We start from the raw sequence: 57,671 nt of genomic DNA, 5'->3' as shown, positions 1-57,671 counted from the left end.
TTGACTCAAAAGAAGTGTTCAACGCTGTGTTGAACATGGCTGAACAAAATGGATGGAAGTGTTTAGCCCTTCCGTCTACACACGGCGGGCATACTTACTGGAAAAAATCACGAACACACAGGTTTAAGAACGGCACGGATAAGAAATTAGCGGTCGGATTTAAGGCAGATATTCACAGCGGATCAACCTATATCCCGTTGTGTGTCCATGGAGAAAAGCGGTTCCCACCAGAGTATGACGTTCTGGAAGGTGAAGACTATCAGGAAATTCCTGAAGAATTATGGCCTGTTGTTACATCCATTGACTTGTGGGGCATGAAGACCGGAGACGGACGTAATGACGAACTGTTCAAGTATATCCTGATCCTTCAGCGGTTGCAGATTGGAACGGATATTATCAGGCGAATACTGAAGAATGCCAATCAGTTTGTATTTGATACCCCGCTGGATGAATCGGAACTTGACGTAATCATGAGGGATGGAGCCTTTCAGGTTCCGAATTTCTTCAACGAAAACAACGCATTCCTGTTTGATAAATTCGCCCAATATCTGGTAAACACACAGCACATTGTGAAGATTCGTGGACACGTCCATGTGTACACCAACGGGGTATATGAATCCAGTCAGGAAGTGTTGGAAAAGACCATGATTGACATTATACCGAACCTGAAGGCGTCACAGCGGTTGGAAGTCCTGAAGTATCTGAAGCTGATTGCCCCGCCAATGGAACCGGCACCAGCGCGATATATCGCATTCAGAAATGGAATTTATGACCTTGAAACAGATGAAATGATGGATTATTCACCGGATTTTGTGATAACGAACAAAATCAATCTGATTTATGATCCTACGTTTTACAGCGAAGTGGGTGATAGAACCTTGAATGCTATGGCGTGTGGGGATACGTCTATCCGGGCATTGCTGGAAGAATGTGTTGGCTATTGTCTGTATCGTGAAAACAACATGCGGAAGGCGTTTATCCTGACCGGCGGGAAAAGAAACGGAAAATCTACTTTCCTTGACTGGTTAAAAAACACACTGGGGGAAGACAACATTTGTGCTCTTGATCTGAAAGAACTGTCAGACCGATTCAGCACAGCCATGATGTTTGGCAAGCTTGCCAACATTGGTGATGATATCGGGGATGACTTTCTTCAGGGCGGACAGGTGGCAATGTTCAAAAAGATCGTTGCCGGGAACCGGATCAAAGCAGAACAGAAAGGGCAAGACCCGTTTGAATTCAATCCGTATGTGAAACTGTTGTTTTCGGCCAACGACATTCCAAGGATGAAAGACCGAACCGGGGCGGTGCTTGACCGTCTGATCATCATTCCGTTTGATGCGGAATTCAAAGAAGGTTCCGCTGGATATGACAAACACATCCAAAGCAAGTTACGTTCAGAAGAAGCGCGGATGTACCTTATTCGGGTTGGTATTGAAGGGCTGAAGCGCATTCATCCGGAGAACGCAGAGTTTACACGAAGCGACAAGGTGGAAAAGCAGCGGGAAGAATACGAAAGCGAGAACAACCCTATCACTGGATTTATTCAGGATTCTGACGTTGATACAGATATTGTGAATGAATCAACGGCGGACGTATACCGGCGGTACACCGTGTTTTGTGCAGAAAACAACATGAACCCGATGTCAAAGATTCAGTTTTCCAAGGTTATCAAGAAAACCCTTGACCTGAAAATTGAATCCAGAAGGGTAAACGGTCGGAAATGCCAAGTATTTGTGAGGTGACAGAAATGAAAAGAAGTGATGTTTATATCATTCGCAACGATGGCAGCGGGAAAAAGGCTGTCAAGATAAAGGGGTACATGTTTGAGAAGAAGGGACACTGGTTTACTGTTCGGCATCGTGATCCTGATGAAACCGCGCACTACAAGAAGTGGATTATTTCTGATTTTGTAACCGGGCTGTGTATGACAGATACCAACAGCAAGCTCGATGATGTACCAGACGCATTACAGGAATCCATGATTGATAAGTTAATTGAGTTTTACAGTGATAATTCAACTAGCATATACAAACGTCAATCAACACATGATGAATTTGCGGAATACGCGCAGATGATCAACGAAGCGATGTTCGCAGACTCACCAGAAAATCCGCTGATTGACCTGTTACAAGAAGATGCCGGTGAATTATTCCGCTGATGGGGGTGGTTGCGTGAGTGAAGTATATGGCTATCCCACAATCCTTCTGTCTGATGGCACAAGGGAATTCATAGGCGGTGGGAATGGTGAAGAAACAGACGCCTATTTTCAACGGCTTATCCGTGAACGTCTTGGTGATGAAGCAGAAGACTTATACAATGCGCTGAAAGAATATTGGCAAATTTCCTATGAGGAAAGAGAAGAAGACAATGCGGAAGCGGAATCTTGGCGGAATTATGCGGTGGACGTATGGCACGAACTTCAGGAAATTGCATATGCAAAACGGATAGACAGGAAAAAACTGATCGCATTAACGGAAAGGATAGAAGGTGATTTGTGATGATGAATGTGGATGTCAGCATCAATCGGTTTTTCAACAGTATTGTTCATTTACGGTGGATAAGTTTTCCTGATTTGGGACTGAATGAAACTTTTTACAGTTATTACTATGCTGAAGCCAGACTTTATATCATTCGGGATGGTTTAACGGATCAGTTGTTTTTCGTGAAGGCTGATTCACCAAAGGACGCTTTTATGAAGTTCCACAAAAGAATGGAAGACGCATTGAATGCCGGTAGGTACGTAGATGGAGGGGAATACGATGATTAAAGTCGAAAATATTGAAGTGTGGGGATGGGAAAGTGCAATCAGGGGAATGCGGAATCCCATGAATTCATGGGAAAAATCGGACACGCTGTATTGTGATCGTGTGGATTGTGACCCTGACAGAACTTGCCCTTATTACGGGGAAGGCGGTTGTCATGGTTCGGATGGTGGTATTGTCCTTGGCAAGAATGATCTTGATCTTATGCGTAGATTGTTCAAAGCTGGAACTGAACACCGGAAGTATTTGCGGATGATCCATGTTTCCATGGACATCACAGCACCATTGTACTGGTGGAAGGAATTTGACACCTACAAGATTGGAACCACGGCAAACAGTTGCAGTACCATGCACAAATTGACTGCAAAGCCGTTTGAAACAACGGACTTTTCTTGTGACAAGCTTGGCCTTGAATCAAATGCAGTTCTTCAAACAATCGTCAATATTCTAAATAAGTCCCGGAAAGATTATCTGGATAGCAAAGAGAAGTTCTTCTGGTGGCAGATGATTCAACTTCTTCCATCATCTTATAACCAGCGCCGCACTGTTGATTTTGACTATGAAACAGCATTTTCCATGATCAGACAGCGCACCGGACATAAGCTGGATGAATGGAACGCATTTGTTGAAATCCTTAAAGATTTACCGTATGTGAAGGATATAGGTGATCTGAATGAAAAAAGCAATCACGTTCAAAGAGTTCAAAGCTGTTCAACGGATGCCATTGAACACGTTTAACAGGTGGGTCAGTTCCATCTACATGTCAGGTGTTCAGGATGGGTTGAAGGAAGGGGAAAAGGAACTGGACGAATGCTATACATTCACAACAGATGAATTGACCACATTCCTTCAGACGATTCCGGGAATTGGGCAGAAGACAGCGGAAAAGATCGTTGATGCAATCATTGAATCAGACTATTGATTTTTGAATATTAACTTTCAAGAAAGGAAATCAAGATGGAAGAAATCAAACCAGATAATGTCAACCATCCGGCACACTATGAGGTTGGTGGTTATGAATGTGAAAAGGTGATGGAAGCTGTATTTGGCAAGGCAGAAGTTGCCGTTTGGTCAAAGCTGAATGCCTTCAAGTATCTTTGGCGGTGTGATCATAAGCAGATGACGCCGACAGAGGACATTGAAAAGGCTGACTGGTATCTGAAAAATTATATAAGACTGATGGGGAAAACAAAAGATGTATGAATATGGGATGCGATTAAGGCCGTTTTCCATTGGATGTCAGCCAATGGAAGGACTGATTAATGTGAAACCGGAAACCACAACCGGCGGAAAGCATTACTGGAATGTCCTTGTTTATAAACGGGAACTGACAGAAAAAGAATTGAAAGATTATGAACTGGATGATCTGAATAAATGAGGTAAAGAAAATGACGATTAATGAATATCAGATAAATGCAATGAAGTTTGCAAACGGAATGAACCATCAGAATGCCAGCGACCTTCTGGTGAATGGTGTCATGGGTATGTGTGGCGAATCCGGTGAATGTATTGACATGGTGAAAAAAGCCAACTTTCAGGGGCATGATTTTGATAAACAGCATTTTGCCAAGGAATTGGGTGACGTTGCGTGGTACTTGGCTGTTTCTGCCCACGCTGTTGGCTATGATCTTGAAACCATCTTCCAGATGAACATTGACAAGCTGACAGCGCGTTACCCGGAAGGGAAGTTTTCTGTTGACCGTTCGTTACATCGTAAGGACGGTGATATCTGATGCCAGGCAGAAATCAGGAAGGCTATAGTGATCCAACGGCAAGCATGGCAATCAGTCACGTTGCCAAGGAAGAGAGAAGGGATGAAGAAGAAAGGACTTTGCGCCGGATTATCTACATCATGCGTTCCGTTGCGGCAGCATTCAATTTTGAAATTGTTGGGCGGATCACATTAAAGGACAAAGGAACCGGCAGGATTTACCGATAGGGGGGGTGAGAAATGATGCAGATCATCAAAATATTGATATGGTCGTTTTGGTTGTTTTGTTGCAACTGTCTGGTGGCATTTTTGTTCGTTGTAATTGGTTCTCTGATTTTTCATTATCACATCCATTTCTATGCCGGATTAATCGGTGGTGCCGTGCTATCCCTTTGCGAATTGATCTATGTCATTGTTGCCCTGAATCACAATCTTGATGATGGCGATTGGTATGACTGACAGCCAGCGCCCCCACCAACAATAGCGGTGGTTGTTGGTGAGGGTGTTCAAGTTTGTACAAGATGTGTACAAGATGAAATTGTTATCTTGAACGCCTTCAAAGCCTTGATTTTACTGGGTTTTTTGATAGATGTTCAAGATGGAAAAGATAAATCTTAATTTATTATATAAAAGACGGAATTTCGTAATTTCACACTTAAAATTAAAGTGTGAAATTACGAAAACGGGTAAATATAAATATATATAAGGATTTATCTTGTACAACTTGAACACACCCCCCGAAAAACCCAGTATTTATGCGGCTTAGAGGGTGTTCAAGATGATTTTTTATCTTGTACACATCTTGAACAGAACACTTGTTCTGAAATGCCGCAAACCCTTGATTTTACTGAAGATTTTAGATGTTGAGGTGTACAAGATGCAGAATTTTAACTTGAACAGGAACCTGAATGCAAAGCAATATCTGCTTCAGCTTCAGATTCTTGATACAAAGATTAACCAGAAGATTGAAGAATCCGCACAGCTACGAAGCATTGTCCAAGGTCGGGGTATATCATACGATTCAGAACGTGTACAAACGTCACCAACAGACGTGCAGGAAAATATAATTGTAAAATATCTTGACCTTGAAAGAGAAATAGACAAGATGATTGATGCATATGTTGATCAGAAAGACAAGATCATCAATCAGATTCATGAACTGTCTGATGTACGATACATCAAAATTTTGTTTGATCGGTATGTCCCTGATGAAAATGGACACACAAAGTCATTTGAACAGATATCAGTTGACATGCATTATAATTACACATATGTTTGTGATCTGCACGGACAGGCGCTAATTGCATTTGCCGAAGTTATCCGAAACAATCCGTAATAGGAATGTGTTATTATGATTGAGTGAAAATTTACTTCAGACCGTTGAAGGGTGCTAACATCTCCTACCTTCAGCGGTCTTTTTGTTTGAATGAAAGGCGGGTTAAAATGGCAAGCCATAAATTAACAAACAAAACGCTTGCCGAAAAATGGCAAGCATACAAAGAACATTGTGATTCGCATACAGTTCAGCGGACGGAATTCAGTCAGAGGGAATCAAAGTTCGTGACACAGACGGTTCCAAATCCCATCACATATACCATCAAAGGATTCTGTCAGTTTATAGGGATGACAGAGAATAATTTTTATGAAACATATGCGCCAAATCCTAAATTTGGGTTAGTCATCGCGCGTATGAGAGAAGAATGTGAAAACAACGCCCGGTCACGGTTTGAAGATGGTTCTATTCCAACACAGCTTTCCGGCCTTTGGATGTCCAGATATGACGGATATACAACAAAGCAGGAACAGAAGGTCACCGGAACCCAACAGGTGGTGATTGTGGATGACTGTGATCAGTAAAAACAGGATCAAGGCGTCAGAGTTCTTTGGCGGTGGATATAACGATTTCCTGAAGTATAAAGGTCGTTATCGTGTATTGAAGGGTTCGCGTGCTTCCAAGAAGTCGAAGAACACAGCGCTAAACATCATCTTTCGGATGCAGAAATATCCTGAAGCAAACGCATTGGTTGTGCGGAAGGTTTTCAGAACTTTGAAAGATTCCTGTTTTGCTGACCTGAAATGGGCGATTCATAGAATTGGCGTTGATGCAGATTGGGAAATCAAAGAATCCCCACTTGAAATCACACGTATTTCAACCGGACAGAAAATCCTATTTCGCGGCTTGGACGATCCATTGAAAATCACATCAATCAGTGTGGAACATGGTGTGCTGTGTTGGGTATGGATTGAAGAAGCCTATGAAATCATGAAGGAACAGGATTTTGATATTCTTGATGAATCCATTCGTGGTTCTGTACCAGATGGGCTGTTTAAGCAAATAACCCTGACCTTCAACCCATGGAATGAACGGCATTGGATGAAGCACCGGTTCTTTGATGATTTGGTTGGCTACGATTCGGAAAACAAGCCAATATATAAGCCACGAAAGAACCCGCTGTCAGATGATGGCCAGATATTGGCAATGACCACAAATTACAAGTGTAATGAATGGTTAGATGCATCAGATCTGAAAGTCTTTGAAGACATGAAGAAGCGCAATCCACGGCGGTACAAGGTCGCAGGTCTTGGCGATTGGGGAATTGTGGAAGGTCTGGTGTATGAGAACTGGAAAGAACAGAAATTCACGCTGGACGATGTGCGCGGATTCCATACAGTGTGCGGCCTGGACTTTGGTTATACCAACGATCCTTCCGCATTTTTTATTGGTTTTCTGGATTTGGAAAACAAACGCCTGTATGTGTGGGATGAAATGTATGAAACCGGATTAAGCAACCGGAAGATATATGAAACCATCACGGGCATGGGATATGGGAAAGAAACCATCACAGCGGATTCGGCAGAACCAAAATCCATTGATGAATTGCGTTCTTTGGGACTGTATATTCATGGGGCAAAGAAAGGCAAGGATTCCATCAACAACGGGATTCAGTGGATTCAGGATTTGGAAATTATTGTTCATCCGTGCTGTGTGAACTTTCTGACAGAAATATCTAACTACATGTGGAAATCCGACCGGTTCGGAAAGAAGCTGAATGAACCGATTGATGATTTTAACCATCTGATGGATGCCATGAGGTATGCACTTGAACAGTATATTCTTGGCAATGGGTGGATTTATTAAGGCGGTGATGAAATGCTGACAAAAGAAGAACTGAAGCTGTTCATTGACGAAGATATGGCCTCAGTGAAAAAGCAACAGGCGCTTACCGGCGCACGGTACTATGACGCCGAACATGATATAAAAAATTGCCGTCTGTTTTTTTATAATTCAGATGGCCAGTTGGTTGAAGATACGACAAGGGCGAATGTGAAGATTCCCCATCCGTTTTTCACAGAATTAACGGATCAGGCCACACAGTACATCTTGTCGGGTGATGATCCGTTTGTTGTGTCAGATGATCCAGACCTTCAGGATGAGCTGGACAGCCGGTTTAACAATAACGATGACTTCCGGGCGGAACTGTCAGACCTGATTACAGACTGTCAGACAAAGGGATTCGCGTACATGTACGCGCTGAAGGATGCCAATGACAAGATGCGCTTCACATGTGCGGATGCCATTGGCGTGATTGAGGTGGAAGGCCGTTTTGCCGGTGATGGTAAAGACCATGTGATTTACTGGTATATTGATCGGATCGACAAAGACGGGCACAGGATCAAGAAAATTCAGGATTGGGACGATTCAGAAACCCACTATTACACACAGGATGATGAAGGCGAAATTCAGGATGATGCGGATGAAATTTACAATCCACGTCCACATGTTCTGTATACCAAGGGGGACGGTAAAACCTATGGTGAAGCTCTTGGGTTTGTTCCGTTCTTCCGGCTGGATAACAACAAGAAACAGTTTTCCAACCTGAAGCCGGTCAAGGAACTGATTGATGATTATGACATGATGGCCAGTTCCCTATCCAACAACCTGATTGATTTTGATCATCCGCTATATGTGGTCAAGGGGTTCCAAGGCCACAATCTGGATGAACTTCAGCAAAACCTGAAAACCAAGAAGATGATTGGAACCGCACCGGATGGCGGTGTGGAAATTCACACGGTCGATGTTCCGTTTGAAGCCAGAAAAACAAAAATGGAACTGAATGAAAAGAATATTTACCGGTTCGGTTTCGGTCTGAATCTGTCCGACTTGAAGGATACAAGCGCCACAACGAACATTGCGATCAAGGCAGCCTATTCCCTTCTTGACTTGCGGTGCAATCGTCTGGAAACACAACTGAAGAGATTCTTGCGGAAGGTTGTTAACGTGGTCATTGATGAAATCAACAAGGAACAGGGCACGGATTACCAGACAGATTCCGTTCATTTTGAATTCACTCATGAAGTTATGTTGAACGAACAGGAAAACGCAACGATTGAAAAGACGGATGCAGAGAAGAAACAGATCGAAATCAACACGCTCATTTCTCTTCAGTCTGTCATTGGCGATGAACAGGTTGTACGTATGATCTGTGATATTCTGGACATTGATTATGATGATATCAAAGATCAGATTCCGAAAGATGATCCTTATGCAGATTTAGAATCACAGTTAGGCGGTGAAGGCAATGGCATTGAACAACCGGATGAAGGAAGTCCAGAAAGCGGCGCTGAGTGATGAAAAGCACACCATTCAGCTACTTCAGCGGATATATGAACAAGCTGCCAAGGACACAGAAGCCAAGATTGCCGCACTAAACGCACGGACAGACCTACAGAACATCCAGTCTATTGTTTACCAGAAACAGTATCAGGAAGCGTTGAAGAAACAGCTTGATGGGATTATCAATGATCTGCATACACAATCATTCACAACGGTTTCTGAATATCTTGGCAAATCCTATGAACATGGGTTTTATGGCACTCTTTATGATTTACACGGTCAGGGAGTGCCATTTCTGTTTCCGATTCGTCAGGATGAAGTTGTCAAAGCCCTGAACAATGATTATTCCAACATTGCCAAGAACCAGCGCGGCAAGGATATCTATAAGCGCATGGGCGAAAATACAGATTACCTGAAAAAGGCAGTCCGTGCGGAAGTATCACGGGGTATCGCAAACGGTTCATCTTGGCTGGATATGGCAAGCCACGTGGCAAAGGGAATGAACAGCCCGTTTAACCGGGCAATGAAGCGGGCGTTCTTGATCACCCGTACAGAGGGGCACAGAATTCAGAATCAGGCAACCGTGGATGTGCAGAAACGTGCAAAGGGCTTGGGTGCTGACATCGTGAAACAGTGGGATGCCACACTGGATGCCAATACAAGGCCATGGCACGCTGAAGCTGACGGACAAATTCGGGAAATTGATGAGGAATTCGATGTTGGCGGCGAAAAGATGAAAGCGCCAGGAATCGGTGGTTCCGCACGGAACGTGTGTAATTGCCGGTGCGTACTTCTTCAGCGTGCAAAATGGGCGTTGGGTGAAGCTGAACTGAAAACCCTTCAGGACAGAGCATCATTCTTTGGATTGGACAAATCAAAGTCATTTGATGACTTCAAACGGAAGTATTTGAAGTTGCCTGATGATGCTGATAAATTAGAAGTACCAGATGTATCACGCTGCCACTATGGAACAACAAAAGATTATTCACGGCTTACAAAAGTACACACAAAAACCGTCAGCAAAGGCGATGCGGCACAAATAGCAAAACATACTAAAAGTGACGGATCACCCGGTGGATATGTAGCTACCCATAATTACACCAACATTAATTCAAATATGCGTGGTGATGGGTATGCGGGAAATAAACTTGACGCTGATGACCTGAAAACAATAGATTCAATGCGGAAAGCAATTTCACAATGCACTACTGATGATGATTATATAGTGACACGATATGTAAATGCTGACTATCTGTCCAAAGTCTTTGGTATAATGGATAGTAAAGGGCGTGTGTTGGGAAGTAGTGATATTGATTCTGTTCATTGGGGTGGACGTAGGGTAAAAGAATTCAGAGCGGCTACGCTAAAAACCCTGAAAGATGCCACTGGTACAATACTGACAGAAGACGCATTTATGTCAACGAGTTTTCTTAGAGATAAGAACATTATGTCAGATAAACCGGTCAGAATGTCAATCAATGTTGCGAAAGGCACACACTGCTATATCCCAAAGAACAAGAAGGAAAGTGAATGTATTTTTGCTGACAAGTCAAGGTTACTTTTGACAGATGCCATTGACAGCATAGATGGTAAAATTGAACTTGTATTCACATTGATAGAGGGGTGACCATTATGACAGCATCGGAACTGTATGCTATGGTAATGAAAAAAGAATATAATGCCGTTTTAGATGAACTTGAACGCTTACCCCCGTCTGTGTTAAATGAATTTGCAGAAGAATTCATAAAACACAATCAGAATGCGGGGGATGATTTTGTTGATAGATTGTCAGATGAACAGTATGAACGATTCAAATATTTAGGATCATCTGAGAGGCAACGGAAATATTTCATGCGCATTCCTGATGACAAGATGACAGAAAAGGATTGGGCTGATTTACAGGCAACAGATTTTTGATATTATTGATAAATGAAATGCGTAGGTATGCAAGAAAGGCGGTTTATATGACCGCCTTTTTTCGTGCCCTAACAAGTTATCAATGAAACATTAAAAACGCCTGTATGACCGTTATATGAGGTCAGAGAGGGGGTTCTACATGTGCATGAGAAGCACAGAAAGGCGGTGATCCAGCTTATCTTCCAGCCATGGGTTAAATGGCATGGGGAAGGCCACACTTCACGGTGTGGTCTTTTCTTTTGTCCAATAAAGGGTGATGACGTTTAAAAGCACCCCGAAATAACCGCCGGTCACAGCGGATATACAAAATGTGATTGGTTCCCGGTAGACACCGGATATAAAAACAGCAATCAAAGAGAGGAAAACAATTATGAATCTTGAATTTCTGAAGGCAATCTTAGGTGATGATCTGTTCAATCAGTTTGTTGAAAAACTGAACGCTTACAACGGCGATGAAGCCAACAAAGACAAGCAGATCAAGCTTGCAAACCTGACAGATGGCGGCTATGTGTCCAAGGATAAATACACAGACCTTGAAACGACACTGACCGGCAAGCAGTCAGAGCTGGAAAAGGCAAATGGACTGATTGAAGAACTGAAAAAGGGTGCCGGAAAAGACACAGAACTTCAACAGAAAATCAGCGGTTATGAAGCACAGGTTGCAGACCTTCAGGCCGAAAATAAACGCCTGAAAGCTGAAAACGCGCTGAAGTTTGCGCTGATTGAAGCCGGTGCAACAGATGTGGATTATGTGTTCTACAAGGCCAGTGAAAAGCTGAAGGCTGACGGCAAGACCATTGATCTTGGGGAAGATGGCAAGGTAAAGGGTGTTGACGATCTGATTACTGGACTGAAGACGCAGCTTCCCAACCAGTTCAACACCGGTAAGGATGGCGGCGATGGCGGCAAGATCGTGGAACCGAACAACCTTCCGCATGGTGACGGTGAAAAGACAGTCACCATTGATCAGTTCCGAAAGATGGGTTATCAGGAAAGATTGAACCTGAAGAAATCCAACCCTGAAGCATTCCATAAGCTTTCAGGCATGTAAACAAATATGAAAGAGAGGTAATAAGTTATGCCTAGAGTAGGTAATTTTGGCGGATTTGAATTTGATGAGGAAGTATTTTCCAGCATGATGCAGGAAGCGGATTTTTGGAGCAACCCGATTCTTGCTTCTGGTGTCGTTAGTGAGGATCAGACAATCATGAGCCTGATTGGTGATCACGGTAATGTGGCAACCATTCCGTTCTATAAGCCACTTTCCGTGTTTGACAGCGGAATGGATGCGCTGAACAACGATGGCCAGACCGACAACACACCGGTTCAGGTGTCCGGCGGCAAGCAGACTTGTATGCTGATCCAGCGGATGAAGGCATTCAAGGCACAGGATTTTACCAAGGAGCTGACCGGCGCCGACCCGATGACCAACATCAAGTCCAAGATTCAGAACTACTACACACAGGTGTGGGAAAAGGAACTGATGAATATCGTTGATGCGGTTCTTGGAGTTACTGCCCTGAAGTCCCACATTTACGATATCACAGCGGTTGGGGATGGTTCCATTCAGGATACTTCCCTGATTGATGCAGAGCAGACCGCACTTGGCGACAAGGCGGAAGGTCTTGGTCTTCTGGTGATGAATTCCAAGATTTATGCAAAGTACAAGAAACTTGGCATGGTGGACTATGACAAGTATACAGTTGGCCACGTTCTTCAGACGGAAGTAACCCTTCCGCGCATCGGCGGTAAGATTCCGCTGGTGACTGATTACTATACTTCCGAAACAACCGGAAGCAGCGATGCCAAGAAGACGGTCTATAAGACTTATCTTCTCGGTGAGGGCGCGTTCCTGTCTTGCGATAAGACGAACTATGAGAACCAGTACACCACGAACTATGACCCGGAGACTTCCGCAGGTGTTGAGAAATTCTACACCAAGCAGGGCAAGGTTCTTCATCCGAATGGACTTTCCCTTGAGGTTGACAATATTGCCAAGGAATCCCCGGATTTTGCAGAACTTGGAAAGTCCGCGAACTATTCCCTGAAGTTCAATGCAAAGAACGTGAAGATTGGTGTCATGAAGTCCCTTGGATAATCCTGGACTTGGAAGGGGTGAACCCGATGATTGTAAAAGTTGAAACATTAACTTCAATGAGTGAATTCAGGGGTGTTGATTCAAACACCCTTGAACGAAAATTGAACAGCGTTGAACAGCTTATCCGGGCATACACCAACAATAATTTCCAGAATCGCGCCGTGAGGTTTGAAGCACGTTCGGAAGGTTCCAAACTGATTGCTGATAATTTAGCCGTGTTGCCTTTCCTGAAGGAAGGTGACACGGTTGAAATTAGCCAGTCAACTGTTAATGACGGTCTGTATGTGGTTAAATCGGTCATCGGTGACACGGTGGCTGTTGACCGTGATCTGTTTTTGATTGGCCACAATCTGGTTACGAAAGTAGAATATCCGGCTGATGTTCAGGAAGGTGTGATTAACCTTCTTCAGTGGGAAATCGAAAATCGGCAAAAGGTTGGAATCAAGCAGGAAACCCTTTCCAGACATTCCGTGACATATTTTGATCAGGACGCGAACAATCAGGTTATGGGCTATCCGGTGGCTTTACTTGGTTTCCTTGCGCCATATATCAAGGCGAGGTTCTGATTATGAAGATCGGTGGCAATGTATATGGCATCATTCAGGTAAAAACATCAGAGAAAAACGAGTTTGGGGAACGTGTTCCGACATGGCACGATGCTTTTTCACTTAAAGGGTGGCTTGATCTTTCTAACGGTACATCCGATTACCTGAATTACAATGCAAAGGTTCAGGATTCCACGCATATTTTTATCTGTGATGTGTTTGATCTGGACAGCGTGACAGACCCGGACACCGGAAAAACGGTTGATGTCACCAAGGATAATGCCCGGATGCTGGTGAAGGGCAACCCATACGCCATACTGTTGATTGATAATCCTATGGAACTGAACCAGCAATTTGAAATCTATCTGAAATTCATGGAAGGCGGTGCATGATGGCTGATTTTGAATTCAAAGATAATAGTGCTGCTGTCAAAGGCGCGTTGAAGGAAGCAGCTATTGCCTTTTTAAATGAAGTCGGTGGTGAAGTCGCTTCCAGAACTAAACAGAATTCAAGGCGTAAGACCGGAAAGACGGCTGGTTCATGGACATATCAGGTGGATGAATCTGGGTACAAAGTAACGATTGGTTCGGGTGAAGAAAATGCCGTGTGGGAAGAACTGGGAACCGGTGAATATGCCGTGAATGGTGATGGGCGTAAAGGTTATTGGGTATTTGTAGAAGGCCAGTCAAAAGGCGGTGGCGGTGGAAAAACGCTTGATCTTGCCAGCGCGAAAAGGGAAATGGCGATGTTGCGCCGCAAAGGACTGAATGCCTACTACACCAAAGGTAAGCGCCCAAACAAAGCACTACAGCAAGCCGGTAACAGTGTGGCACCATTGGCACAGGCTGCCGCTGAAAAGGCATTTGGAAGGATTAACTGATTATGGAAGACGTGATTCAGTGGATTGCTTCACAGTTGGAATCAGCCGGTGTGCCATATGAATTTGAGGAATGGACAGATGTGATCAAATATCCGTATTTTGTCGGTGATTATGATGAATCCCCCGGAGCATATGAAGATGGGGTTTCTGATTCGTTCTTCAGGATCACAGGGTTCACACGTCACACATGGGCTGAACTGTATGCGGTCGATAAGAAATTAAAACAGATGTTCCCCCGGACTACGGGGAAGACGGCGATTCTTGGCGATGGTTCAGGAATTGCCGTTTTTTATGATTCTTCTGCACCGGAACCAACCGGAGAAGAAGAATTAAAAAAATTAGAAATCAGATTACAAATAAAATTTTGGAAAGTGGGGTAAATTATGGCTGATTATGCTGAAATTAAATCTTCAGGCATTACCGACAAGACACCCGGCAACATCCTTCTTGGTGCCGGTACGATTCACAAGGGGCTGAAGTATGATGCACAGAAGAAGGCGTGGAATTTTGCGGAATCCCTGATTGGTGCAACATCCGGCGGAAACAAGTTTTCAATCAAGCCTGAAATTAAGCAGATTGAAGTTGATGGTGCGTGGGTTCCGGTCAAACAGTTTGACATTAAACAGGGTGGCACGGCAGAAATGGAAATCAACCTGATTGAGCTTTCGCCGGATATCCTGAAAGCCGTTGTCATTGGCCAGGAAAACACACAGGGTGCGCCGGAAGGATACACGCTGATTGAGGATAAATCCAAGATTGAATCTGGTGATTATCTGGACAATATCGCGTTTATTGGTAAGCGTCTTGATGGTGTCCCGATTGTGGTTGTTCTGGACAACGCGCTCTGCACTTCCGGACTGGAAGTTGAGGGAAAGAACAAGGATGCCAGCGTTACGAAGTACACATTTGCATCCAGACAGGACATTGGTGGTGATCTGACTACCATTCCGTATCACATTTATTTCCCGAAAACAGCATAAATATTCAGACACATAGCAACGGATCAGCTGCATTAAAGCAATAATTGTCTGAATATTAGAAAGGAATGAACCATGAAAGTAAAGGTGGTTGAATCCTTCCATGATATCCACGGCGGTGAACTTCATCGCCGTGATTCATTTTTGGAAGTGACAGACGAACGATATCACGAAATCGTGAAGTCTGGTAATTATGTTGTCCCTGTTGATGACAAATCAAAAGACGAACAGAAGAAAGGATGAATTAACCAATGGCTGAATTCACAAATTTTACCAATGACACGTTACCGATAAGACCGATGGCACAGGCGCAGGATATGGCAGCATCTGTACAGATGAACAATATACAGAGTGCAGTCATGCAGAAGACAGTTGCTCAGAATGCCGTTGAACAGGTTCCTGAACCGGTTCAGGAGACAAAGCCATACACACTTAGAACACTGTGTGCTGATGATCTGTTCCCAATGGCAAGAAGCATTTCCAAGATTGGGATTGATCGCTTCCGCGATGCCTTCAACCAGAACGACATTAAAGCCCTTATCAAGTCCCTGAACAAGCAGGAAGGGGCTGATGATAGCGACAACGCGCCGGTTTCGGATGACGTTGTGACTTCCGTTGGTATGTCGGTAGTGCTGTCTATGACACAGGTTGTACTTTCGCACATTTCTGATTGCCGAACGGATATCTACACATTCCTTGGTGGCGTATCCGGTATGAAGCCGGAAGCAATTGCAACGCTTCCGATTGAGGTTTTTGCTGAAATGGTTGTTGATGTCATTCAGAAGCCTGAATTTGAAAATTTTATCAAGGTTGTTTCAAAGTTGCTCAAATAACAGAACTAGAATTTGCAGACCTGATTTATCACAGGTATGCAAGCCCTACAACGCTGTTAAATGAGGTAATCGCCGCCGGGCAATTACCAGAATTCATTGATCTGGTAATCAAAAAGCGTGAAGAAGAAAGGGATTGGGAATATTACCTTCATCGGATTTTTGATAAATCATTCAACGATTTTGTGAATGAAATGGAGACAGAAACGCAAACCCGGCAGACGTTTGACGTTGAAACAACACTTCAGGATTCCATAAGTATGATGACAGACTTCAGCCCTGAAGAATGAGGGGTAAATAATGGAATTATTTAAGATATTCGGTACATTAGCCCTGATGGGTGCTGATAATGTCAACAGAGAATTGGACGATGTAACCGGAAAGGCGAACAACACACAAGATAAATTTTCTTCCGCTTGTAAAAAGATAGGAACAGCCCTTGCAGGTGCATTCACGGCAGATAAGGTTATACAGTTTGGCAAGGACGTTGTTACAACGGCTGGACAGTCGGAAGCGTCATTTGCCAAGGTTACAACCCTTCTGGATACAAGTAAAGTCAATACAGATGCATATTATGCCAGTGTGAAGAAAGGGGCAAATGAAAGCCACGTTTCTGTGTCCGATTTTTCAGAAGCACTATATCAGGCGTTATCCGCTTCCGTGGATGCCGGACATGCTGTTGACTTTACAACAAAGGCCGTTGAACTATCCAAGGCCGGTTTTACATCAGCGGCAACCGCCGTGGATGTCATGACCACGGCAATCAACGCTTATGGGCTATCGGCGGATGACGCTGATCATATCAGCGATAACCTGATTACAACACAGAACTTAGGTAAAACAACCGTTGATGAACTTGCCGCCAGTATGGGTAAGGTCATTCCTACGGCTTCCGCCTATGGAGTGAACATCGACAACTTGTGTTCTTCCTATGCGATCATGACAAAATCCGGTATCGCAACGGCTGAATCCACCACATACCTGAAAGGTATGCTGAATGAGTTGGGCGATTCTGGTTCTGACGTATCGGCGGTGTTGAAGGATAAAACCGGAAAGAGTTTCGCAGAATGCATGAATTCCGGTATGTCCCTTGGTGATGTGCTTCAGGTCTTGTCCGATTCTGTGGATGGGAACACAACGGAGTTCGCGAACCTGTGGCATAGCCAGGAAGCCGGAACTGGTGCACTTGCTCTTGTAAACGCCGGTTCAAAGGAATTCAATTCTACGCTGAACCAGATGCAGAACAATGCCGGAGCAACTGCTTCTGCCTATGAAAAAATTGAAGGCACGATGGAAGCCAAGACCGAAGCGCTCAAAGCTAAATTCAGCAACTTAAAATCTGAGCTTGGTGAAAAGCTGATTCCTGTGGTGGATAAGGTTGTTGACGCGCTTAGTAACAAGGTGATTCCGACAATTGAAAAGGCTGGACAGTGGATTGAAAAACACAAAACCCTTGTTGAATCTCTTGCCGCCGGAGTGCTTGCGGCGGTCGGTGCTTATACAGCATTCAGAACAGCCCTTGCCATTCAGTCTGCATTACAAGCGGCGCATACTGCACTACTTGCAGTCAAAGGTGCAGAAGAAGGAATGACCACGGCACAGTTGCTACTAAATGCGGCAATGAACGCCAACCCCGTTGGAATCGTTGTTGTGGCTATCGGTGCACTCGTTGCGGCGTTTACATACCTTTGGAATACGTCAGAAGGCTTCCGTAATTTCTGGAAAGGATTATGGGACGGCCTGAAGAATATCGTATCAACGGCGGCTGAAGGAATCAAAGGATTCTTTGGTGGTGTTGCTGATAGGTTCAAAGCAATGGGCGATTCTATCAAGGAACACGGCGGCGGAATCAAAGGAACGTTTACAGCCCTTGGGGATCATCTCAAAGATTCTTTTAGCAAAGGCTTTGAAGCGGCCAAGGGCTCAACAAACAACTTTTTTACGGATTTGCAAGTGTCCTATGAAGAAGGCGGTGGCGGTCTTAGCGGCGTTGTTGAAGCCATTATGGATAAGCAGAATGACCTTATCCGTGGAGCATTTACAACAATCGGAAACCTGTTTGGCGTAAATCTGGACGGGATTGCTGATAAGATTATTTCCTTCCGGCAGAACGTCCGTGACAAGGTTGTTGACCTGATCTATAACATTCAGAATACAGTTGTGGACTTCTTCAGCGGTATAGGTGAAAAGATAAGCGGGTTCTTCAACGATGTAATTACGGCAGTTGGAAATTTCTTTAGTCCTGTAATTGACGCGATCAGTACCGCATGGGAAACAATCAAGAATGTGGTTCAGGTCGGGATCATGTTCATCAAGGAATTGCTGTCGGCGGCAGTACAGATATTAATGATCCCGTGGCAATTTATATGGCAGAATTTTGGTAATGAGATCACAGCGGCGTGGGAAACCATCAAGTCCATTGTATCAACCGCGCTGAATGCCATCAAAACGACAATATCCACTGTCTGGAATGCAATCAAAGCGGTCATGGAACCGATTCTAAACGCCATAAAAACGGCAGTTGAAACGGCTTGGAATGCCATTAAGAGTGTAACCACAACTGTATTCAATGCGGTGAAATCGGTATCTGAAACAGTATGGAATGGGATAAAATCAGTCATTACAACAGTTGCAGACGCCATTAAGTCGGTAATTACATCCGTGTGGAATGCCATTAAATCGGTTACAACCACGGTATGGAATGCAATTAAGTCTGTCATGACAACCGTGGTGAATGGTATCAAGTCGGTTGTAACATCTGTATTCAATGCCGTTAAAAGCACGGTAACAAGTATTTGGAATGGAATTAAGTCCACTACTACATCCGTGTGGAATGCCGTGAAAACAGCCGTATCAACACCAGTGAACGCAATTAGATCAACGGTCACCAGTGTATTCAATTCGGTAAGGTCAACGGTTTCAAGCGTGTTCAACAGTATTCATTCAACTGCTTCATCTGTTTGGAACAGTATCAAATCTGCAATTACCAGACCTGTTGAAGCCGCGCGGGATGCGGTAGGAAATGCAATTCAGCGGATGCGGTCATTCTTCCACTTTTCGTGGTCGTTGCCGCACTTGGCACTTCCGCACCTGTCCATAAGCGGACACTTTTCTATCAATCCGCCGTCTGTGCCGCATTTCGGCATTAGCTGGTATAAGAAGGCTATGGAACAGCCGTATTTATTCACGCAGCCAACCATATTTGGCATGAATCCGGCAACTGGACAGGCAAAGGGTGCCGGTGAAGCCGGTGATGAAATGATGTACGGCAAAACCAACTTGATGAATGATATCAGAACAGCGGTAGCGGCTGAAAACAATGATGTAGTTCAAAAGGTAAATGAAATGTTCAACAGACTGTTGAACATCCTTGAACAGTATTTCCCGGAATTTGCAAACCTGAAAATGGTGCTTGATTCTGGTGCCCTTGTTGGAGAACTTGCCCCGGCGATGGATGAAGAAATTGGAGACATTATCAGAAAAAAGGAAAGGGGTGCTAATTGGTGATTGGTATAAAATTTGGAATCAAACATTCGTACCGTGATTTTGGTATGTACCTGACCAAAAAAGAAATATCCCTTCCAAAGGCAAAAACAGAAAAGGTCAGTGTCACCGGAAGGGATGGTGACATTGATCTGACTGAAGCGCTCGGTGATAACGTCCGGTTTGAAAACCGGACGTTAAAATTCACATTCACAACCGTGGATTACAAGAAATGGGCACAGTCATTGTCAGCCGTAGCAAATTATTTACACGGCCAAAAAATGCAGATCATCATGGACGCAGACCAGCAATATTACTATTACGGTCGGTGTTCCATTAATGAATTTGAAACCAATAAGGCAACCGGGAAGATTGTCATTGAATGTGACGTTGAACCTTACAAAATTGAAGTAAATGGCCCATATGAACCTTGGCAATGGGATCCATTTAGTTTTGTTGATGGTGTAATCCGTGATTCGGAAATCACGGTTGCCACATCCGCAACGGTAAATCTAATTAACAAACGAAAAATCGTATCCCCCACCTTTATTTGTTCCAAGGCAATGAGCGTCACGTTTGAGGGAACTACGTACAATCTGACAAGCGGGGAAAACAAGGTTCTGGATATCCGGCTTCAGGAAGGTGATAATCCGGTTGTGTTCAAATGTTCAGGAACAGGGACGGTAAAGATCAGGTATAAAGGGGGTTCATTGTAATGTATAGGGTAACTTGTGACAATGTAACTCTTTACGATACACGTGACGAAGATTTGGTTCTTATTGATCCAAAAGTTACGTTGGAATTAAACAGTCCGGGTTCGTTCACGTGTAAGATTCCGCCCACACATCCACACTATAACGTCCCGCAAAAGATGCTGTCCCGTGTGACAGTTTATCAAGACAGTGAAATCCTGTTCAAAGGCCGTATCACGAAAGATGATACAGACTATTACAACAGGAAAGAATTGTACTGTGAAGGTGAATTGGCGTTCCTGAACGACACGGTTCAGCGCCCGGCAGAATACCACGATCTGACCCCAAGGGAATATTTTGCAAAAATTGTGGAAATTCACAACAGCCAGGTGGAAGCCGATAAACAGTTTGAAGTTGGCATGGTAACTGTAACCAATTCTACAGATAATGTTTACCGGTATACCAACTGGGAAAGTTCCCTGAAAACAATCAAGGAAGATTTGATTGATGATATGGGCGGATATATCCGTGTCAGGAATGAAGACGGTCACAGATATCTGGATTATGTCAAAGATTACGGAGTTATCAATCAGCAAGTTATCGAATTTGGTGAGAATCTTCTGGATTTTACCCGTGGAATAGACATGACAGACATTGCAACAGTTGTTGTTCCGCTGGGAAACCGTCTGAAAGAATCATCAATTCCGGCATTGGAAGAACGGCTGACGATTAAATCCGTCAACGGTGGGAAAGATTATGTTGTAAATCAGGATGCTGTGAAAAAATACGGATGGATTGTGAAGGTGGTCACATGGGATGATGTAACTACACCCGAACGGCTGAAATCGCATGGCGAAAAATGGCTAACAGATGAACAATTTGAGAATATGACGATTGAAGCCAAGGCTGTTGATCTCCACTATGTGGATGATACAAAACAGGCTATCAGGTTGGGTGATCAGGTGCGTATTGTGTCGGAACCGCACGGGTTAGACAAATATTTCCCGGTCACAAAGATGACCATTTCGTTGAATCAGCTATCACAGAATACACTGACATTCAATGGAACTGTGAAGGCCAGCGTGTCCACCAAAACAAACGCCATTTCCCAAAGTCTGAAAACACAGATTGAGGAACTACCAACAAAAAATGCCGTTGTTGCTGATGCAATTAAACAGGCAACCGCCCTAATAACCGCCGCAACACACGGGTATGTGACCATAGCGGATGATGCAAATGAACTGTTTATCTGCAATGATCCAGACTATACCAAGGCAACCAAGGTGTGGCGCTGGAACCTGAATGGCCTTGGCTACAGTTCAACAGGGTACAAAGGGAATTATGAAACCGCAATTACCATGGATGGGCAAATCCTTGGCGATCGTATCGTTGGTAATTCCGTGGATGCATCGAAACTGACCGTAGATTACAAAACATCTGTAACAAAGGAAATTGCAAGCAAGGCGCAGGAAGCACAACAGAATTCCGAAGAATATGCCGACAATCAATTAAAGAATTATTACACCAAAGGTGAAGTTCAGACAGTCATCCAGAATACCAAAGATTCTATACTGCTTTCGGCAAAAGAAACCGCCACACAGTATGTTGATAACAAACTTGAATATTACGCTACAAAATCGGAAGTAAAGATTACAACTGATGGCATATCACAAACTGTGCAGAAGAAAGTTGGATACAACGATGTAGTAAGTGCAATCAATCAGAGTGCGGAAGACATTGCTATCAAAGCAAGCAAGATAAAACTGGAAGGGCTTGTTACAGCGAATGGCGGATTCAGTATTGACACATGGGGGAACGTTACTGCTAAAAACGGTACATTCTCAGGAAACATCAAAGGGTCAACAATTACAGGATCAACCATAAACATTGTAGATGGCAATGGCTGCACGATTGACTTGAATGCATCAGGGCTACAGATCAATGCTAACAAGAATACAAATATTTTTGGTTATCAAGGTGGAATATTACAGATTGGAACTACGAAATCCATTCTTGACAGCATGTTTAGTCCGATAACATTTGCAGAATACGGATACAACAAATTGTGGAATGTTCCGCTTGCCGATGGGTGCAATAAATTCCGGTTCGTGTGGAATGTTATGTCTTCATCGTATGTAGAAATTCAAACACTGTTCGGTGCGTATGGAATATCGGTATGGCCTTCTGACAGGAAATTCAAGGAAAATATCAAAAATAGTGAAATCAATGGGATTGAAGAAATAATGAAAATCCCGCATTTCTCATATGATTGGAAAAACAAAGACCTTCACGTTGATTGCGGATACGTGGCGCAAGACATGGAACAATGTAATGAATTGTATGTCATCCGTGTGCCACAGACAGACAATCAGGGGAAGGAAGTTGGTGTGAATTTACAAATCAATGAACAGCATATCATGCCAGTTATTACGAAAGCCCTTCAGGAACTGATTGAAAAGGTGAACACTTTGGAAAGGAAGGTATCTTAATGGATAACAATCAGGTTCCGCTTTCTGTGATGATGGAAAACGCCAATGGAAAACTTACAGCGGCGTTTTCTCAGATCGCACAGGAAACGCACTTACCGGCATACCTGTTAGAAGGTATTGTTGCTGGTATTTTGTCGGATATCAGAAAACAGAAAAACATAGAACTTGCCGCCGACTATGCTGCCATGAATAAAGCAGATAAAGCAGATAATACAGAAAGTGAGGAAAAAACGGATGGCTGATATAAAGCAGTACACAGACCAGATTGCAAATGCCGTATACGGTGAGGAAGTCAGGGGTTCAATCATCAACGCACTGAACAAGGTCAATGATGATAACAATTCCTACGCACAGATTAAGTCCGATGTGGTAGCCGCAAAGGATGATGTATCAGCACAGGTTGCCGCATTTGATCAAAAAGTTGCCAATGCACAGAGTGCAACCACGGCACTGACCAATGCCACGAATACGGCAAACACGACAAAGAAAAACCTTGATGCGTCAGTGTCAGCGGCGAATACGGCAAAAACAAATGTGGATTCTTCCACGTCAAAAGCCAACACAGCAAAGTCCAATGTTGATGCCGCTGTCAGCACAGCGAATCAGACGATCACGAACGCGAATACGGCGAAATCAAACCTTGATAGCAGTATTAAAAACGCATCAACGGCACAGTCAAATGTTCAGAGTACGATCAACGCAGCAAACGCCACGAATACAACCCTGAAGGATACGACAGCCACAGCTTCCACAGTCAACAGCAATCTGAACGGAACCATTTCTTCCGCGAACAGTGCGAAAACAAGCCTTCAGGACACAATCAATAATTCTGATACGGCGAAATCAAACCTGTCCGGCGTGATTACACAGTCAACAGATTCACAGAAAAATCTGAATTCCGCTGTGTCCGTGGCAAATGATGCGCTTCAATCGCTATCATCGGAAAATGCGTCAGCGAAATCTAACGTTGAAGAATTGCGCGGTGAGAATTTCAATAGTCAGGAAATCTTATCTGGTGTTGCAGACTTACGGGCATACCTTGGACTGTATGATTCTGATGTGGTTGGGGTTCAGGTCGATTATAAAAATAAAACCTATAAACGGCTTGGCGCGGCAAGCGGATTGAATGGCGGTTCTGATTTTGACCAGTTCCCCATGTTTGGCGGTCGTAAACGGTGCAATGTGGCAAACGATGGAACAATCAATGCATGGTACGGTGACAGCGCGTATAAAGAAGACGGTTCTAATGGACAGGTAATGGTCTATCAGCCAGCGTTTTGGTATCTGGTTGCACCCGTTGAATATGAAAAGCAGTCAACTGGTGTTGGCTATCATCTCAGAAAAGCCAACTACTATGTGTCTGGTAAAGCACGTGCTGGGTTCCGGTTACATCCGGCGTTTTTTGATGCAAGTGGGAATGAGGTTGATCACATATTTTTCAGCGCATTCCGTGGTTCCATTTATGACACATCTGCAAAATCCTACATCAAAGACGATGCGCAGGTTTGCGATGCAGGTACAGACCTGTTTTGTTCCATTTCAGGAGTTAAACCGGCGTCAGGATATAACCAGAATTTGACAAGAACATCTATTGAGCAGATGGCGCAGAACAGGGGCGCAGGGTGGCACGGTGATACCATCAAGGCGACATCCGCCAACCAGCTTCTTATGCTGATCGAATATGCCGGAAATCTTCAGACGGCCATTGAACATGGGGTTGTTGATATTCCATGGACAGGGTTGGCCAGTGACGATACATCTTCATATGCAGTAAATACCGGCGGAACATCCACTCTTGGCAATGCAACCGGACATGCTGATAGTTCTACGCAACAGATCAACGGGCAGACGCTTACCAACACCACGAACGGCAAACGGTCAATATCTTACCGTGGCATGGAAGACCCGTGGGGAAATATGTGGGATTTTGTCTATGGTCTGAATTTTTACTACGAATCTGGAAAGCCGTTTTTGGGCTATGTTTGCAAGGATTTTAATTTCGCTGAATCAAAGCAAACGGACAACTATGAAAGCATTGGTTTCACGCTGCCTTCAGAAAACGGCTACATTTCAGCCATGGGATATTCCACAAAGTTTGATTGGTTGTTCTTACCTTCTGAGGTCAAGGGAGATAGCGCCCTTCCCATTGGTGATTATTACTATCAGAACAATACGTGGAACGGCTACAGAATTGCCCGATTGGGCGGTAATTGGAGCGATGGCGTTTATGCCGGCGGGTTCTATTGGAGTGTGACTGATGGTGTCGGCTATCGGGATCGGAATATCGGCGGTCGGCTCGTGTATGTTCCAACAGCGAAAGCATAACTAAAAAAAATATAGGTTAGACACAGGCGATTGCAAAAAAAATTCAGTTAGTTGCCCTATTGGGCGGTGATTGGAACGATGGCGTTAATGCCGGCGGGTTCTATTGGAATGTGGGTAATGGTGTCGGCAATCGGAATCGGAATATCAGCAGTCAGCTCGAATATGCGCGGTGAATTCAGCCAGCCCACGGGTTTATAGCCCAAAGGTTGGCTGTTTCATATAAATCAAATGTGTGAGTGTCTAACCTTGCCACTTGGCAAAACATCTAAATTCTGTCAGTGCTGGGTCGTTTTGACAGATGCCTGTTTACGGAATGCAAATAGGTAAGACCCGGATTGTATTAGTAGGTTTAAAATCGAACGTTCAGTTGCACGCATACAAAAACAATGGAAGCATAAGGAATGAAGCGACACGGTAACTTGTTTGAAAAAGTTTGCAGTATTGAAAATTTACGGCAAGCGCACAAAAACGCAAAGAAAGGAAAAGGGTGGTACAAGGAAGTTAAGGAAATTGAAAAAGACCCTGATAAATATCTGTATGAACTTCAAACCATGCTGAAAAATCACACGTTTCGCACATCACCATATGAAGTGTTTTACAAGCAGGAAGGGAAGAAGCAGCGAAAGATTTATAAATTGCCATATTATCCAGACAGAATTGCACAATGGGCTATTCTTCAGGTAATTGAACCGTATATCATCAAGAATTTAATTGCTGATACGTACAGCGCCATTCCGAAACGTGGGATTCACATGGGACTGAAAAAGGTTCAACATGCCATGAAATACCACCCGGATGAATGTCAATATTGCCTGAAGATAGATGCCAGGCACTATTACCAAAATATCAATCACGGAATTATGAAAGAAAAGTTCCGGCGGTTGTTCAAGGATAAAGATGTTCTGGAATTGCTGGATGAAATCATTGATTCCATCAACACAATTGATGAAGAAGATGTTGCTGAAATTCAGCTTGCCGGTGAAGATTATGACCCGGAAACCGGCATTCCGATTGGCAATTATCTTTCACAGTATTGCGGCAATTATTACTTTTCCGCATTTGATCACTGGATCAAGGAACAAAAGCATGTGAAATTCTACTTCAGATACATGGATGACATTGTGATTTTTGGAAGCACAAAAGAAGAACTTCACAAGTTGCTGGAAGAGATCAACAGTTACTTCCACGATTGCATGAAGCTTAGAATTAAACAGAATTATCAGATATTTCCATCTTACATCCGTGGCGTTGATTTTCTTGGATATCGTGTGTTTGGTGATTACACCCTGTTGCGGAAAACCACTTGCACGGCGATGAAACGGAAGCTGACAAGGATTAAAAAGAAGTGTGATCAAGGCAATATGATGAATCATTCAGAGTGGTGTTCTATCAATTCTTACCGTGGATGGACAGATTATTGTGACAGCTTCCGGTTGTGCCTGAAATACTATGAACCAGTCAAACCTTATGCAACCAATTATTATGAAACAGTAGTAAAAGCAAAAGAAAGGAAAGCAGCATGAAAGATTTAGGAATTGTGCAAAGCACAGAAAGACCGTCTGATGTTGATATCAGGGAAACCAAGGTTTTTGTGGCGTCTGATATCAAGGAAGTCCATGAGAAAAAGACTGACGAACAGCCCGGTTTTGATGGGTATTCCTATAACCTGAAAGAGTACGACAAAGACGAATATATTAAGTCTATCCAGGCAAAGAATGCAGAGTTGGAAGATGAAACCACACAGGTTCAGGTGGCGCTTACAGAAGTTTATGAAATGATTGGGGGCTGATGATCATGGCGGAAGTTTATGCAAGTCTAATCATTAAGGGTATCAAGCAGATTGAACAGGTTCCTGAAAAAATCCGTGATGAAGTGAAACAAATTCTGGTTGATCGTGGATATAAGGAATTAGCTGAACAGGGGTGATTCCCATGATTGGGTTCATCATACATATTAAAAATCAATATAGAAAGGTGGTGGAAACTATGGCTGTAATTTATGCGACTCTGATTGTCAAAGGCATTAAAACAATCAATGATGTCCCGGCAAGGATCAGGGATAAAGTGAAACAGGTTCTTATTGATCTTGACCTTCCTGAACTTGCTGAAGATGCCACAGACAAAGCCTAAATCATTTAGGCGAACAACTTAACCACATGACACAAGAAAGCCGCCATATGACCGTTATATGAGGTCAGGCGGCTATTTTTGTGCCACCAGCAGAAAGGATGTTGAAGTGATTGATCCATCGTTTTGGGTAGCGCTTGCGGCGCTGATTGTTTCTATCGTGTTTGGGATCATCACAGCCACACGAAACGGAAGTGTTGATGTGAAGGCTGAAATTGATGAAGCCAAAAAGGAAGCCGCTTCAAGCGCAAAAATTGAAACAGCATTGAATTCTATTCAGTCGGACACACGTGACATTAAAGCAGATCAGAAGGGGGTTCGCGATGACCTAAATACCATGAACCAAAGGCTTATTAAAGTCGAAGAAAGTCTTAAATCCGCATGGATGCGAATTGATGAAATCAAAGGGGGCGAAAGAAATGATTAACTGGAAAGTCAGAATTAAAAATGTACATTTTTGGGAGACGTTCATCCCGGCACTGGTCATTGCCATTCAGATGATTGCGGCAGTATTCGGGTATCAGATTGATTTATCTGAACTGTCAGGAAAAATTGTGGCTGCCGTGGATGCGGTGTTTGCCGTATTAGCCATTATGGGCGTTGTTAATGATCCCACGACAAAGGGATTGTCAGATTCTACACAGGCACTTACTTATACCGAACCAAAGAAATAACATAAACACCGGTGGGATCATAAAAATGTGATCCCGCCATTTTTTTGAAAGTAAGGTGACAAAAAATGACACATCAGGAATTTATTGAAGCCGTGGCAAAAGGGGTGAAAAAATATGCCCCAGCATACGGAATTAAGGTTCATTCACCCATCATTGCACAGGCTATTCTTGAATCCGGATGGGGCGAAAGCAAACTTGCCGCGACTTATCACAATTACTTTGGCCTGAAGTGCGGAACAAAGTGGAAAGGCAAATCTGTCAACCTGAATACCATGGAGGAATACACACCGGGGACGCTGACAAAAATCAGTGATAACTTCCGTGTATTTGATTCCATGGATGAAGGGATTAAAGGCTACTTTGAATTTATCCAGCTTGCCAGATATCAAAACCTAAAGGGAATTACAGACCCACGGAAATATCTTGAAATCATTAAGGCGGATGGATATGCAACCAGTAGCACATATGTGGAAAACAACATGAGGATTGTCAATCAGTACAATCTGACACAGTTCGATAAGGGGGTATCTGAAATGAGTTATTCGCGTTCGGAAGTCGTGAATCTTGTTAATTCGTGGGTTGGGAAAAATGAAGCTGATGGTTCCTATAAATCCATCATTGATCTGTACAACAGTAAGCCCCCGTTCCCACGTAATACCAAAATGGAATATGGGTGGGCGTGGTGTGCATGCACGTGGTCAGCAATCGCAAAGGCACTTGGATATACAGCAATCATGCCGGTTGAAATCAGTTGCTATTACCTGATCGAAGAAGCAAAGAAGATGGGATGTTGGCAGGAATCGGATGGTTATGTTCCCAATATTGGCGATGCCGTTCTGTATGACTGGGACGACACGGGCGCAGGTGACAATACTGGTAATCCGGATCACGTTGGAACCGTTACCTATGTGAATAAGGATGCTGGTTATTTTGTAGTTACGGAAGGTAACGCAAGCAACATGGTCAAAAAGCGTACAGTTTCCATCAATGGGCGTGTCATTCGTGGATTCATCACACCACACTATGACAGCACCGGAACTGTCACAGAACCGGTACAGGGTGGTGGAAAGTCCGTTGACACGGTGGCGCATGAAGTCATTGCCGGTCAGTGGGGGAACGGATCAGCAAGGACAGCCAACCTGAGAGCAAAAGGGTATGACCCTGTTGCAGTACAGCACCGGGTAAATGAAATCCTGAATGGTTCCGCCGCAAAGCCGGAAGCGGTTACACCGAACCAGCCTACAGCAAACAAGGTGACAGCCACGGCCTATGCATCAAAGTTTGATAAGTCTCTTGCCGGTACATATAAGACAAGCGCAAATCTGTACATCCGCAATGATGCCGGAACCAACAAGAAAGCCCTTGCCGTTATCCCGGCAGGAACACGGTGTAATTGCTATGGCTATTACACCCCGTTTAATGGTACAAACTGGTTACTGATTCAGGTGGATATTAACGGGACACAGTACACCGGATTTTCTTCAAGTCGGTATCTTGTCCGGTAAAATTTGCCACCATTTTGCCACCAACTGAAATAGATAAGCGCAAGCGTGGCAAGGATTGAAACGTTGAACAATGCTACAAAACCGCATAAAATAAGCCTTTTCAGGACTTACAAGGCGTAATATTCAGCGCCATTGATAACGGGATGATGTAAGTATATTTACGCATGGTTTGAGCGGCAGGATAGTCGCAATATTCAGGGAAACACCGGCCGAAGTTTGATTTCCGGGTGACAATACGAGCCTGAGGGTATATAATCGAACTCGTCAGGCAAAGCGGCGCAATGCAGCGGCGCGTGGCAGTTATATAAGGCAGATCGCTGGTAGCGATCTTAGCAAAGGAGAGACGTACTATGGAAAAAGAAGAATTTTTAGCGGTTTATCGTCATTCACTCGCGCATATCCTTGCGAAGGCTGTCATTGAACTCTTCGGTAAAGAGAATGTACAGTATGCAATCGGTCCGCAGATTGAGAACGGACTGTATTACGATTTCGTACTTCCGAGGACGCTGAACAACGATGATTACAAGACCATCGAAGACAAGATGCATGAGGTGATACGGAGAAGAGAACCGTGGACACGGAAGGTTGTATCCAAAGCGGAGGCGCTTGAAATTTTCAAGGATCAGAAGTTCAAGACAGAACTGATCGAGGAGCTTCCGGAAGATGAGACCATCACCCTGTACTATACCGGCGATGATTACGTTGACCTGTGCAGAGGACCTCACGTAGAGAACTCCCAGGAGCTGATGAATGTCGCTTTCGAGGTTCGCTCCATTTCCGGCGCGTACTGGAGAGGTGATGAGAACAGGGATCAGCTTCAGAGAATATATGTCACCGCATTTCCGGACAAGCAGCAGCTCAAGGAGTACAAAAAACTCCTGCGCGAGGCCGCGGAGCGGGATCACAAGAAGCTCGGACCGCAGCTTGAACTGTTTATGTTCGACGAGAGCGCTCCCGGAATGCCTTACTGGCTTCCCCGTGGCTGGAAGATGTTCAACGCTCTTCTGAATTTCTGGAGAGGAATTCATGAGGATCACGGATATCAGGAGATTTCCGGACCGGTTCTCAGCAACTCCAAGCTCTGGCAGACTTCCGGTCACTGGGGCCACTATAAAGAGAATATGTTCATCATCCCGGGTGTGAAGGAGGATGAGAGCGATTACTATGCGTGCAAGCCGATGAACTGCCCGAACGCGATTCTGGTGTACAAGAAGCATCTGCGCTCTTACAGAGATCTTCCGTTCCGCATCAATCAGGTAGATGTCATCCACAGAAAAGAAAAATCCGGAGAACTGAACGGTCTTTTCCGTGTTCAGATGTTCCGTCAGGATGACGCGCATATCCTTGTGGCAGAGGAGCAGATTGCTTCTGAAATCAAGGATATCATGAGCATCGCGACACAGATCTACGGAACTTTCGGATTGACCTACAAGGCTGAGCTTTCCACCAGACCGGATGATTATATGGGTGACATCAAGGTATGGGACAAAGCCGAGAAGGATCTGAAGGATATTCTGGACGATGTATACGGACCGGGCAACTATGAGGTGAACGAGGGCGACGGAGCATTCTACGGACCGAAGATCGATCTTAAGATGAAGGACGCTCTCGGAAGAGAATGGCAGATGGGCACCATCCAGCTGGACTTCCAGCTTCCGCTGAATTTTGATATGAAGTACGCGGCACAGGACGGCTCCGTAAAGCAGCCGGTAATGATTCACCGCGCGATCTTCGGATCGATGGAGCGTTTCATCGGTATTCTGATCGAAAACTACAAGGGAGCTTTCCCGTTCTGGCTGAGCCCGTATCAGGTGGCTGTTGTTCCGATCCGTCCGGAGCATAACGACTACGCGAAGAAGGTTGTAAACGCCCTCAAGAACGCGGGTATCCGTGTAGAGGTTGATTACGCGGACAAGAACATGAACGAGAAGATCAAGACCTACAAGACCTTCAAGGATCCGTATATCGTTGTTGTCGGCGACCAGGAGGCATCTTCGGATACCGTATCCATTACGGTTCGCGGTCAGAAGCAGCAGCTTCACAATGTACCGCTGGATCAGCTTGTTGCCATGTGCACGAAGATGGACAGAGAGCATCTGAAGGAGCTGATTGATACAGCAGAATGATGATGAACCCATGCGGCTGCTGCAGATCCATTCTGCGGCAGCCGCTTTCGGTTTTTCCCGTTCCGATTACAGAAAGAGAGAGTGCAGATATGCAGTTCAAAGATAAGAAATTAGACCGCAACGCGCCATGCTGGTGCGGAAGCGGAAAGAAGTATAAACATTGCCATATGGATTTTGATGAAAAAATCCGTGAATTTGAGGTTAAGGGATTTATCGTTCCGGAAAGAAAGCTGATCAAGACACCGGAGCAGGTCGAGGGAATCAAGGCCAGCGCGAAAATCAACATCGCGGTGCTCGACGAGGTTGCGTCCAGAATAAAGATCGGTATGAGTACAGAGGAGATCGACCGGATCGTGTATGATACGACCACAAAGATGGGTGGAATCCCCGCACCGTTGAATTATGAGGGGTTCCCGAAGAGCGTGTGTACCTCGATTAATGAGGAGGTGTGTCACGGCATTCCCTCTCCGGATGTTATCCTGAAGGACGGAGACATCATCAACGTAGATGTTTCCACCATTTATCATGGCTATTTTTCGGATTCCTCCCGCATGTTCTGCATGGGGAACGTATCACCGGAGAAGAAAAAGCTTGTGGATGTCACGAAGGAATGTGTCGAGATCGGCATTAAGAACGTGAAGCCGTGGACGTGTCTTGGGGACATGGGAAATGCGGTTCATCAGCATGCGGTGGAGAATGGCTACAGCGTTGTGCGTGAAATCGGAGGCCACGGGTGCGGAATTGAATTCCATGAGGATCCATGGGTGAGCTACGTCAGTGTTCCGGGGACGGAGATGCTGATGGTACCGGGCATGTGCTTCACCATTGAGCCAATGGTGAATATGGGCCGCGATGATATTTTCCAGGATGAGGAAAACGGCTGGACGATCTATACCGAGGACGGTCTTCCGTCCGCGCAGTGGGAGGTACAGGTGCTTGTGACAGATAACGGATGCGAGGTCATCGCGTACTGAGGCCTTCGGATGAAGAACTCTTTGGACCGTCGGTGCGAGGATGCGGCAATGATCTAAAAACTACACGTATTTTGGGTTGAGGAATTCTTTGGCCTGTCGGTTCGAGGGCGGATGCGGTGGCATTCCGGTAGATCTGGTAGAGATGAAGAGGTTTTTGCTGCTCTGTGATAAGGCAGTAAAGGAAGTGTGCAGGGGGATATGATGGATACTGTGGGGAAAAAGAAAAAGGTGCCCCATTCTGCAGCGGGATGGTTTGCGTACGGGCTGCGCAACGGAATTCCGATCTGTATGGGTTATTTTGCCGTTTCGTTCGCACTGGGAATCTCGGCCAGAAACGCCGGAATGAACAGTGTGCAGTCTTTTGTGATGTCGCTGACGATGGTGGCGTCTGCAGGACAGTTCGCGGCGATTAATCTGATCGCCGCGGGCGCGGGCATCTTTGAGATGATCACGACGTCAGTCATTGTCAATCTCCGGTATTTTCTCATGAGCTGCTCGCTCACACAGAAGCTTGATCCGAAGAGCAGCCCCCTGCACAGGTTTCTCCTGGCCTACTGTATGACGGATGAGATCTTTGGACTGTCCGTCTCTGTGGACGGCTTCCTCGATCCGCGGTATACCTACGGGATCACTGCTGTTTCGGTCTCGGGCTGGTGTGCGGGGACGGTTCTCGGCGTGCTGATGGGGAACATCCTGCCGGCCTGGGCTTCCAATGCGCTCGGCGTCGCCATGTACGGGATGTTCCTTGCGATTATTATTCCGCCGGCGAAGAAAAATTATTTTATCGGCGGTCTGGTAGCCGTATCGATGCTTGCAAGCTGGCTGTTTTCCGTGATTCCCGGACTTTCCGGTATTTCCTCCGGCTTCCGTGTCATCATTCTGACCATTGTGATTGCGGGAATCGCGGCGGCATTGCGTCCGCGAGAAGAGGTAGAGGAATCTGCAGAGAAGGGAGAGGTGAACTGAGATGTCAGAAAACATATATCTTTCACTGCTGATCATGGCACTTACCATTTATGCCATCCGGCTGCTGCCGTTTCTGTTCATCCGAAAACCGATTCGCAGCAGGTGGTTCCGGTCCTTTCTTTATTATGTCCCGTATGTGACCCTGGCGGTTATGACCTTTCCTGCCATTCTCACGGCAACCGATCACGTTGCGGCAGGCGCGGCGGCATTGATTGTCGGGCTGATTGTGGCGTGGATCACAGAAGATCTTTTCGCGGTGGCGATCAGCTGTTGCGCGGTTGTGTTTTTGGTCGGACTGATTCTGTGAGCAGTTCATCGAGAGTCCTTCCGTATGAAGGAAGAAATTCGTTCACGAAGTCGGTTACTTCCGGCATTTCGGCGGCGAGATGACGGATGGATTCTTCGGTGGTTGATTTCGCTGTCCGGAATTCCCGGTTGCCGGAATTCTCCTCCTCGATACATTTGATGAGCGCGGAGATTTTATCGGCGGCCTTGACCAGACGGCGCATATAGTGCTCTTCTTCAGTGCTCTCTGCATGGAAAATCCCTTCAAAGGCGGGACGGAGATCATCCGGAAGTTCATCGAGCAGACGGTTTTCGGAGTCCGCCTCCACTTCCTTGTAAGCAGTTTTCAGTTTCTGATTCGCGTATTTCACAGGCGTCGGCATGTCACCGGTTATGATTTCCGACGCGTCATGGTACAGGCCGCAGAGTGCGGCCTTTTCTGCGTTCAGATGTTTCCCGTATCTTACATTTCCTATGACGCAGAGCGCGTGAGAGATCATGGCGACCTCAAGGGAATGCTCGCTGAGGTTTTCCGGTCTGGAATTGCGCATAAGCGCCCATCTTTCAATATATTTCATTCTTGAGATCGTGGCAAAAAAATTGTGCTGCATATAAGCGTCCTTTCTGTATGGAAATAACCCTTCGATCGACCGGAGGTTTAATGAAAGGGGCAGTGCCCGTTGGCGTATGCGTACGGTGTCTTATGGTGTTTGCGGACAAGCATCCTTCTTGCATTAAAACAGGAACTATATTACTATGGAACATGCGGGAAGCCGGCCGTATGAACCGAGCGTGGGCAACCGCAGCGCATAAATCTGTATCTTACAACTCCGGGAGTGACCTATGAAGTTCAACAAAAACATCCTGAAAAACCGTTGGGCATCCAATGCGCTGGCAATCAGCATCGGCGTTCTTGTATATTTGTTTTTTTCGCATCTTGATGTGGTCGGCAGAGGCATCGCTGCCTTCTTCGGTTTTATCAATCCGGTAATTATCGCGCTGATTATCGCATATGTCATGGATCCGCTGACCAAGGTATTCGAACACTATGTGTTCCGCCGGATGCGCAGGGAGACAGCCCGGAGAAATCTGGCCGTTGTCTGTACGATCCTGATTATTCTGGCCGGATTTGTGTTCCTGATGGTGGCATTGATCCCGCAGATTGTAAACAGCATAATTACTTTCTTCAATAATGTCAATGTATATGCGGATGAGATTCGAACGCTCCTCGCGAATCTGCAGGAGAAGGCAGCCGGATCAAGGTTTGATTTTTCCAAGATTCTCAACGGCGGTCAGGCGCTTTTGGATACCATAGTGGGGAAAATCCCATCTAATGTAGACAGCATCATCAATACGTCGTTTTCGATCGGCAGAAACATCATGACCTGGGTGATTGCCGTGATCATGTCGATCTATTTTCTTGCGGACAAGAGCAGGCTTCAGGCGGGGTTCGGAAAGCTGATGCACGCGATTCTCTCAGAACGGATGTTCCAGAGCTCCTGTAAATTCTGGAATCACTGCAATACAATCATGATCCGTTATATCGTTGGAGAACTTCTGGACGCGCTGATCATCGGAGTTTCAAACTTTGTGTTTTTCCTGATTGCGGGTCTGCCCTATAATCTTTTGATTTCCGTGGTGGTGGGAGTGACAAATCTGGCGCCGACCTTCGGACCGATCGTCGGCGGGGTTGTCGGCGCGTTTATCCTTGTGCTGAACAATCCATGGCACGCTCTGTGGTTTATCATTTTTACAATTATTCTGCAGACAATTGACGGTTATGTCATCAAGCCAAAGCTTTTTGGCAACACGCTGGGTGTCTCATCGGTGTGGATTCTCGTCTGCATTATTGTCGGAGGAAGAATGTTCGGCGTACCCGGAATACTTCTGGCAATTCCGTTCGCGGCAATTTCGGATTATGTATACAACAATTATATTCTGGTGGTGTTGGAAAACCGGAAGAGCAAGAAACGTGACAGGGAGCGGGCACAGGCAGAAAAAAACGGCCATGAGGCTGGCCGGAATGAAAGCGCGGAACCGGCGTCAGAGAGAAGAGAGGAAGCGGCGGACGAGAGAGGCGCAGAACCCAAATAAAGCACTGCCTTGATGGGAGGCAGTGCTTCGGATAGATATTAGAGGTGGGTGATGAGGCCACCTCTCATTTGAGGAGGCGGGGCGTGTGATGGGCACGTCCCATTTAGTTATGATGGGTATACATTCCCAAATGTCTGTTGCTGCACACTGCGTGTCCGCAGTCCTTCGTAAGGCCGGCGGATTGGACTGCCGCGCATTTTTTCTGGAATGCAGATTTTCTCCGGCTCCCTGCCCGGAGAGGTCCGGGAGCCGGTGCGGAGGGATCTGCATTCCCCGCTTAGGATAATGCACGGCAGCGCCAAAGCGGCCGCGATGTCCGTGGCGTTCCGGACATCACAATTTTGAAAGGATTTTGTATGCAGCGCAGTTAGTGATTACTAACTGCGGTTAATACAATATCACAACAAGTTAGAAATGTCAAACATTTTTTAAATAAATTATCGGATTTTTTGGACCAGATTCAGTCCTTGGATTTTCCGAAGTGGAAGAGCCCCTTTTTCTCGAAAGGTTCCGTCCGGCATCCTTTATAGTGATAACCGGTTTCCTCGATACATTCCTTCAGCAGACTGCTGTCAATTTCATCATCTGTCAGGAAGGTGGCAGTGTTCTTGATATGAGAGGCGGAAACCTTCTTTGCGCGGGGAAAAGTCTTGCGTATGACATCGCAGATATGAGCTTCACACATACCGCAGCTCATGCCTTCAATGGATGCTGTAGTCTTATACATTTTGTTCTCCTTTCCATGCTTCCATGCAGTTATCTGCAATTAACATATATTATAGCATTTGAACAGTTATGGTCAAGCGGAAAGGAGAACGTTCTTGTCTCAGGATTCAGCTGCTGCCTTGTTCTGCGTCTCTTTCAGGATTTCATTGTACCTGGACATTGCCTTGAAGGTTTCCTCGCTGATGTCATGTTCGACCTTGCAGGCGTCAGTCCTTGCAATTTCGGGAGAAACGCCGATGGCGGTAAAAAAGTCGGTGAGCATCTTGTGGCGGCTGTAAATGCGGTCCGCAATCTCCATGCCGCTGTCGGTCAGAGTAATGAAGCCGGAATGATCCATGGTGATAAATCCGTTTTCACGCAGACGCTTGGTCGCGTAGCTGACGCTGGGCTTGGTTACGCCGAGATGATCGGCGATGTCAATGGAACGGATATATCCGTGCTGTTCCTTCATCATTAGCATTGCTTCAAGATAATCTTCCGCTGATTTCTGTATGGTCATAATTATTTACCTGCTTTCCTGTAAATCCATGATAGGAGAACGTGTCATGATTGTATATTGGTGATCGCAAAGCGTCCGCGAAATGTAAATATCATGAGAACGTATCTGATATAAATCAATAGAACTTGTTATCCATAAGTATTAAATGCTTAAATGCGTATACGAAACAGATTATCATTATTCCTGTAATATTTCAAGACGCTTTTTAATTTATGTTAGAATAATTAAACGCAAGTTTTTGATAAAGGCGATTTTCGAATTGTATAAAATTAAAAACCAAACAAGATCAATGCGTGTTGAAGGTCACACGCATATACCGGGGGTCATGCCGACCAGCAGCCGCGTTTTGACCCTGTAATACCGTGCAGGGCACACGCATGTACCGGGGGTACGTGTGCCCTGCATCGGGCGCCCACGATCCGTTAAGTGTGCTTGTTCGTAACAAATGATACGGAAGAAAACATAAATATATGATATATTGTTTCCGCATTCAGGCAGAGGGCAGTGAGCATAGAGGGCGCGGAATGCCCGTCTGCCGGTGTTGAGAACGGAGGTAATTGCGATGGCAGTAATGATGGGATGTCAGGGAAGAGATAAGACTCCGACAATCACGGAGAAAAAATGTCCGAGGTGCGGACATCTGATTGAGATGTTCTCCACAGATACAGAAGTAAAGTGTGAGAACTGCGGGTTTGTCGTGTATAATGATGCGCTGAGCTGTGTGCAGTGGTGTGCGTACGCAAAGCAGTGCGTCGGCGAGGAAGCTTATGAGCAGCTGATGGCCGTCGCGAAGAAGCAGAAGGAGAGAAGAGAGGCGGAGGCAAATAAATGATCCGGAAAATTGTACATATAGATGAAGAAAAATGTAACGGCTGCGGTCTCTGTGCGAAAGCGTGTCATGAAGGCGCAATTGAGATGGTGAACGGAAAAGCACACCTGATCAGTGACAGCTACTGCGATGGGTTCGGGGACTGTCTCCCGGAATGTCCGGCGGGGGCGATCACGATCACTGAGAGAGAAGCAGAAGAGTATGACAGAGAAGCAGTCAAGGAGAGAATGAAAATGAGACAGGAAGAAACAGAGTTCCACGGATGTCCTGGAAGCAGGCTTCGGATGATCAACCGGGATAACGTGTCTGACGAGGGAGAAGAAGGAGGAAAAACACGTCCTTCCGAAGCTTTCGGAAATGAGGCAGGCGACAGCCGCCGCGCGGCTGAACCAGTCAGCCGCCTGACGACATGGCCAGTTCAGCTTCGGCTGGTTCCCGTAGTCGCTCCGTTTTTCAGCGGAGCAAAGCTCCTGATTGCGGCAGACTGCACGGCTTATGCCTACGCGCGTTTTCATGAGGATTTTATCAGAAATCATGTCGTTCTCGTAGGCTGTCCGAAGCTTGACCCGTTGGACTACACAGACAAGCTTCAGGCAATTATTGAGCGGAATGACATCAAGAGTGTCACTATCGTGCGGATGGAAGTCCCGTGCTGCGGAGGACTGCAGTATGCGGCGGAGAACGCATTGAAAAACAGCGGAAAATTCCTTCCGTGGAACGTTGTGACCATCGGTATCGACGGAAGAATCGTCGAAGATTAATAGTTTTTGCCGGAACTGATCCTGTTGAGATCCCCGCACAGATGCAGTGTTCTTCATCTGTGCGGGGATTCTGGCTTTCTGCGCCTGCGTAAGGAGGTACGTTTTTTGCAGCTGCTCCGGGATTTTGCCCTTGACATTACCATGAAAAACAATTAGACTGTTCTTGCTGAGATGATATATATCTAACAACAGTAAGACTGTTCTACCTTATGCGCAGATACAGCCGTGAAGGACCTGCCCGTATGTGGCATATGCACCAGCAGGCCCGATGTCAGCAATGACAGCAAAATGAGTAGCGGAAGGAGGAACTGATATGCTTCCATTAACATTTGCATCAGAGGGAGACTGGGTTATTGTCAGAAAGGTCAGTGGTGCCGCCGAAACAAAGAAACACCTGGAGGATCTGGGGTTTGTGGTCGGCGCTGAGATTCAGGTCATTTCTTCGCACGGCGGGAATCTGATCATCAAGATCAAGGATTCCTCGCTTGCACTCGTCAAGGAAATGGCTTCGCGGATCATGGTTTCCGCGGCATGAGCGACAAGTCGGGAAGGAAGAACAGAAATACTATCAGGAGGAACAGATGAAGACACTGAGAGACATTGGAGTCGGTGAGACTTCAACCGTGGTGAAGATACACGGCGAGGGAAAAACAAAGAGAAGAATCATGGACATGGGGATTACCAAGGGAACCGAGATTTACGTCCGGAAGGTGGCACCCCTCGGAGATCCGGTAGAGATCACTGTGAGAGGATATGAACTTTCTCTTCGAAAGGCAGACGCAGATATTCTTGAGATGGCATGATTGCCGTCCGGGAGAATGCGTTTTTTTATGGACATAAAGTTAGTCCAGACTTACATTTGTTAAAAGAGACTCTTTCACGGGTGACGGATCACAGTATACGTGATGGGTCACGAATACAAATGCAGCAGGTAAAACATAGAGCAACACATTAAATATAAAACGAGTAACAGGAGGAAGGACATGGCAATCAAGATTGCGCTTGCAGGCAATCCGAACTGCGGAAAAACAACGCTGTTCAATGATCTGACCGGAAGCACGCAGTATGTGGGTAACTGGCCGGGAGTAACCGTTGAGAAGAAGGAAGGAAAGCTGAGAGGAAACCGGGATGTTATCATTCAGGACCTTCCGGGTATTTATTCGCTCTCTCCGTATTCGCTTGAGGAAGTGGTATCCAGGAATTACTTGGTTGAAGAAAAGCCGGATGCGATTCTGAACATTATCGATGCTACCAATATTGAGCGAAATCTGTATCTGACAACACAGCTTCTGGAGATCGGCATTCCGTCTGTAATCGCTCTGAATATGATGGATCTTGTCAGAAAAAACGGCGACAAGATCAACATGAAAAAGCTTTCGGCGGAGCTTGGCTGTGACGTCGTGGAAATGAGTGCCCTTAAGGGCGAGGGAAGCAGGGAGGCAGCGGAAAAATGTCTTGAAGTTGTCCGATCCGGAAAAAGAGCGGTTATCCCTCAGATCTACACCGGTAAGGTACAGGAGGCGCTGGAGTCCATCAAGGCACTGATCCGCGGTACGGTTGATGATACAAACCTCGAGTGGTATGCGGTAAAGCTTTTTGAGAGAGATGAGAAGGCTATCGAGAAGATCAGCCTGAGCAATTCCGTGAAGGACGAAATTGAGAAGATCGTCTCAAAAACAGAGGCGGACGAGGATGACGATGCGGAATCCATCATCACCAACGCCAGATACACCTATATCCAGAATGTCATATCCAAGTCTGTTGTTAAGGGAAGACAAAAGGGCGCGCTGACCATTTCCGACAAAATTGACCGCATTGTAACAAACCGCTGGGCGGCCATTCCGATTTTCATCGGAATCATGTGGCTGGTATACGATATCGCAGTAGGATCGCATGTCTGGTCTATTGGTACCGTTATGACGGACTGGACCAACGATGTACTTTTCGGAACCTGGATCAACAACGGCGTTACCGCTGCTCTGACTTCAGCAAATTGCGCGCCATGGCTCCAGGGACTGATCGTTGACGGTATCATAGGAGGTGTCGGAACGGTTCTCGGATTTGTTCCGCAGATGGCGGTTCTGTTCCTGTTTGTTTCGATTCTGGAGGACTCCGGATATATGGCTCGTGTTGCTTTTATCATGGACCGTATTTTCCGCAGATTCGGACTTTCCGGAAAATCCTTCATTCCGATGCTTGTCGGAACCGGTTGCGGCGTACCCGCAATCATGGCCTCCAGAACCATCGAGAATGAGAAAGACAGACGGATGACGATCATGCTCGCAACCTTCCTTCCGTGCGGCGCGAAGATGGAAATCGTAGCGATCATGTCCTCAACTTTCTTCCCGGGTAATTCCCTGATTCCGACTTCCATGTATTTCCTCGGAATCGCAATTGTTGTAATTTCCGGTATCTGCCTGAAGAAGGTCGGCTATTTTGCAGGAGATCCGGCACCCTTCGTCATGGAGCTTCCTGCATATCATGTTCCGTCCATCAAAGGTGTTCTGATCCATGTGTGGGAGAGAGTAAAAGCATACATGATCAAGGCCGGAACGATTATCTTCATCGCCTGCGCGGCACTGTGGTTCCTGATGAACTTCAACGGATCCGGTTACACTGCGGACGTTGAGCAGTCCTTCCTGAAATATATCGGTGAGGGAATTGCTGTGATCTTCCGTCCGCTCGGTTTTGGCAACTGGAGAGCCGCTGTCGCATCTGTGTCCGCAGAGCTGGCAAAGGAGCAGGCTCCGGCAACACTGGCGCTTTTGGCACATGCGGCAAGCGACGGCGAGGTGGATGTGCAGAACGCGATCTTCTCGATGTTCAACGGAAACAAGCTTGCCGGACTTTCCTTCATGCTGTTCAATATCTTTGATGCTCCTTGCCTTGTGGCAATCGCAACAGCGTTCCGTGAGCAGGGCACAAGAAAATGGGGCTGGATCACCTTCGGCTTCCAGATGGCTGTCGGCTACTGCTTCTCCCTGATTGTCTATAACATCGGACTGCTGGTGACGGGCGGCGTATTTACGGCCGCGACTGTGGCAGCGATCCTGATCGTAGCGTTCGTAATCTGGGCGCTGTTCCGCAGACCGTCAAGGAAATATACCGGAGAACGGGCAATGGCATAACACGCAGATTGCTAAATGATTAATATGTGAAAAAAGTTCCGCAGCGCTGCTGTCAGCTTGAAACGGGGCGGGAAAGTGCCAGAATCTGGTATCTGCCTGCCGGAAGAGGATGACAGAGGGTCTGCGGAATATTTGTCTGTTGAAGTGCTGAAAATTTAGTGTTTGATATGAAGTGTTGTAAATTTAGAGTTTGATATTGACAATAATGGTTAAAGGTATTAAACTCTGAAATGAACAGGAGGTGTGACCATGGCAGGAACAATTCTTATACTTGCACTTGTTGTCGCTGCAGTTGTTTTTGCGCTCAGATATACATTGAAGCATCCGGATTCCTGTGAGGGATGCGGCAGCAGCTGCTCCTGCGGAGGAAGCTGCAGCATAAAGACTTCCGGTGGACGAAAGCACGGAAGAAAGAACCGCGAAGGAGATCATGCCGCGAACTATATGGAAGACAGGAGTTTTCGAGACCAGGCTCTGGAGAACATCTGGAACGAGACAAGGACCGACGTCCGGAAGTGCTGAGATCAGAGCTTAGTTCAGAAGGGCAGCGAACATGGATACCGCTGCTGCCGGGCAGTACTGGCCGCAGATAGCGCCGAAGCGGATCATCAGTTAAACAGTCGTGAGGTAAAAAAGATAAAAACTGCCCGCTTGAGGACGGTTTAATTCGAAAAAGAGAGTGCCACTAAACAAGTGACACTCTCTTTTTCGATTTTTGCCTGGAGAAGTCCGGCTGCAGTCTTACGCGCCGATGTTATTCATCGTCGCGTTTCTGTTGTTCTTGCGGATCCGCTCATATTCCAGCTCATCCTCGATGGAGACGCTGCATTCACCATCAACGAAGTACTCTTTGTACCAGAGCAGGAACATGTATACCACCCAGATGTGGCGTGCGTAATCCTCTTTGCCCTCCTTATGGGCGTCCAGAATCCTGACGAGTTCGTCAGTGTGGAAGAATTTCTCAGCAATATCGCTCGTAAATTCTTTCTTTACAATATTGTAGTACTTGTCCTGACGCAGCCATACACGGATCGGAACCGGGAAGCCAAGCTTCTTTTTCTTCGCCTGCGCATCTGACAGGTAGCGGTGAGCTGCCTCGCGGAAGCAGACTTTTGTGTTGTCGTCGGTGACCTTCTCGGAGAGCGGGATGTTCTTCGCGAGATTAAAGACCTCTCTGTCGAGGAAGGGAACGCGGCTCTCGATGGAATGAGCCATGCTCATTTTGTCCGCCTTCAGCAGGATATCGCCGATCAGCCAGAAATTAAGGTCGATATACTGCATCTTCTCGGTGTCCTTGAGGTTTTTCACCTTGTCGTAGAAAGGCTTTGTGAGAGTGTACGGCGCAGAACCGGCACTCGGGTATTTCAGAACCTTGTTTCTCAGCTTCATATCGTAGACGTTGGCATTTCCGATGAATCGCTCCTCGACATCCTTGGAACCGCGGATGACGAAGCTCTTTCCCTTCGGGTGACCGGGGATTTTTTCCGCTACGGCGGCAATTCCACGGCGCAGTGCCTTCGGGAGCTTCTGGTAGCCGGCAAGAGACATGGGCTCATGGTAAATTGTGTATCCGCCGAACAGCTCATCGGATCCCTCTCCGGAGAGGATTACCTTGACATCCTTCGCAGCCTCGCGGTCCACAAAATAGAGGGCGGAGGCAGAGGCGTCCGCCAGGGGCTCGTCCATGAAGTACTGAATTCTGGGAAGCTCTTTCCAGTATTCCTCTGTGGAGATCACCTTGCTGTGGTTTTCGATCCCGAGCGTTTTTGAGAGCTCCTGCGCATAGGGGATCTCGTTGTATTTCTCGTAATCAAATCCAACCGTGTAGGTGCGTGAGCCGTGGAAATGACAGGCCACATAGCTGGAATCTACGCCGCTCGAGAGAAGAGAGGCTACTTCCACGTCGCTGACCATATGATAGCGGATCGAATCCTGCATGGTCTCGTCGATCTGATCGACCAGCTTCGCGTGGTCGACGGGATCCTTCGAGGGAGTCAGCATCGGATCAAAGTAGCGGGTGATCGTTTTGCTGCCGTTTTTCCAGATCATGTAATGTCCCGGCATCAGCTTGAAGACACCCTTGAAGAAGGTTTCCGGGAGGACGGAGTATTCGAAGGAGAGATACTGCTCCAGAGCCTTGAGATTAACTTCCTTCTGATAGAGCGGGTATTCCAGTATACTCTTGATCTCAGATGCGTAGATGATGTTTCCGTTAATTTCTGTATAATAAAGAGGTTTAATGCCAAACATATCTCTGGCGGCGAACATTTCCTTCTTCTTAGTGTCCCACAGAACGAAAGCAAACATGCCTCTGAGGCGGTCGAGCATCGAGGTGCCCCACTGTTCATAGCCGTGGAGGAGAACCTCTGTGTCGGAGCTGCTGGTAAAGATGTGACCGCTCGCCTGCAGTTCCTTCTTCAGCTCCTTGTAATTGTAGATTTCGCCGTTAAAGGTACATACGAGGGTGCGGTCTTCGTTGTACATAGGCTGGGTTCCGGCATCTGTCAGATCAATGATGGAGAGACGTCGGTGTCCCATGGCGATATCCGGGCCGATATACTGGCCTCCGCCGTCCGGGCCCCGGTGTATCATCCGGTTCATCATATTTGTCAGAATTGGTTTCTGCTCTACATCAGTTCCGGTAAATCCGCAGATTCCACACATATATTTATTCCTTTCTTTTATCTCTTATAGCAGACCTTCACCACGGAGACGTGCCGCGCGGGTGTCCCCGGGAACCAATCTATTATAAGACAGCTTAAGAACAGGGGCAAGATAGTAAAATTAATAAGGAAAAATCGAGAAGGAAAAATGAAGAAGAATAAGACGGCATAAGAGGCGGGGCAGGGTAGCAGAATTAATAAGAAGAAATCGAGAAGGGAAAATAAAGAAGAATAAGGCGGCATAAGAGGCGGGGCAGGATAATAAAACTTATTAGGAAGAGATTGGAGTCGAAATCATGCCAAACAAGAAGAGATTGGAGTCGAAATCATGCAGAAGAAATGGAAGAGGATCCGGCCTGTGTCTCGTACGCAGTCACGGATAATAGACAGATTTTGCATAGATGGGTTCAGCCGAATGATCGGAAAACAGATAAAAACAGGGTAACAGTTTTTTTGAAGTGGGAAAACAGGGAGGATTTTGAGACATAAACGTGAGTTTGTCCGATGGACGGAAAACGGTTTGAAGCATATAATCCAAGAGAAATGATAAGGAGGAGACAATATCATGGCATCTACACTTGGTTACGTTAAGCATGCAGCAGAGCGTAAGGCTGTTGAAGTTGTAATCGATGGTTTATTAAAGAGCGCAAAGAATAGTAAAGATAAAAGACAGACCTACCTGACCTTCATGGGATGGGCAGAGAAGTTTTTTGGAAATAAGGCTTTTTCTGAGGAAAAGGTGGAAGCCGTAAAGAAGGCGATTCAGGATCCGGACAATAAATGGATGAAATTCATTGACCAGATCATTGATGAGACCAATCCGCAGTTTGCCAAGATGACACTGCTGAATCTTGGATATGAAGCATTCCTTCGCGGCACGAAGACAATCCGTGCAAACCGCGAGAAGTATAACTGCAATATTCCGTGGCTGATCCTGTTTGATCCGACCTCCGCGTGCAATATGCACTGTGAGGGATGTTGGTCCGGCACATATGGCCACAAGAACAACCTGTCCTTTGAGGACATGGACAAGATCATCACACAGGGCAAGGAGCTTGGCGTATACCTGTATCTGATGACCGGCGGAGAACCGATGGTCCGTAAGAAAGATATCCTGAAGCTGATGGAGAAGCATCATGACTGCTATTTCGCAGCCTTCTCCAATTCTACCCTGATCGATGAGGATCTGGTGAAGGAGATCGCGCGTCTGGGCAATATGACCTTCTTCCTTTCTATCGAGGGAACACCGGATACGAATGACGCAAGACGAGGCGAGGGTCATTACGCGGCAGTTATGAAGGCGATGGATCTTCTGCATGAGTACGGAATTCTCTTTGGTACATCGATCTGCTATACTAAGGCAAACATCGATGCGGTTACGAGCGATGACTTCTTCCATCTTCTGGAGGAGAAGGGCGCTAAGTTCGGATTCTATTTCCACTATATGCCGACCGGTCAGAACGCGGTACCGGCACTGCTGCCGACTCCGGAGCAGAGAGAGTATATGATCAACAGAATCCGCTACATTCGTTCCGCGGAGTGTCCGATTCAGTTCTATCCGATGGATTTCCAGAACGACGGAGAGTATGTAGGCGGATGTATCGCGGGCGGAAGAAACTACTTCCATATTAATGCAAGCGGAGACGCAGAGCCCTGCGTATTTATCCACTACTCCAATACGAACATTCATGACAACTCCATTCTGGAGATGCTTCAGAGCCCGCTGTTTATGGCATATCACGAGGGACAGCCGTTCAACCGCAACCATCTTCGTCCCTGCCCGATGCTTGAGAACCCGAAGCTGCTTCGTGAGATGGTGAAGGAGACGGGAGCACACCAGACCAACGAGGAGGCACCGGAATCCGCAGAGGAGCTCTGTGAGAAGTGTGACGATTACGCTAAGAACTGGGCACCGGTTGCAGACCGTATCTGGGCGAGTGAGAAACACAAGAAGCCGACCTACGAGAACTACACCAAGGAAAAGAGAGAGCATCCGGAGCTTGCGGCATTTGAGCATGCTGCGAACGAATAACGGATTCTGTCAGTTTGGAATCTCTCCGACAGTTTAACTGTAAGTCAGATAGATAAATTTTATAAATGGACGAATCCGGGGCTGCCCTGCGAAGAAATTCGCAAGGCAGCCCCTTTTGACGTATAAGAATTGCGGTAGTGCGAAGCACGGAGCAATCCGTAGCTTATACAGTGTGTGGCACGACTTATCGCATGGTAGTTTATTGTATAAGCATTGCGAGGTGAAATGTTCGTGAAAAAGTGATAAAATCATGATATATACAGAAAAAGGGAGGGCGTAGTATGTTAAAAGATTTTGTGAAGACGGTTCCGCCTGAGAGGGAGGAGATCAAAGAGGAACTTAAAACGGCGCGGGAGCAGCTTGCCGGCTATCAGCTTAAGATCAAGGAGGCAAAGCTTCCGGTCATGGTGATTTTTGAGGGCTGGGGTGCCGCCGGAAAGGGGAGCGTGATCGGCAAGGTGATCCGGAACATTGATCCCCGGTTTTTCAAGGTCAAAAATTTTGCGGCGCCGACTGCCGATGAGAAAAGGTATCCGTTCCTCTATCGTTATCTGCTCGAGATCCCGGAGGCGGGAAAATTTACTTTTTTTGATACCTACTGGCTGGAGGAAGTCGCAAACGGGGTGATGTCCGGAGAAATGAGCGAAGAGGAGTACAAGCAGAAAATTCACAGCATCAACACGACGGAGCGGTCGCTTCACGACAATGGATATCTGATTTTGAAGTTTTTCTTCCAGATCGGCAGGAAGGAGCAGAAGAAACGGCTGGAGGCACTCGCGGCGGACAAGAATACCCGCTGGCGGGTAAACGGTGAGGATCGGAAGGAGAACAGAAATTACGGAAAATGCCTGGAGGTGTATGACCGCTTTCTGGAGGATACCAACCGTTCTGTCGCGCCCTGGTATATCATCGACGCGGAGGACAAGAAATGGGCGGAGCTTCAGGTTCTGCGGTTCCTGAATCAGGGCATTGACACGGCACTGAAAAATCAGGCACTGGCGGCTCCAATTCTGCAGAACCCATTCCCTCTGAAGCAGATGCCGAAGCTTGCGGACATTTCCCTGAAGGACAAGACGATGTCTGAGGAGACGTATCGGGAGGAGCTCAGCAGACTTCAGAAGGAACTGAACCATCTGCATTACGAGCTTTACCGCAAGAAGATACCGGTGATCATCGCCTATGAGGGCTGGGACGCGGCAGGGAAGGGAGGCAACATTAAGAGAGTTGCGGGAGCTCTCGATCCGCGGGGATATGAGGTGCATCCGATCGCAAGTCCGGAGCCTCACGAGAAGGCGAGACATTTTTTGTGGCGATTCTGGACCAGACTCCCGAAGACCGGCCATATCGCGATTTTTGACCGGACCTGGTATGGAAGAGTCATGGTGGAGCGGCTCGAGGGCTTCTGCTCTGAGAACGACTGGCAGCGGGCCTATAATGAGATTAATGAGTTTGAAAAGGAACTGACGGACTGGGGAGCAGTTGTGATCAAGTTCTGGGTGCAGATTGACAACGAGACTCAGCTCGAGCGGTTCACGGAACGGCAGAACACGCCGGAAAAGCAATGGAAGATCACGGATGAGGACTGGAGAAACCGGGACAAATGGGATCTGTATGAAGGAGCGGTAAATGAGATGATCCGGAAGACGAGTACGACCTTTGCGCCCTGGTACATTCTGGAATCTGATGATAAGAAATATGCCCGTATCAAGGCGCTGCGGATTGTGATTAAGCGAATCCGGGAGGCCTGCGGGGAGAAATAACTTCATGACCGACTGCCCGGCACGCATTACTTCGCGTGCCGGACTTGCAGAACTGGGGAAACAGCAAGAACGATTCCCCGACTGCCCGGCACGCGTTGATCCGAGTGCCGGACGGCGGTGATGAAAACGGAGCAATCCGTGGCTTGTACAGTTTGTGGCAGGATGCATTGTATGGCGTTTTAGTTTTTGCAGGCGGTCCGGAATTACTTTGCGGGCTGGATGCCGGTGAGGTCACGGCAGATCTCGCTGGCGATCAGAAGGCCTGCAGCCGGGGGAACAAACGGAGAGCTGCCCGGAATATCCCTGCGATCCGTGCATTTGCGGGCAGTTCCGGGAGGACAGATGCAGTTTGTACGGCAGCTGATCGACATGTCTTCGAGAGGACGCGTCGGCTTTTCCGTGGAAAAGACTACCTTGAGCTTTTTCACCCGGCGCTTGCGCATTTCGTGGCGCATCACCTTCGCCAGAGGATCCATGGTGGTCTTGTAGATGTCGGCGACCTGCAGTTTGGAGGGATCAAGCTTATTGCCTGCTCCCATGCAGCTGATCACGGGTACGCCGGCTTTTTTTGCCTGCATGATGATTTCTACCTTGGCGGTGACGGTATCTACGCAGTCTACGACATAATCGTACTGGGAGAAATCAAACTGGTCCGCGGTCTCCGGCAGATAGAAGCACTTGTGAAGGGTGACATTCACATGTGGATTGATATCGAGAATCCTTTCCTTTGTCACATCTACCTTGTACTTTCCAACTGTCCGCCTTGTAGCGACAAGCTGGCGGTTTACATTTGTGAGACAGACCTTATCGTCGTCTACGAGATCAACGGCGCCAAGTCCCGCACGGACAAGACCTTCTACGACATATCCGCCGACTCCTCCGATTCCGAATACAATGACCCGGGAGTCCTGTAATTTTTTTATTCCGTCCTCGCCCAGAAGAAGCTGGGTTCGCGAAAACTGATTCAGCATAATGGTTCACCTTTTCTGATTTTTTCTTAAATATATCAGACGCAGATTGCATTACGTAATCCGTTCTAAAAATATATTTCGTTGTTGCTTCATTGACATATCTTATAATAATCGTGAGGGAATATCAACAATTTACAAATTTCTGATAATCGGTGACGCGCAGGGCAAAGGTAGAACTTTCTTCGCCTTATCCGTTAAGTGTGAAGTACAAGGACATGCTGAAAAATAAGTATAAAAGAAAAAATAGTACTGGATTTTTTGTGAGAAGTCTGCTAGAATGAGTACATCAAATGCAAAGAGGCATTTCCTGTAGAAGGAAGTGCCTCTTTTTTTGTCTAAATTCATCTTTTGAATGTAAATGAACTGGAAGCCGTCTTCAGGAGGTATAAATGATGGATAATTTTCTCGCTTATGACAACCTTTTATATTCTCTGTATACTGCGATTGATTTTGAGGATCTTAAGGGAAAGCTGCTCTGTCATCTTGAGGAGCTGATTCCGCATCAGTATTCGAGTATCCTGCTGATTGATCCAAATTACAGCAGAAAGGGCGGAAGTCTGAAGGTATCCGAGTTTTTCTGTAAACCGAGTGAGTTTATGGAGGCGGAGAAAACCTACATGGAGAAATATCCGGAGGCAATGAACCGCAGACTGAATATCTCAAGAGAAACCGTATCGGTGCGTGAGAGCAGCCTGATGCCGGAGGCGGAACGCCTTCATTCGAAGGTGTACCAGGAATGTTACCGGAGATTTGACATCTACGATACACTTCAGCTTTCCATCGCGAGCGGCGATGATCTTCTGGCTGTTCTCACTCTCTTCCGCACCAGAGCGGCGGGAGCTTTTGCGGATGAAGATGTGTACCTGCTGAAGGCGCTGAGCAAGCATCTGAACACGATTTTCTACAAGCATTGCAGGGAGAGGGACACGGCGGCTTCTGTGAGCGGCGCGGTGGAGACGATCACGAAGAAGGTTCATATGACGCCGAAGGAGACGGAGATTCTGACACTGATCTTTCTCACAAAATCCAATCTCGAGATCTGCGACGAGCTCGGAATCAAGGAACATACCCTCCAGAAGCATTTTCAGAACATATACCGCAAACTGAATATTTCCTCGAGATGGGAGCTTCTCCGGTTTGCACATGATGGAGCCCAGGGCCTGGGAATGGGACAGGCAAGCTGACGACTGCATGGACGGCTGCGCCGGATGGCAAGGACGTGACGGAAAAATGAATATTCCGGTACACATTGATGTGGGTTTGTGTTAGAATTGTGAGTAAAGCAATCAACTAATAACACAAATCCACATGTTGTTGTATAAGCTCTTCGAAAACGAAGATAGAGCTCGTCGCACGCGAAGTGTGCGTGATTCTGGATGCGATAAGCAATTGGAGACTGGCGATGAGAATTCATTTTTATAGAAACTGCACAATGAAGCTGGAATATGGAGGAAAGGTATTCCTGGTCGATCCGATGTTCCGGGCACATGGGGTCACCCATCAGCTGAAAACGACGCATTACCCGGAAAAACCGCCGCTGACAGACCTTCCGGAAGCACCGGAGGAAATTATGAAGGGCGTGGAGGCGGTTCTGCTGACACACGTCCATCCCGGACATATTGATCAGGAGGCCGCGGACTGTATCCCGAAGGATATGCCTTTTTACACACAGAATCTGAACGACAAGGATCTGGTGCGAAACTACGGAATGAGCAAGACGCAGACCATCAATATGACGCTCAGCACACATTATGAGGATGTGGACATCATTCGTGTAGCGGGCAGGCATGGCGACGGAAAGATTCAGCATGTGCTGAATACCATGCAGAATTCAAGCGGTATCGTACTCCGTAAGGAGGGCGAAAAGACGGTCTACATCACCGGCGATACCGTGTGGTGCAGGGGTGTCCGTGAGGGCATTGGCTATCACCCGGATGTGATTATCGCATATCTTGGGCATGCCCACGGGGAAGGAATGCACATTACGATGGGAACAGAGGATCTTGAGAAGATTCAGAGTGCAGCTCCCTATGCAAAAATTGTGTGCGTTCACATGGAAACCTTTGAAAATCAGGAGCTGACGCGGGATGCCCTGCGCGCGTATGCGATGCAGAGAGGCTTCCTGGATCAGCTGATCATTCCGGAGAACGGAGACACAATCGAATTCTCCTGATCATCTGCTTGTGCGCATGCGCCGCGGCAGGAGGATAAGACGGGCAAACCACGTTTTGTTTTGCCCGTAGATTGGCGGATGAGGGAATGTCAACTGCTCACCCACTCAGAGCCAGTGCGTTCCCATCCACAATTTCCGCTCACAAAACGAAAGAATTATATTTATGAAGAAAAATTATAAGATGCTGGTCAGCTATGACGGCACCCGCTATTACGGATGGGAGCACCAGCCCAATCAGGAAATGACGATACAGGGGAAGCTGGAAACGGTTCTTTCGAGAATGGTCGGGGCGCCGGCAGATAAACCGGTGACAGTGATCGGAGCCGGACGGACGGATGCAGGCGTGCACGCGAGAGCAATGACGGCGAATGTGCTGCTGGATACGGATATGACAGAGCAGGAGATTCAGGAATACATGAACCGTTATCTGCCGGAAGACATCAGTGTCAATGAACTGAAAATCTGCGCAGACCGTTTTCACAGCAGATTCAAGGCGATTGGAAAGACTTACTGCTATACATGCTGGTACGACCCACGGGGCGCGAAGCCTGTTTTTGACAGAAGGTATGTGACCGTGCTGGACAGAATGCCGGATCTGGAGCGGATGAGAGAGGCAGCGGATATCCTTTCAGGGATGCATGACTTCAGAAGCTTCTGCGGCAATTCTCATATGAAGAAATCCACCGTACGCGTGGTGGATTCAATAGAGATCCGGCAGAAAGGCCCGTATCTGCGCTTTGTGTATCATGGGAACGGCTTTCTCCAGAACATGGTTCGGATCATGACGGGAACTCTTCTTGAGGTCGGATACGGAAAAAGGTCTGCCGGGAGCATGCGGGAACTTCTGGATGCAAGAGATCGGAAGCTCGCGGGGCCGACGGCGCCCGCGCAGGGGCTTTGCATGATGGAGGTGCAGTACTGACCCTATCGATCTGATCAGCCTTATCCGTCATGCATAAAAAGAATCTGAAAGACAGGATACTGGCCGGCTATAGAGCAGTGCACAGGCTGGATATAGGCTGGGTATACCCGGAATGAGGAATGAGGAAACCCGGGAAACCCGGAATTAACGCGGTTACAGCTTGACATTTATTTTCAGGAACGATATAATAAGCCGGCATGGCAAAAGTGAAAGGCGTTCGTGCGCCTTTTTTCCATGTAATGACTGAATAAGAAGCAGCCGTAGAAAAACAAGGAGGAAATTAAAGGAATGCCTACATTTAACCAGTTAGTTAAGAAGGGCCGCCAGACTTCCGTAAAGAAGTCCAACGCACCGGCATTGCAGAGAAGCTTCAACTCTCTGACAAAGAAATCCGTAAACCAGTCTTCTCCTCAGAAGCGTGGTGTCTGCACAGCAGTTAAGACCGCTACGCCGAAGAAGCCGAACTCAGCGCTTAGAAAAATCGCCAGAGTACGTCTTTCCAACGGTATCGAGGTTACAAGCTATATTCCTGGAGAGGGACATAACCTTCAGGAGCACAGCGTTGTGCTGATCCGTGGAGGAAGAGTTAAGGACCTGCCAGGTACCAGATATCACATCATCCGTGGTACTCTCGATACTGCAGGTGTTGCCAACAGAAAGCAGGCCCGTTCCAAATACGGCGCCAAGAAGCCGAAGAAGTAATACAAAAGCAACCAGGATAAGAATTCATTATCTCACTAAAGTTTTATGGTTTTGTGTAACGGTATTTCGACAACCTCTGCGGCTGCAGGTTGGATAGAAAAATTACCGGTACAGACACATTCGTACCATACCAGATGTGAGTACCTGAGATCTAATCGTTAATGATTAAGGAGGGAAGTAACGTGCCACGTAAAGGACATACTCAGAAAAGAGATGTTTTAGCAGATCCGGTATACAACAACAAGGTTGTAACCAAGCTGATCAACAGCATCATGCTGGACGGCAAGAAAGGTACCGCTCAGAAGATCGTTTACAGCGCATTTGCTAAAGTAGAGGAAAAGGCCGGAAAGCCGGCAATTGAATGTTTTGAAGAGGCGATGAACAACATCATGCCTCAGCTTGAGGTTAAGGCCCGCCGTATCGGTGGAGCTACCTACCAGGTACCGGTAGAAGTTAAGCCGGACAGACGCCAGGCTCTGGGACTTCGCTGGCTGACAATGTTCTCACGCAAGAGAAGTGAGAAGACAATGTCTGACAGACTGGCAAACGAGCTGCTCGATGCTATGAATAACACCGGAGCATCCGTGAAACGTAAAGAAGACATGCATAAGATGGCAGAGGCCAATAAGGCATTTGCTCATTACAGATTCTAAAAGGAGGGAACTCTGTTGGCTGATAACGGAAGAGAATATCCGCTTGAGAGAACCAGAAATATTGGTATCATGGCGCATATTGATGCAGGTAAAACTACTCTGACAGAGCGTATCCTGTATTACACCGGTGTTAACTACAAGATCGGTGAGACATACGAAGGAACTGCTACAATGGACTGGATGGCACAGGAGCAGGAGCGTGGTATCACGATCACATCCGCTGCCACTACCTGCCACTGGACACATCAGTACCAGAACAAACCCGCTCCGGGTGCACTTGAGCACCGCATCAACATCATCGATACACCAGGACACGTAGACTTCACCGTTGAGGTTGAGCGTTCCCTTCGTGTACTTGACGGTGCCGTAGGTGTATTCGATGCCAAGGGCGGCGTTGAGCCTCAGTCCGAGAACGTATGGCGTCAGGCGGATACCTACAATGTTCCTCGTATGGCATTTGTAAACAAAATGGATATCCTTGGAGCAAACTTCGACAACACCGTTCACGAGATCATTACCAAGCTCGGCAAGAACCCGGTTGTTATCGAACGTCCGATCGGCAAAGAGGATTATTTCCAGGGCGTAGTTGATCTGTTCGAGATGAAGGCATACATCTACAACAATAAGACCGGCGATGATATCTCCATCGTAGATATCCCGGACGATATGAAGGATGAGTGCCAGGCCGCTCACGAAGAGATGGTCGAGAAGATCGTTGAGTTCGACGATGATCTGATGATGGCTTATCTCGACGGAGAGGAGCCGAGCATCGACGACATGAAGAAGGCACTCCGCAAGGCAACTATCGCGAATAAGGCCGTTCCGGTTCTCTGTGGTTCTGCACATCAGAACAAGGGAATTCAGAAGCTTCTGGACGCAATTGTTGACTTCATGCCGGCACCTACTGACGTACCGGACATCGAGGGAACAGATCTGGACGGAAATGAAGTCGTAAGACATTCTTCTGATGAAGAGCCGTTCTCAGCTCTTGTATTCAAGATCGTTTCCGACCCGTTCGTTGGACGTCTTGCATATTTCAGAGTTTATTCCGGTACACTGAACTCCGGTTCTTATGTACTGAATGCGACCAAGGACAAGAAAGAGCGTGTCGGCCGTATTCTTCAGATGCATGCCAACAAGCGTCATGAGCTGTCCAAGGTATATTCCGGAGATATCGCTGCGGCTATCGGATTCAAGTTCTCCTCTACCGGAGATACAATCTGCGACGAGCAGCATCCGGTAATTCTGGAGTCCATGGACTTCCCGGATCCGGTTATCGAGCTCGCAATCGAGCCGAAGACAAAGGCCGGACAGCAGAAGCTTGGCGAGGCTCTCGCAAAGCTGGCTGAGGAGGATCCGACCTTCCGCGCTACCACAAACCAGGAGACCGGACAGACAATCATCGCCGGAATGGGCGAGCTCCATCTGGAGATCATCGTTGACCGTCTGCTTCGTGAGTTCAACGTAGAGGCAAATGTCGGAGCTCCGCAGGTTGCATATAAAGAGACAATCACAAAGGCATCGGATATCGACAGCAAGTATGTTCGTCAGTCCGGTGGTAAAGGACAGTACGGTCATTGTAAAGTTAAGTTCTCGCCGCTGGATGCAAATGCAGAGCAGTCCTACGAGTTCGTTAACAGCGTAACCGGCGGTTCCATCCCGAAGGAGTATATCCCGTCCATCGATGAGGGTATTCAGGATGCCATGAAGGCCGGTCAGCTCGGCGGATTCCCGGTAGTCGGAGTCAAGGCTGAGGTATACGACGGATCCTATCATGAGGTCGATTCTTCCGAGATGGCATTCCATATTGCGGGATCCATGGCCTTCAAGCAGGCAATGGAGAAGGGCGCTCCGGTGCTCCTCGAGCCGATCATGAAGGTTGAGGTTACTACACCTGAGGAATACATGGGCGATGTTATTGGTGATATGAATTCCCGTCGTGGCCGTATCGAGGGAATGGATGATGTAGGAAACGGAAAGCTTGTCCGCGGTTTTGTTCCGCTGGCTGAGATGTTCGGCTACTCCACAGACCTTCGTTCCGCTACACAGGGACGTGCAAACTACTCCATGTTCTTCGACCGCTATGAGCCGGTTCCGAAGTCTGTTCAGGAGAAGGTCCTTTCTGATAAGTAATGAAACGGTTCCTGCCCCGTTCGCGGGGCAGAAGCGTTAATGTCAACACCGGATGGACGGAGCCATTCCGTCAGATGTCACGGCTTCCCGGGACAGACCCGGAATTTCGTGCACGGGACTCCGGATAGAGAGAATTCACTTGCAAAGATTCTGAAAATGAAATATAATCAAGCATAGCGGATTTTCTATTTTACAGTAATTTTTAATAAAGTAAATACGCAGGCAGAACGCCGGTATTCATTTTAAGGAGGAAGTATTACAATGGCAAAACAGAAATTTGAAAGAACAAAACCGCATTGCAACATTGGTACCATCGGACATGTAGACCATGGCAAAACCACTCTGACAGCTGCAATCACAAAGGTTCTGGCTACCAGAATGCCTACCGATGAGAACCAGATCGTTGACTTCTCCAACATCGATAAAGCTCCGGAAGAGAGAGAGCGTGGTATCACAATCAATACCGCTCACGTAGAGTATGAGACTGAGAACCGTCACTATGCACATGTTGACTGCCCAGGACATGCTGACTACGTAAAGAACATGATCACAGGTGCAGCTCAGATGGATGGCGCTATCCTTGTAGTTGCAGCTACTGATGGTGTTATGGCTCAGACTCGTGAGCACGTTCTGCTTGCACGTCAGGTAGGTGTTCCGGCCATGGTTGTATTCCTCAACAAGTGTGATATGGTTGATGATGACGAGCTGATCGAGCTGGTTGAGATGGAGGTTACCGAGCTTCTTGACGAGTACGGATTCGAGAACACACCTATCGTTCGCGGTTCTGCTCTGAAGGCTCTTGAGGATCCGAACAGCGAGTGGGGCGACAAGATCATGGAGCTTCTGAGCGTTGTTGACGAGCATATCCCGACTCCGACACGTGATACAGATAAGCCGTTCCTGATGCCTGTTGAGGATGTATTCACAATCTCCGGACGTGGAACTGTTGCTACCGGCCGTGTAGAGCGTGGTACTCTGAGACTGAATGATCCGGTTGAGATCCTTGGAATCTCTGAGGACAAGCTTTCTTCTGTTGCTACCGGTATTGAGATGTTCCATAAGCTCCTTGATGAGGCTATGGCTGGTGATAACATCGGTGTTCTTCTCCGTGGTATCAACAGAACGGATATCGAAAAGGGACAGGTTGTTGCTAAGCCCGGCACTGTGACCTGCCATACAAAGTTCACCGCTCAGGTTTACGTTCTGACAAAGGACGAGGGCGGCCGTCATACCCCTTTCTTCAATAACTATCGTCCGCAGTTCTATTTCAGAACAACTGACGTTACCGGTGTTATCACTCTTCCGGAAGGCACTGAGATGTGCATGCCTGGTGATAACGTTGAGATGACCATCGAGCTGATCCATCCGATCGCTATGGAGCAGGGACTTACCTTCGCTATTCGTGAGGGCGGTCACACTGTAGGATCCGGCCGTGTAGCTACGATCATCGAGTAATCGAAAAATAGTATTATCAAGCAATTTATGAAGAGCCGCAAACCCTTGGAATACAGGGTATGCGGCTCTTTTTGCGGTGCGCCTAGCGGCGCACGTTTCCAACGGGTTCAAGTCCCGAATCCACCCGGTAGTGGGAAGGATATAGCCGAAGGCAAGGGTGTCCGCCGCGAGACGGAATCTGAAGGAA

At 46.7% G+C, this 57,671-nt stretch carries 63 protein-coding genes (1 of these 63 running past the window's edge); 58 read left to right on the top strand and 5 right to left on the bottom strand.

Annotated features, from left to right (window positions below):
* The 42 genes from ACTNDI_RS09765 to ACTNDI_RS09560 all read left to right on the top strand — a co-directional run.
* Positions 1-1,745 carry the 3' portion of a DNA primase family protein gene (locus tag ACTNDI_RS09765; RefSeq protein ID WP_441100799.1) on the top strand. 184 nt of this gene lie to the left of the window's left edge, so only the last 1,745 of its 1,929 coding nucleotides appear in the window; the start codon falls outside the window, past its left edge; the stop codon is at positions 1,743-1,745.
* Between the two features lie 5 nt (positions 1,746-1,750).
* Complete coding sequence (locus ACTNDI_RS09760) at positions 1,751-2,161, top strand: hypothetical protein (RefSeq protein ID WP_441100798.1); 411 nt, start codon at positions 1,751-1,753, stop codon at positions 2,159-2,161.
* Between the two features lie 13 nt (positions 2,162-2,174).
* Positions 2,175-2,501, top strand: coding sequence for a hypothetical protein (locus ACTNDI_RS09755; protein WP_441100797.1), 327 nt, complete (start codon positions 2,175-2,177; stop codon positions 2,499-2,501).
* The gene (locus ACTNDI_RS09750; protein ID WP_441100796.1) at positions 2,501-2,770 is read left to right on the top strand and encodes a hypothetical protein; all 270 of its coding nucleotides are present in this window, start codon (positions 2,501-2,503) and stop codon (positions 2,768-2,770) included. Before ACTNDI_RS09755 ends, ACTNDI_RS09750 begins: the two co-directional genes overlap by 1 nt.
* The gene (locus ACTNDI_RS09745) at positions 2,763-3,503 is read left to right on the top strand and encodes a hypothetical protein (RefSeq protein ID WP_441100795.1); all 741 of its coding nucleotides are present in this window, start codon (positions 2,763-2,765) and stop codon (positions 3,501-3,503) included. The genes ACTNDI_RS09750 and ACTNDI_RS09745 overlap by 8 nt, the downstream gene beginning before the upstream one ends.
* 22 nt (positions 3,504-3,525) lie before the next feature.
* The gene (locus ACTNDI_RS09740) at positions 3,526-3,687 is read left to right on the top strand and encodes a hypothetical protein (protein ID WP_441100794.1); all 162 of its coding nucleotides are present in this window, start codon (positions 3,526-3,528) and stop codon (positions 3,685-3,687) included.
* Positions 3,688-3,722: 35 nt separating this feature from the next.
* On the top strand, positions 3,723-3,968 hold the full coding sequence (locus ACTNDI_RS09735) for a DUF3310 domain-containing protein (RefSeq protein WP_441100793.1): 246 nt from the start codon (positions 3,723-3,725) through the stop codon (positions 3,966-3,968).
* 43 nt (positions 3,969-4,011) lie between these two features.
* On the top strand, positions 4,012-4,143 hold the full coding sequence (locus tag ACTNDI_RS09730) for a hypothetical protein (protein WP_441100792.1): 132 nt from the start codon (positions 4,012-4,014) through the stop codon (positions 4,141-4,143).
* A 10-nt stretch (positions 4,144-4,153) separates the two neighbouring features.
* A complete protein-coding gene (locus ACTNDI_RS09725) occupies positions 4,154-4,498 on the top strand; it encodes a nucleoside triphosphate pyrophosphohydrolase family protein (RefSeq protein WP_441100791.1) in 345 nt (114 codons plus the stop codon).
* Positions 4,498-4,704: a hypothetical protein gene (locus ACTNDI_RS09720; protein ID WP_441100790.1), complete on the top strand. Its 207-nt coding sequence runs from the start codon at positions 4,498-4,500 to the stop codon at positions 4,702-4,704. Before ACTNDI_RS09725 ends, ACTNDI_RS09720 begins: the two co-directional genes overlap by 1 nt.
* Before the next feature lie 12 nt (positions 4,705-4,716).
* The gene (locus ACTNDI_RS09715; protein WP_441100789.1) at positions 4,717-4,935 is read left to right on the top strand and encodes a hypothetical protein; all 219 of its coding nucleotides are present in this window, start codon (positions 4,717-4,719) and stop codon (positions 4,933-4,935) included.
* Positions 4,936-5,353: 418 nt separating this feature from the next.
* Positions 5,354-5,812, top strand: coding sequence for a hypothetical protein (locus ACTNDI_RS09710; RefSeq protein ID WP_441100788.1), 459 nt, complete (start codon positions 5,354-5,356; stop codon positions 5,810-5,812).
* 107 nt (positions 5,813-5,919) lie between these two features.
* Complete coding sequence (locus tag ACTNDI_RS09705; RefSeq protein WP_441100787.1) at positions 5,920-6,333, top strand: terminase small subunit; 414 nt, start codon at positions 5,920-5,922, stop codon at positions 6,331-6,333.
* Positions 6,317-7,615 carry a PBSX family phage terminase large subunit gene (locus ACTNDI_RS09700; protein WP_441100786.1) on the top strand — a complete coding sequence of 433 codons (1,299 nt, stop codon included), beginning with the start codon at positions 6,317-6,319 and terminating at the stop codon, positions 7,613-7,615. The genes ACTNDI_RS09705 and ACTNDI_RS09700 overlap by 17 nt, the downstream gene beginning before the upstream one ends.
* Positions 7,616-7,627: 12 nt before the next feature.
* Entirely contained in the window at positions 7,628-9,106 is a 1,479-nt protein-coding gene (locus ACTNDI_RS09695; RefSeq protein WP_441100785.1) for a phage portal protein, read from the top strand.
* Positions 9,057-10,718 (top strand): phage minor head protein, encoded by a 1,662-nt coding sequence (locus ACTNDI_RS09690; protein WP_441100784.1) that lies wholly within the window; start codon positions 9,057-9,059, stop codon positions 10,716-10,718. Before ACTNDI_RS09695 ends, ACTNDI_RS09690 begins: the two co-directional genes overlap by 50 nt.
* A 5-nt stretch (positions 10,719-10,723) precedes the next feature.
* On the top strand, positions 10,724-11,008 hold the full coding sequence (locus tag ACTNDI_RS09685) for a hypothetical protein (RefSeq protein ID WP_441100783.1): 285 nt from the start codon (positions 10,724-10,726) through the stop codon (positions 11,006-11,008).
* Between the two features lie 370 nt (positions 11,009-11,378).
* Entirely contained in the window at positions 11,379-12,059 is a 681-nt protein-coding gene (locus ACTNDI_RS09680; protein WP_441100782.1) for a phage scaffolding protein, read from the top strand.
* A 27-nt stretch (positions 12,060-12,086) separates the two neighbouring features.
* Positions 12,087-13,106, top strand: a complete 1,020-nt coding sequence (locus ACTNDI_RS09675) for a hypothetical protein (RefSeq protein WP_441100781.1) — start codon at positions 12,087-12,089, stop codon at positions 13,104-13,106.
* Positions 13,107-13,132: 26 nt separating this feature from the next.
* Entirely contained in the window at positions 13,133-13,672 is a 540-nt protein-coding gene (locus ACTNDI_RS09670; RefSeq protein ID WP_441100780.1) for a hypothetical protein, read from the top strand.
* Positions 13,673-13,674: 2 nt separating this feature from the next.
* A complete protein-coding gene (locus ACTNDI_RS09665; protein WP_441100779.1) occupies positions 13,675-14,043 on the top strand; it encodes a hypothetical protein in 369 nt (122 codons plus the stop codon).
* Positions 14,043-14,531 (top strand): HK97 gp10 family phage protein, encoded by a 489-nt coding sequence (locus ACTNDI_RS09660; RefSeq protein WP_441100778.1) that lies wholly within the window; start codon positions 14,043-14,045, stop codon positions 14,529-14,531. The genes ACTNDI_RS09665 and ACTNDI_RS09660 overlap by 1 nt, the downstream gene beginning before the upstream one ends.
* Positions 14,532-14,533: 2 nt before the next feature.
* Positions 14,534-14,911: a hypothetical protein gene (locus ACTNDI_RS09655; protein ID WP_441100777.1), complete on the top strand. Its 378-nt coding sequence runs from the start codon at positions 14,534-14,536 to the stop codon at positions 14,909-14,911.
* A 3-nt stretch (positions 14,912-14,914) separates the two neighbouring features.
* Positions 14,915-15,511, top strand: coding sequence for a hypothetical protein (locus ACTNDI_RS09650; RefSeq protein WP_441100776.1), 597 nt, complete (start codon positions 14,915-14,917; stop codon positions 15,509-15,511).
* 72 nt (positions 15,512-15,583) lie between these two features.
* Positions 15,584-15,751: a hypothetical protein gene (locus ACTNDI_RS09645; protein ID WP_441100775.1), complete on the top strand. Its 168-nt coding sequence runs from the start codon at positions 15,584-15,586 to the stop codon at positions 15,749-15,751.
* A gap of 8 nt (positions 15,752-15,759) precedes the next feature.
* Positions 15,760-16,341: a hypothetical protein gene (locus ACTNDI_RS09640; protein WP_441100774.1), complete on the top strand. Its 582-nt coding sequence runs from the start codon at positions 15,760-15,762 to the stop codon at positions 16,339-16,341.
* 297 nt (positions 16,342-16,638) lie between these two features.
* Complete coding sequence (locus ACTNDI_RS09635; protein ID WP_441100773.1) at positions 16,639-19,845, top strand: phage tail tape measure protein; 3,207 nt, start codon at positions 16,639-16,641, stop codon at positions 19,843-19,845.
* Entirely contained in the window at positions 19,839-20,537 is a 699-nt protein-coding gene (locus ACTNDI_RS09630; RefSeq protein ID WP_441100772.1) for a hypothetical protein, read from the top strand. Before ACTNDI_RS09635 ends, ACTNDI_RS09630 begins: the two co-directional genes overlap by 7 nt.
* Positions 20,537-23,002, top strand: coding sequence for a phage tail protein (locus ACTNDI_RS09625; RefSeq protein ID WP_441100771.1), 2,466 nt, complete (start codon positions 20,537-20,539; stop codon positions 23,000-23,002). Before ACTNDI_RS09630 ends, ACTNDI_RS09625 begins: the two co-directional genes overlap by 1 nt.
* Positions 23,002-23,244, top strand: a complete 243-nt coding sequence (locus tag ACTNDI_RS09620) for a hypothetical protein (RefSeq protein ID WP_441100770.1) — start codon at positions 23,002-23,004, stop codon at positions 23,242-23,244. Before ACTNDI_RS09625 ends, ACTNDI_RS09620 begins: the two co-directional genes overlap by 1 nt.
* Positions 23,245-23,368: 124 nt before the next feature.
* On the top strand, positions 23,369-25,327 hold the full coding sequence (locus ACTNDI_RS09615) for a hypothetical protein (RefSeq protein WP_441100769.1): 1,959 nt from the start codon (positions 23,369-23,371) through the stop codon (positions 25,325-25,327).
* 401 nt (positions 25,328-25,728) lie between these two features.
* A complete protein-coding gene (locus ACTNDI_RS09610; protein WP_441100768.1) occupies positions 25,729-26,850 on the top strand; it encodes an RNA-directed DNA polymerase in 1,122 nt (373 codons plus the stop codon).
* On the top strand, positions 26,847-27,116 hold the full coding sequence (locus ACTNDI_RS09605) for a hypothetical protein (RefSeq protein ID WP_441100767.1): 270 nt from the start codon (positions 26,847-26,849) through the stop codon (positions 27,114-27,116). Before ACTNDI_RS09610 ends, ACTNDI_RS09605 begins: the two co-directional genes overlap by 4 nt.
* Positions 27,117-27,121: 5 nt before the next feature.
* Positions 27,122-27,253, top strand: a complete 132-nt coding sequence (locus ACTNDI_RS09600; RefSeq protein WP_441100766.1) for a CD1375 family protein — start codon at positions 27,122-27,124, stop codon at positions 27,251-27,253.
* 59 nt (positions 27,254-27,312) lie between these two features.
* Positions 27,313-27,456 (top strand): CD1375 family protein, encoded by a 144-nt coding sequence (locus ACTNDI_RS09595; protein ID WP_441100765.1) that lies wholly within the window; start codon positions 27,313-27,315, stop codon positions 27,454-27,456.
* Between the two features lie 106 nt (positions 27,457-27,562).
* The gene (locus ACTNDI_RS09590; protein WP_441100764.1) at positions 27,563-27,880 is read left to right on the top strand and encodes a hypothetical protein; all 318 of its coding nucleotides are present in this window, start codon (positions 27,563-27,565) and stop codon (positions 27,878-27,880) included.
* Positions 27,873-28,127: a phage holin gene (locus ACTNDI_RS09585; protein ID WP_441100763.1), complete on the top strand. Its 255-nt coding sequence runs from the start codon at positions 27,873-27,875 to the stop codon at positions 28,125-28,127. Before ACTNDI_RS09590 ends, ACTNDI_RS09585 begins: the two co-directional genes overlap by 8 nt.
* Before the next feature lie 65 nt (positions 28,128-28,192).
* Positions 28,193-29,632: a glucosaminidase domain-containing protein gene (locus ACTNDI_RS09580; RefSeq protein ID WP_441100762.1), complete on the top strand. Its 1,440-nt coding sequence runs from the start codon at positions 28,193-28,195 to the stop codon at positions 29,630-29,632.
* A 350-nt stretch (positions 29,633-29,982) separates the two neighbouring features.
* Positions 29,983-31,758 carry a threonine--tRNA ligase gene (gene thrS / locus ACTNDI_RS09575; protein WP_441100761.1) on the top strand — a complete coding sequence of 592 codons (1,776 nt, stop codon included), beginning with the start codon at positions 29,983-29,985 and terminating at the stop codon, positions 31,756-31,758.
* A gap of 89 nt (positions 31,759-31,847) precedes the next feature.
* Positions 31,848-32,732 carry a methionyl aminopeptidase gene (locus tag ACTNDI_RS09570; RefSeq protein ID WP_441100760.1) on the top strand — a complete coding sequence of 295 codons (885 nt, stop codon included), beginning with the start codon at positions 31,848-31,850 and terminating at the stop codon, positions 32,730-32,732.
* A gap of 201 nt (positions 32,733-32,933) precedes the next feature.
* Positions 32,934-33,698 carry an AzlC family ABC transporter permease gene (locus ACTNDI_RS09565; RefSeq protein ID WP_441100833.1) on the top strand — a complete coding sequence of 255 codons (765 nt, stop codon included), beginning with the start codon at positions 32,934-32,936 and terminating at the stop codon, positions 33,696-33,698.
* A 1-nt stretch (position 33,699) separates the two neighbouring features.
* Positions 33,700-34,005: an AzlD domain-containing protein gene (locus ACTNDI_RS09560; protein ID WP_441100759.1), complete on the top strand. Its 306-nt coding sequence runs from the start codon at positions 33,700-33,702 to the stop codon at positions 34,003-34,005.
* Here ACTNDI_RS09560 and yfbR read toward each other — a convergent pair.
* Complete coding sequence (yfbR, locus tag ACTNDI_RS09555; RefSeq protein ID WP_441100758.1) at positions 33,962-34,594, bottom strand: 5'-deoxynucleotidase; 633 nt, start codon at positions 34,592-34,594, stop codon at positions 33,962-33,964. The genes ACTNDI_RS09560 and yfbR overlap by 44 nt on opposite strands.
* A 232-nt stretch (positions 34,595-34,826) precedes the next feature.
* Here yfbR and ACTNDI_RS09550 point away from each other — a divergent pair, with 232 nt between their 5' ends.
* Positions 34,827-36,077: an AI-2E family transporter gene (locus ACTNDI_RS09550; protein WP_441100757.1), complete on the top strand. Its 1,251-nt coding sequence runs from the start codon at positions 34,827-34,829 to the stop codon at positions 36,075-36,077.
* A gap of 460 nt (positions 36,078-36,537) precedes the next feature.
* Here the strand turns inward: ACTNDI_RS09550 and ACTNDI_RS09545 are convergent, their stop codons facing one another.
* Together ACTNDI_RS09545 and ACTNDI_RS09540 are read right to left on the bottom strand one after the other, a co-directional pair.
* Positions 36,538-36,804 (bottom strand): heavy-metal-associated domain-containing protein, encoded by a 267-nt coding sequence (locus tag ACTNDI_RS09545; RefSeq protein ID WP_441100756.1) that lies wholly within the window; start codon positions 36,802-36,804, stop codon positions 36,538-36,540.
* Between the two features lie 99 nt (positions 36,805-36,903).
* A complete protein-coding gene (locus ACTNDI_RS09540) occupies positions 36,904-37,302 on the bottom strand; it encodes a metal-dependent transcriptional regulator (RefSeq protein WP_441100755.1) in 399 nt (132 codons plus the stop codon).
* A gap of 562 nt (positions 37,303-37,864) precedes the next feature.
* Between ACTNDI_RS09540 and ACTNDI_RS09535 the strand changes: the two genes are divergently transcribed.
* The 6 genes from ACTNDI_RS09535 to ACTNDI_RS09510 all read left to right on the top strand — a co-directional run bounded on the left by ACTNDI_RS09535 (position 37,865) and on the right by ACTNDI_RS09510 (position 42,542).
* Positions 37,865-38,134 carry a hypothetical protein gene (locus ACTNDI_RS09535; protein WP_441100754.1) on the top strand — a complete coding sequence of 90 codons (270 nt, stop codon included), beginning with the start codon at positions 37,865-37,867 and terminating at the stop codon, positions 38,132-38,134.
* Entirely contained in the window at positions 38,131-38,892 is a 762-nt protein-coding gene (locus ACTNDI_RS09530; RefSeq protein ID WP_441100753.1) for an ATP-binding protein, read from the top strand. Before ACTNDI_RS09535 ends, ACTNDI_RS09530 begins: the two co-directional genes overlap by 4 nt.
* A gap of 313 nt (positions 38,893-39,205) precedes the next feature.
* Positions 39,206-39,427: a FeoA family protein gene (locus ACTNDI_RS09525; protein ID WP_441100752.1), complete on the top strand. Its 222-nt coding sequence runs from the start codon at positions 39,206-39,208 to the stop codon at positions 39,425-39,427.
* 46 nt (positions 39,428-39,473) lie between these two features.
* Entirely contained in the window at positions 39,474-39,695 is a 222-nt protein-coding gene (locus tag ACTNDI_RS09520) for a FeoA family protein (RefSeq protein ID WP_441100751.1), read from the top strand.
* Positions 39,696-39,875: 180 nt separating this feature from the next.
* Complete coding sequence (gene feoB, locus ACTNDI_RS09515) at positions 39,876-42,020, top strand: ferrous iron transport protein B (RefSeq protein ID WP_441100750.1); 2,145 nt, start codon at positions 39,876-39,878, stop codon at positions 42,018-42,020.
* Positions 42,021-42,269: 249 nt separating this feature from the next.
* The gene (locus ACTNDI_RS09510) at positions 42,270-42,542 is read left to right on the top strand and encodes a FeoB-associated Cys-rich membrane protein (protein ID WP_441100749.1); all 273 of its coding nucleotides are present in this window, start codon (positions 42,270-42,272) and stop codon (positions 42,540-42,542) included.
* Between the two features lie 219 nt (positions 42,543-42,761).
* Here the strand turns inward: ACTNDI_RS09510 and asnB are convergent, their stop codons facing one another.
* On the bottom strand, positions 42,762-44,684 hold the full coding sequence (asnB, locus tag ACTNDI_RS09505; protein ID WP_441100748.1) for an asparagine synthase (glutamine-hydrolyzing): 1,923 nt from the start codon (positions 44,682-44,684) through the stop codon (positions 42,762-42,764).
* Between the two features lie 564 nt (positions 44,685-45,248).
* Here asnB and ACTNDI_RS09500 point away from each other — a divergent pair.
* Both ACTNDI_RS09500 and pap read left to right on the top strand, forming a co-directional pair.
* Positions 45,249-46,715 carry a radical SAM protein gene (locus ACTNDI_RS09500; RefSeq protein WP_441100747.1) on the top strand — a complete coding sequence of 489 codons (1,467 nt, stop codon included), beginning with the start codon at positions 45,249-45,251 and terminating at the stop codon, positions 46,713-46,715.
* Positions 46,716-46,996: 281 nt separating this feature from the next.
* Positions 46,997-48,475, top strand: a complete 1,479-nt coding sequence (pap, locus tag ACTNDI_RS09495; RefSeq protein WP_441100746.1) for a polyphosphate:AMP phosphotransferase — start codon at positions 46,997-46,999, stop codon at positions 48,473-48,475.
* Positions 48,476-48,678: 203 nt separating this feature from the next.
* Here the strand turns inward: pap and ACTNDI_RS09490 are convergent, their stop codons facing one another.
* On the bottom strand, positions 48,679-49,446 hold the full coding sequence (locus ACTNDI_RS09490) for a tRNA threonylcarbamoyladenosine dehydratase (protein WP_441100745.1): 768 nt from the start codon (positions 49,444-49,446) through the stop codon (positions 48,679-48,681).
* 389 nt (positions 49,447-49,835) lie between these two features.
* Here ACTNDI_RS09490 and ACTNDI_RS09485 point away from each other — a divergent pair, with 389 nt between their 5' ends.
* The 7 genes from ACTNDI_RS09485 to tuf all read left to right on the top strand — a co-directional run bounded on the left by ACTNDI_RS09485 (position 49,836) and on the right by tuf (position 57,484).
* Positions 49,836-50,630 (top strand): helix-turn-helix transcriptional regulator, encoded by a 795-nt coding sequence (locus tag ACTNDI_RS09485; RefSeq protein WP_441100744.1) that lies wholly within the window; start codon positions 49,836-49,838, stop codon positions 50,628-50,630.
* Between the two features lie 218 nt (positions 50,631-50,848).
* Positions 50,849-51,619: an MBL fold metallo-hydrolase gene (locus ACTNDI_RS09480; RefSeq protein WP_441100743.1), complete on the top strand. Its 771-nt coding sequence runs from the start codon at positions 50,849-50,851 to the stop codon at positions 51,617-51,619.
* Positions 51,620-51,782: 163 nt separating this feature from the next.
* The gene (gene truA, locus ACTNDI_RS09475) at positions 51,783-52,541 is read left to right on the top strand and encodes a tRNA pseudouridine(38-40) synthase TruA (protein WP_441100742.1); all 759 of its coding nucleotides are present in this window, start codon (positions 51,783-51,785) and stop codon (positions 52,539-52,541) included.
* A gap of 288 nt (positions 52,542-52,829) precedes the next feature.
* A complete protein-coding gene (gene rpsL, locus ACTNDI_RS09470) occupies positions 52,830-53,243 on the top strand; it encodes a 30S ribosomal protein S12 (RefSeq protein ID WP_441100741.1) in 414 nt (137 codons plus the stop codon).
* Positions 53,244-53,425: 182 nt separating this feature from the next.
* Positions 53,426-53,896, top strand: a complete 471-nt coding sequence (gene rpsG, locus ACTNDI_RS09465; protein WP_441100740.1) for a 30S ribosomal protein S7 — start codon at positions 53,426-53,428, stop codon at positions 53,894-53,896.
* A gap of 15 nt (positions 53,897-53,911) precedes the next feature.
* Positions 53,912-56,029 (top strand): elongation factor G, encoded by a 2,118-nt coding sequence (gene fusA, locus ACTNDI_RS09460; protein ID WP_441100739.1) that lies wholly within the window; start codon positions 53,912-53,914, stop codon positions 56,027-56,029.
* A 261-nt stretch (positions 56,030-56,290) separates the two neighbouring features.
* Positions 56,291-57,484, top strand: coding sequence for an elongation factor Tu (gene tuf, locus ACTNDI_RS09455; RefSeq protein WP_441100738.1), 1,194 nt, complete (start codon positions 56,291-56,293; stop codon positions 57,482-57,484).
* The last annotated feature ends 187 nt before the right edge of the window (positions 57,485-57,671 follow it).

This window comes from Bilifractor sp. HCP3S3_D3 (assembly GCF_052063915.1).
Taxonomy (GTDB): Bacteria; Bacillota; Clostridia; order Lachnospirales; family Lachnospiraceae; genus Bilifractor.
Note: the sequence above shows the minus strand (reverse complement) of the source record. Positions and strands in the feature narration are given on the sequence as shown.

Bases quoted from the DNA above. Each gene is read 5' to 3' on its own strand.
- ACTNDI_RS09715 (WP_441100789.1), top strand. From the start codon at position 4,717: ATGATGCAGATCATCAAAATATTGATATGGTCGTTTTGGTTGTTTTGT.
- ACTNDI_RS09675 (WP_441100781.1), top strand. From the start codon at position 12,087: ATGCCTAGAGTAGGTAATTTTGGCGGATTTGAATTTGATGAGGAAGTA.
- ACTNDI_RS09490 (WP_441100745.1), bottom strand. From the start codon at position 49,446: ATGCTGAATCAGTTTTCGCGAACCCAGCTTCTTCTGGGCGAGGACGGA.
- ACTNDI_RS09660 (WP_441100778.1), top strand. From the start codon at position 14,043: ATGGCTGATTTTGAATTCAAAGATAATAGTGCTGCTGTCAAAGGCGCG.
- ACTNDI_RS09670 (WP_441100780.1), top strand. From the start codon at position 13,133: ATGATTGTAAAAGTTGAAACATTAACTTCAATGAGTGAATTCAGGGGT.
- ACTNDI_RS09610 (WP_441100768.1), top strand. From the start codon at position 25,729: ATGAAGCGACACGGTAACTTGTTTGAAAAAGTTTGCAGTATTGAAAAT.
- ACTNDI_RS09730 (WP_441100792.1), top strand. From the start codon at position 4,012: ATGGAAGGACTGATTAATGTGAAACCGGAAACCACAACCGGCGGAAAG.
- ACTNDI_RS09685 (WP_441100783.1), top strand. From the start codon at position 10,724: ATGACAGCATCGGAACTGTATGCTATGGTAATGAAAAAAGAATATAAT.
- ACTNDI_RS09690 (WP_441100784.1), top strand. From the start codon at position 9,057: ATGGCATTGAACAACCGGATGAAGGAAGTCCAGAAAGCGGCGCTGAGT.
- ACTNDI_RS09510 (WP_441100749.1), top strand. From the start codon at position 42,270: ATGGCAGGAACAATTCTTATACTTGCACTTGTTGTCGCTGCAGTTGTT.
- ACTNDI_RS09570 (WP_441100760.1), top strand. From the start codon at position 31,848: ATGCAGTTCAAAGATAAGAAATTAGACCGCAACGCGCCATGCTGGTGC.
- thrS (WP_441100761.1), top strand. From the start codon at position 29,983: ATGGAAAAAGAAGAATTTTTAGCGGTTTATCGTCATTCACTCGCGCAT.
- ACTNDI_RS09740 (WP_441100794.1), top strand. From the start codon at position 3,526: ATGTCAGGTGTTCAGGATGGGTTGAAGGAAGGGGAAAAGGAACTGGAC.
- ACTNDI_RS09640 (WP_441100774.1), top strand. From the start codon at position 15,760: ATGGCTGAATTCACAAATTTTACCAATGACACGTTACCGATAAGACCG.
- ACTNDI_RS09635 (WP_441100773.1), top strand. From the start codon at position 16,639: ATGGAATTATTTAAGATATTCGGTACATTAGCCCTGATGGGTGCTGAT.
- ACTNDI_RS09645 (WP_441100775.1), top strand. From the start codon at position 15,584: ATGAAAGTAAAGGTGGTTGAATCCTTCCATGATATCCACGGCGGTGAA.
- ACTNDI_RS09485 (WP_441100744.1), top strand. From the start codon at position 49,836: ATGATGGATAATTTTCTCGCTTATGACAACCTTTTATATTCTCTGTAT.
- ACTNDI_RS09695 (WP_441100785.1), top strand. From the start codon at position 7,628: ATGCTGACAAAAGAAGAACTGAAGCTGTTCATTGACGAAGATATGGCC.
- ACTNDI_RS09550 (WP_441100757.1), top strand. From the start codon at position 34,827: ATGAAGTTCAACAAAAACATCCTGAAAAACCGTTGGGCATCCAATGCG.
- yfbR (WP_441100758.1), bottom strand. From the start codon at position 34,594: ATGCAGCACAATTTTTTTGCCACGATCTCAAGAATGAAATATATTGAA.
- truA (WP_441100742.1), top strand. From the start codon at position 51,783: ATGAAGAAAAATTATAAGATGCTGGTCAGCTATGACGGCACCCGCTAT.
- ACTNDI_RS09520 (WP_441100751.1), top strand. From the start codon at position 39,474: ATGAAGACACTGAGAGACATTGGAGTCGGTGAGACTTCAACCGTGGTG.
- ACTNDI_RS09620 (WP_441100770.1), top strand. From the start codon at position 23,002: ATGGATAACAATCAGGTTCCGCTTTCTGTGATGATGGAAAACGCCAAT.
- ACTNDI_RS09585 (WP_441100763.1), top strand. From the start codon at position 27,873: ATGATTAACTGGAAAGTCAGAATTAAAAATGTACATTTTTGGGAGACG.
- ACTNDI_RS09705 (WP_441100787.1), top strand. From the start codon at position 5,920: ATGGCAAGCCATAAATTAACAAACAAAACGCTTGCCGAAAAATGGCAA.
- ACTNDI_RS09710 (WP_441100788.1), top strand. From the start codon at position 5,354: ATGCAGAATTTTAACTTGAACAGGAACCTGAATGCAAAGCAATATCTG.
- ACTNDI_RS09565 (WP_441100833.1), top strand. From the start codon at position 32,934: ATGGATACTGTGGGGAAAAAGAAAAAGGTGCCCCATTCTGCAGCGGGA.
- ACTNDI_RS09545 (WP_441100756.1), bottom strand. From the start codon at position 36,804: ATGTATAAGACTACAGCATCCATTGAAGGCATGAGCTGCGGTATGTGT.
- ACTNDI_RS09725 (WP_441100791.1), top strand. From the start codon at position 4,154: ATGACGATTAATGAATATCAGATAAATGCAATGAAGTTTGCAAACGGA.
- ACTNDI_RS09540 (WP_441100755.1), bottom strand. From the start codon at position 37,302: ATGACCATACAGAAATCAGCGGAAGATTATCTTGAAGCAATGCTAATG.
- ACTNDI_RS09720 (WP_441100790.1), top strand. From the start codon at position 4,498: ATGCCAGGCAGAAATCAGGAAGGCTATAGTGATCCAACGGCAAGCATG.
- rpsL (WP_441100741.1), top strand. From the start codon at position 52,830: ATGCCTACATTTAACCAGTTAGTTAAGAAGGGCCGCCAGACTTCCGTA.
- ACTNDI_RS09535 (WP_441100754.1), top strand. From the start codon at position 37,865: ATGGCAGTAATGATGGGATGTCAGGGAAGAGATAAGACTCCGACAATC.
- ACTNDI_RS09530 (WP_441100753.1), top strand. From the start codon at position 38,131: ATGATCCGGAAAATTGTACATATAGATGAAGAAAAATGTAACGGCTGC.
- ACTNDI_RS09580 (WP_441100762.1), top strand. From the start codon at position 28,193: ATGACACATCAGGAATTTATTGAAGCCGTGGCAAAAGGGGTGAAAAAA.
- feoB (WP_441100750.1), top strand. From the start codon at position 39,876: ATGGCAATCAAGATTGCGCTTGCAGGCAATCCGAACTGCGGAAAAACA.
- pap (WP_441100746.1), top strand. From the start codon at position 46,997: ATGTTAAAAGATTTTGTGAAGACGGTTCCGCCTGAGAGGGAGGAGATC.
- ACTNDI_RS09665 (WP_441100779.1), top strand. From the start codon at position 13,675: ATGAAGATCGGTGGCAATGTATATGGCATCATTCAGGTAAAAACATCA.
- ACTNDI_RS09500 (WP_441100747.1), top strand. From the start codon at position 45,249: ATGGCATCTACACTTGGTTACGTTAAGCATGCAGCAGAGCGTAAGGCT.
- ACTNDI_RS09625 (WP_441100771.1), top strand. From the start codon at position 20,537: ATGTATAGGGTAACTTGTGACAATGTAACTCTTTACGATACACGTGAC.
- ACTNDI_RS09595 (WP_441100765.1), top strand. From the start codon at position 27,313: ATGGCTGTAATTTATGCGACTCTGATTGTCAAAGGCATTAAAACAATC.
- ACTNDI_RS09560 (WP_441100759.1), top strand. From the start codon at position 33,700: ATGTCAGAAAACATATATCTTTCACTGCTGATCATGGCACTTACCATT.
- ACTNDI_RS09600 (WP_441100766.1), top strand. From the start codon at position 27,122: ATGGCGGAAGTTTATGCAAGTCTAATCATTAAGGGTATCAAGCAGATT.
- asnB (WP_441100748.1), bottom strand. From the start codon at position 44,684: ATGTGTGGAATCTGCGGATTTACCGGAACTGATGTAGAGCAGAAACCA.
- ACTNDI_RS09750 (WP_441100796.1), top strand. From the start codon at position 2,501: ATGATGAATGTGGATGTCAGCATCAATCGGTTTTTCAACAGTATTGTT.
- ACTNDI_RS09650 (WP_441100776.1), top strand. From the start codon at position 14,915: ATGGCTGATTATGCTGAAATTAAATCTTCAGGCATTACCGACAAGACA.
- ACTNDI_RS09735 (WP_441100793.1), top strand. From the start codon at position 3,723: ATGGAAGAAATCAAACCAGATAATGTCAACCATCCGGCACACTATGAG.
- ACTNDI_RS09700 (WP_441100786.1), top strand. From the start codon at position 6,317: ATGACTGTGATCAGTAAAAACAGGATCAAGGCGTCAGAGTTCTTTGGC.
- ACTNDI_RS09680 (WP_441100782.1), top strand. From the start codon at position 11,379: ATGAATCTTGAATTTCTGAAGGCAATCTTAGGTGATGATCTGTTCAAT.
- ACTNDI_RS09655 (WP_441100777.1), top strand. From the start codon at position 14,534: ATGGAAGACGTGATTCAGTGGATTGCTTCACAGTTGGAATCAGCCGGT.
- ACTNDI_RS09605 (WP_441100767.1), top strand. From the start codon at position 26,847: ATGAAAGATTTAGGAATTGTGCAAAGCACAGAAAGACCGTCTGATGTT.
- tuf (WP_441100738.1), top strand. From the start codon at position 56,291: ATGGCAAAACAGAAATTTGAAAGAACAAAACCGCATTGCAACATTGGT.
- ACTNDI_RS09525 (WP_441100752.1), top strand. From the start codon at position 39,206: ATGCTTCCATTAACATTTGCATCAGAGGGAGACTGGGTTATTGTCAGA.
- ACTNDI_RS09760 (WP_441100798.1), top strand. From the start codon at position 1,751: ATGAAAAGAAGTGATGTTTATATCATTCGCAACGATGGCAGCGGGAAA.
- ACTNDI_RS09745 (WP_441100795.1), top strand. From the start codon at position 2,763: ATGATTAAAGTCGAAAATATTGAAGTGTGGGGATGGGAAAGTGCAATC.
- ACTNDI_RS09480 (WP_441100743.1), top strand. From the start codon at position 50,849: ATGAGAATTCATTTTTATAGAAACTGCACAATGAAGCTGGAATATGGA.